Here is a 57,671-nt window from a genome sequence, read left to right as displayed (position 1 = left end):
GGTGTGGTGTCGGGGTTGGGCGGGGTCGGCAAGACCCAGGTCGCGTTGGACTACGCCCAGCGGCTGTGGGCCGCCGGTGAGGTGGACTTGTGGGTGTGGGTGACGGCGGGGTCGCGGGAGGCGATTGTGTCCAGCTACGCCCGCCTGGCAGCGGACCTCATCGGTGTTGAGGATTCCGACCCCGAGGATGGCGCGCGGCGCCTGCTGGAATGGCTGTCCGCGGCGTCGATCCAGTGGCCGATCGTGCTCGACGACCTGCAGAACCCCGCGGATCTGCGAGGGTTGTGGCCACCTGCGGCGGCCGGTGGCCGGGTGGTGGTGACCACCCGGCGCCGGGATGCCGCATTGCGTGGGCACGGCCGCTGCCTGGTCGAGGTCGACGTATTCACCGAGCAGGAAGCCGAGGCGTACGTGCGGTCCGCGCTGGCCGATCAGCCGCACCTAGACGAGTAATGCGTAAGTCGGTCAGTGGTCGTAGGCGGTCAGAGACCGGGTGACGGGTTGGCCGGTAGTGCGGTTGTGCCAGATTGCGGCTGTGAGGGCCAGAAGTCGTTGGGCGATAAGGACTCCGACGCCTTCGATGGTGCGTCCGCCGTGTTGTTCGAGGTCGAGCTGTCCTTTGAGCGCGTCGTTGACTGACTCGATGAGTTGGCGGATGGACTTGAGCAGTGGCTCGCCGGGATGCGGGGTCCGGTTGCGGTAGGACGGCCGGATCAGCCGGACTGCGCGTGCGGCGAGGTAGTGGTCGAGTTCGCGGGAGACGTAGCCTTTATCGGCGATGATCAGCAGTCCGGGGCGGTCGGCGAGCAGGTGAGGTTCGTGGTCGCAGATCGCCATGAGCACTTGTCGCTCGTCGATTTTCGGGTCGCCCAGTGCCCAGGTGATGGGCAGCCCGGCCCGGGGTGCAGACCAGGTGCAGGCGCAGGCCCCAGAACCAGCGGGAGTGTGAGCGGCAGTAGCCGTATTTCGCCCAGCCGGCCAGTTCCGAGCGTTTCACGGTCGGCCGGGAGCGGCCGCATTCGACCGGGGTGGAGTCGACGATCCCAGGTGTCGTCGGTCCACAGGTCGGTGTCGGTCGCCAGCCAGCGCATGACCTGCTTGACCAGGGGTAACGCGGCGCGCAGGCGGCGGTTGTAGCCGGACTGGCCGGGCAGGTACCGAAACGCGCCGGGCATTCGGGCGGGCAGGAACCGCAACCACCTGGCCTCGGAGGTGAACCGCAGCAGCGCTTGGGCCACGGCCAGGGTGATTAGCTCGGCGTCGGTGGGTTTCGGTGGCCTTCCAATGCGGGTCCTGCCCGCGAGCCGGTCGTCGATCTTGACGTAGAGTGCGGTGAGAAGGGTGTTCAGATCGGTCGTCACAAACTGATCTTGGACACCCTTCGTCTGTCCTCTGCTACCGCCTCGACTTACGCATTACTCGTCTAGGTCGACCGGCCCCAAGCGAGGCAGCTAGCCCACCGGGTCGGTCGTGTGGGCCAGAAACATCAGCGAGTAGACCATGACCGTCGACCGGAGCGGGCATCGCGGACCAGCGCTGTACGTCGATACCAGTGACACCAGGAAGTCGTTCCCACGTCGCGCGCGGCGGTACGCCCAGCATCGTGACGATCTTGCCCCGGGCGCCGACCACGGCGGCGAGGTCCGCGTGACGGAGCGGCGCGTCCGGATCGTCGGCCGCTGCGCGCCCTCGCGCGGACAGCTGAGCGACGGTCACCGCTGCTTCCGCCGCGCCGCCTCCTCCACCGTGTCAACCGCGGCGTCGGGCGAGCACGACACCTGATCGTTGACAGCGGGGCGGTGATCTCTGGTCTCGTCCGCCGCACCTGCAGTTGCGGGCGCTTCTGGACGAACGGCATGGCGTGTACGTGTCCTAGCCTCACCGCAGCTTTGCTGACGTGGTCAAAGCCGAGCGTTCATACTCTGCTCGATACGCTCGAAGATGTCGCTGTCTGTCTGCTGCCACCAGTCGGGCATGTCATCCCAGGCGGGGACGTGGGAGGGCTTCGGCTCGGCGACGTGAGCGCGGATCTGCTCACGCCAGCACACGGCGACGAACTGTCCCTTCTGGACGCGGGTCAGCTTCGCGGTGTTATCGCCGGCGGCGATGAACGAAACGACCTGGTCGTAGACGGCGGTGGCGCAGGCCTTCTCCCACTCGGGCGTCTCGTCCCACGGTGTGATGTAGCTGTCCTTGGGCGTGCCCGGGAAGTACTTGACGATGCCTGCGATCCAGGCTTCGCGGAAGATGCGGCCGCGGTCGTCCTGCACGTAGTTCTCCTCGTCCGATTTCAGGCGATCCGTGACCGCGTCGCGAACTCCTTGAGCCCTGGCAAGGCTGGTCCTGAGGAGCGCAGTTGCCTCGTCAGTCGGTGGGCCCATGGGCGCAGCCGTACCTCCTGTGGTGCGAGACGTTCGGCGGCGAGCAGGGCGTGGAACGCCTCTTTCCGTTTGCCCCAAGCTCCGAAGGTCAGCGCAACGTCTTCCCAGTAACGGACTCGACGTTCCAGAACGGTGATCGTGCTGGGGTGGATCGCTCGGGCCGCGTTAATGGCAGTGCCATAGTCGCCGAGCTTGCGATGCACACTGATGCCGTAGAGCCCGAGGTAGTTGGCGTCCACTCCGGACGGTGTGACGGCGAGTCCGGGTTGTGCTGGCGTGCGTGACCGTGCCGCCTGCACGGCTTCGGCGTGCAGGTCCAGTGCGGTACCGCGGTTGCCAGCGATGGCCGCGGTGTAGGCGCCGGTCTCCAGCAGCATCGCGTAGGCGGCGGCGTTGGGGCCGTCGCCGATCCGGGTGTCGATATCGATCTTGTCCGCTGTGTCGACGACGAGCTGTTGAGCCTGTCCGCATTGCTCGAACCGGCGTAGGACGACGGCGCCCATCTGTGCGACTTCCGATTCGACGAGCAGATCGCCGGACTTGCGGGCGGCTGCCATCGCCTGTTCGGACAGACCGCAAGCCAGGCCGTCCTCACCCAATCGCAGTGCGAGCCAGGTGGCGTGCCGGTAGGTGGTGGCCAGCAGGGCTTCGGCTTGCAGGCGCTGGTCGGCGTCGATGGCATCGCGGGTGATCTGCGCTGTGCGGATGAGCCCTGGCAAACCGCGAGACAGTTCCTGGTAGCGGCAGGCTAGGTAATCGGACTGCGCTCGGTCCACCAAGATCCGAAGCTGCGCGACCGTCATAGGCTCAGTACCAGCTTGAGCCTCAGGCTTGCCGAGCAGGGCATAACCAGCTACTCCGAGTACTCCTGCCAGGAGCTCGCGTCGCAGCACCTCATCACCGCCCTCTAGTGGGTTTGCGGTCTCTACGTTATCCAGTTCCGCAGCGATGATGGTGGGCTCGGTGAGCAGATCGTCGAGTTCGGTAGTGGTGACCTGCAGGATCTTCGCCAGGCGTGGCAGCATCCATGGCTGCGGCGCGCATTCGCCGGATTCCCAGCGCTGCACGGTGGTGCGGTCGATCTCCAGCGCCGCTGCCAGGCGTTCCTGGGTGAAGCCTCTATTCCTGCGGCGTAGCGCAAACCCCCGCCGCTTTGCTGCATTCACTGCGCCTCCCCTGCGACCCGGCCTCGCCCGACGTCGAATCACCGCTGCTCAAGCGGGCCAGTGCGGCCTAAATGCGGCAATCCTGCGGCATTGCCGCCGTGTTCACCGCGCTCCGTGACCTGTTGCCTACACATGGCGACGAGACGTGGCTCTCACAGTAGTGGAGGAAGCGGCGATGACCAGCATGAATGTTCCGATGATCGCCCTACAGGATGATCAGCTCGGTGAGATCGACGGCGGCGACACACCCTCGGTAGTGCTCGGCATCCCGTGCTCGACCGCAGTGACCCGTGCCTGCGTATTGGCATCGAACGGCGCGCACACTCACCCGGTGCTCGCGGCGGTCGCGTCTCTCGCTGGGCAGCATCAGCTGCGTGCGGAGGCGCACCGGAGCGCGTGTGACCCGTTCGCCGATGACCGTCTGGTGGCTGCGGCCACCCGGCTGGTCAACGCCGCTGACGCAGCGTGCACGGTGCTGGTCGACAGGATCAACATTTGGGCGGCGATCGCGATCACCGACACCCGTACGGCAGTGGTGCACACCGAGACGTTCGGTCAGCTGGTGAGTCGCCTTGTAGCTGCCTGGACACAGTGGCATCTGCTCGACATCGCGACCGCGCTGGCCGGGAAAACGCAGGTGCGGGAAGCGCTGCACCGCGTCAGCGAACTATCCATCGGCTACGACGACCTCGTCGCCGACCTGCACAACGGACGTCGACGGCTTCCCCGCGTCGGCTTCATGACCGGTCCTGTGGTCGCCGCTTAATCGTGGACGAGTTGCGGAACATCGTCGCGGTCGTCGTGCCCGCGGAAAGCCCTGTCGGCCGACTGGTAGACGCGATCAACACGCTGGCCGCGAACCTTCCGCCAGAGGACCGCCCGACGGTGTGCCCGCTGTGCCCAACGCCGTCCTGGCCCTGTACACGGTTTGACGCAGCGGCCCGCGAGGTTCAGGACGGTGGAGTCGCTATCGGCCCGTTCGTGCCGCTGGACCTGCATCAGCGCCTGTGGCCGCCGGCCGCCGCCGAATCGCACTGATGCGACAACGCCGATGGGATGAGGAGAGGCCGATGGATGAGGTCCTGGCCGGCACCCTGCGCAGCGTTGTCTACGAGCGGCTCGACTATCTGGAGCTGCTCGTCGCCAATGGGGACGCGGCGTCGCTCGCGGCCCTGGCGGAGACCGAGCTGGCCCGTCTCGCGAGTGCGTGGCGGGCCCTGCTCGCCCTGCACGAACCCAATGAGCGGGGCCGGTGCCCCCAGTGCTCCGGGTGGCGTCGCGGTCGCCTCTTCCCATGCTCGGTCTGGGTCGTCGCCCACGATCATCTGATCTCTGCCGACCACGCCGGTCGGTGCGCCACCGTCGCCAGTCACGACACGGGCGCGAACGTGGCGGCCTCCTAGAGCGCGGAGGTGCATGAGCCATCCCTGGAAGGGGCCCATGCACCTCCGCCCCGCTTCCTATCGACGCCTGATTCCGATTCCGATTCCGCCCAGGAGGGCAGTTGAACAGCAACACCACAATCCCGTTGGGTTCTGCGTTGTGGTGACCGGGGCCGCCGGGTTCATCGCCTTCCACCTCGTTGACGCGCCATTGGAGGCAGGCCACGAGGTGATCGCGCTCAACCGCCGCTGGGTCCGTGACGATGAGGGGCGCAGCAGTCAACCTCACGTGGGCGCTGGACCGCAGTTACCTCCCGTTCGCATGTTGCGGGTTCACGGCCTGTTCAGCTCCGGCACTCCGGTCGTGACGCCGCGTCTACCGCATCTCACGCCGCCCTCGACGCCGACACCCTGCTGCTCTGGTCGGCCCTGCCCGTACAGAGCCCTACGAGCTGTGATCTGCACACCTCTTCCTCAGGATGCGGGTCGCTCCATACCTGAACGGAGACGCCGACCATGTCCTTGCCCAACGCCGATTCCTCTCGATCGCCCGATGGCAACGGGGCACTCGAAGCGCTCGCCACAGATCCGTCTTGGCTGGCCGCTCGTGACCGACTCTCCGCGTCGATCCGCGCAACGAGCCTTCCTACCTACGGCGGGCAGGCTCGCCTTCGCGGCGCTGCGCACCAGGAGAATTTGTGAGCGGCCACGTCTGGTGGACCTCGCCGCTGGACAACCTGACACACGCAATTGGCGACAGCAGCGGTCCCGGCGACGGCACGGTGGATACCGAGTGCGGCCGGGTGCTCGACATCGAGAAGGCGGGCAAGTCTCCGAACGGCAGCTTCTGCGACGACTGTCTGCGTGCGGTGGGTTCGATGGTGGATGACAGCAGCCGCTGGCGGTAGGGCAGTGGCCGGCCAGCACACCTACCGCAGGGCAACAAGTGGGGCACAACGGCGCCGAACTGCTGCAGGCAGGACGTCGTCTTCGACAGACATCCGCTGACGCTGGATTGGAGCAAGGACGGCTTCACATCGGACTGGCCTGGAGACATCTTCAACACCGTCAAGATGCCCGTCGTCATCCCGGAGACGCTCGCGGCCATCACACCAGCCCCGGCTCCAGAGGCCGACGCCGACACTGAGGAACTGGCCACCGCGACCAACGTCGTGCGGGTCGATCAGAGCTACTGGTTCACCGGTACGGGTGGACCGCGATGACCGACCTCACCCCTGACACGCCCCTAATCCAATGACCGTCAACAGGCCCGCAACCAAACAAGACGCCTCTGAAAGAGTAATCAGGTGAACACTCTCCGATACGACGACGCCACCGCGGCAGAGTTCCGCAATGCCCTGGTGGACACGCTCATCGACAAGAAAAAGATCATCTCACCGGAGGTCGAGCGAGCCTTCCGTACGGTGCCCCGGCACTTGTTCGTCGCCGAGGGAACGCCGCTGGACGTCACCTACAGCGTCGACAACTCGGTCGCGATCAAGCACGCCTCAGACGGTGTGATCATCTCCTCCACCAGCGCGGCCTACATCCAGGCCCGGATGATCGAACAGGCCGAGATCGGCGAGGGCATGTGCGTGCTGGAGATCGGATCCGGCGGCTTCAACGCCGCGCTGCTGGCCGAGGTCGTCGGCCCGAGTGGCTGGGTGGTCAGTGTGGACATCGATCCGGAGGTGACCGATCGCGCTCGTGAACTGCTGGACGCGACCGGCTACGGTGACCGGGTAACCGTGGTGCAGGCCGATGCCGAGAACCCGCTGCCGGGGTTGCATGAACCGTTCGAACCGTTCCACGCGATCCTGGTGACGGTCGGCGCCTGGGACCTCGCACCGGCCTGGCTGAAGCATCTGGCCGAGGGCGGCAGGATCGTCGTTCCGTTGCGGATGAACGGGATCACCCGTGTCATCGCCTTCCTCCGCGAGGACGACCACCTGGTGAGCACCTCGGCCGAGGTGGCCGGGTTCGTCCCGATGCAGGGCGAGGGCGCCCGCGACGAACGGGTCTTTCTGCTGCCCGATCGCAACGGCAACCAGGTCAAGCTGCGCTTCGACGGAGACGTGCCGCAGGAAATGAGCCTGCTGGACGGAGCGCTGGCGACCGACCGCGCAGCGGTGTGGTCTGGCGTCACGATCAACCTCGGCGTGTCCTTCGCCGACCTGCACCTGTGGTTCGCCGCGTTCCTGCCCGGCTTTTGCAAGGTGGCCGCGGACGAGGGCACCGACATGGCCGCCGAACGCAAGGACTGGTTCCCCTTCGCCGCCGTCCACGGCGATTCGTTCGCCTACCTGGCTATCCGCCGCGTTCCCGAAGGCGGCGCGGTCGAGTTCGGCGCCCAGGCCTACGGAACGCACGGTGAGGACGCCGCGACCGCGATGGTCGAACAGATCCAGGCATGGGACCGCCACGGCCGCGCCACCGAGCCCACGTTCGCCTACTGGCCGACCGGCTCCCAGCTCCCCGAGTTCGGCGAGAACACGGCCGTGATGCCCAAGACGCACGGCATCGCCACGATCTCCTGGCCGTCCGCGGCGAACGACGCCGGCGACCAGGGTGCCCTGCAATAACCCGGAGAACGAGGAGTGAACACGAATGTCGGCAGCACTGGCCCCCGTCGCCGAGGCCCTGGAGAGCCCGGAAATCTTTGATGATGGGGAGTTCGAACTGGACATGCGCGTGGTGGAGTCCACCACCAGGCTCGTGATCATGTCGTGCGACACGAGCGACGGGTGCGGCGACACCTGCAACACCAGCGCGTGCGCCTCGGGCTCCAACGACCCGTTCTGATCCAACCCCGTCTGCCGCCGGTGCCCCGCCTGTCTGCACGCACCGGCGGCAGACGCTTCCCCGGCCACTGGGTGAGGAGAGTCGAACGCCATGACCATGTCACCGCGCTACCAGCACACAGGCCTCGTCCTGGCCCGCGTGACCACCGACCCCGGTGATCTCGACCCACCGGTGCATCTGCGTCTGGACGACCCCGCCGCTGTCGAGCAGGAAGGCCGCGCGTGGCTGGCGAAAGTGTGGGCGCGCCCGGAGGTGCGCAGCGCGCTAACACTGGCCAGCCCCGTTCTCGGTGCCCGTCTCGACCAGATCCTGAGCGACGGCTCCACAGGGCACACCGCCAAGGAACTTCGCCGTGCCGTGCTGTCCGTCGCCTCCTACGTGCTGCGCTGGCAGCGCCGGGCCACCCCGTTCGGCGACTTCGCCGGAGTCGGGGTTGCCCACCTCGGCCCCGCAAGGGCCGAGGTGGGCAACCGGCACCGAGCCGCGACGCGGGTGGACGGCGAGTGGCTCGCCACAGTGATCGACCGGCTCGAACGACACCGCAGACTGCGCTCGAGGCTGACGGTCGTGGTCGACGACGCGAGGTTTCTGCGCGATGGGCGCGTGATCGTCCATCGGCGGGCCGAGGTCGGCGCCGCTGCTCCCGGACCGCTGAGGGAGTCCTCGGTGCGGCTCACCCGTCCTGTGCGGTTCGTTCTGGACACGGCCGGTTCGCCGATCCGCTTTGACACGCTGGCCGACCAGCTAACCGCCGCGTGCTCGTCGGCGCCCCCGGTCAAAATCGAGGCGCTGCTGCACGGCCTGATCGACGCCGGTGTGCTGATCACGAGCCTGCGGCCGTCGATGACCAGCAGCGACGGCTTGTCCCACCTGCTCGGCGTCCTACGCGCGGTTGGAGCGGACACCCTGGACGATGTCGCCTCCGAACTGCGTGAACTCGACGCGATCGCCACCGACCTAGCCCGGCACAACGACATCGCCGATTCTGGCCAGGCCAGGGAGATCCGGGCGGCGGTCGCCGCCCGGATGAACGCTCTTGTCCCCGCAGTCAGCCACCCGCTGGCCACCGACGTGCGTATTGACGCGACGATCGCCGTTCCTGAGCGGGTGCTCGACGAGGCAGCCCGTGCCGCCTCCGTGCTGCTGCGCACCACCACGCAACCCTTCGGAACGGCCGCGTGGCTGGACTATCACGCCCGGTTCCGCGACCGCTACGGCCCCGGCGCGCTGGCACCGGTGCGCGACCTGGTCGCCGACTCCGGCCTCGGCTACCCCACCGGCTTCCTCGGCGCGCCCCGCGCCCGGCCCGCGTGGCGCGTGCTCACCGACCGCGACGCCGCCCTGCTGGCGTTGATCCAGCACGCCACGATCACTGGGACGCCGGAGATCGAGTTGACCGACATCGACATCGAGGCTCTGACAGTAGGAGAGCACACCGACGTCGTTGCGCCCCAACGGGTCGAGCTGGGCGTCGAGGTGTACGCCGCGTCCACTAAGGCGATCGACCACGGTGAGTTCGGCCTCCGGGTCACCGCCTCGCCACGGTCCTGCACCAGCATGGCCGGACGGTTCGCCCACCTGCTGGACGAGGACGACCAGGCGAGGCTGGCCGCGACCTATGCCGCGGGCCCCGTACAGCCAGCGTCCGGCCAGGACGGGCCGGATACGGCGGTCGCGAACGTGGTGGCGGTGCAGCTGTCCTTCCCGCCGCGCCGTCCCCACAACGAGAACGTGGTGCGTGTGCCGCCGCTGCTCGGCGACGTCGTCTCGCTGTCCGAGCACCCCGATCCGGCGCACCCTGACCTCAACGTCGTCGGGGTGGACGACCTGGCGATCACCGCCGACGCCGAACAGATTTACCTGGTGCAGATCTCCACCGGCCGCCGGGTGATCCCCCGGATTCCGCACGCGCTGGACACCGCTGTGCAGAGCCCGCCGCTGGCCCGGTTCCTGGCCGAAGTCGCCGACGCGCGCAGCGCAGTGTTCCGCGGCTTCGACCTCGGCGCCGCCCGCGTCCTGCCCTACGTGCCGCGCATCCGCTACCGGCGCACGCTGCTCTGCGCCGCCCGCTGGATCCTCACCTCCGCCGACCTCGCCGCCCGGTCCGAAGCTCGCAACGAGCAGGAGGCGCTGCAGGCGTGGCGGCAGCGCTCGCGGGTGCCGGCGCGGGTGGTGCTGGTCCACGGCGAGCTGCGGCTGCCACTGGACCTCGACCAGAAGCTCGACCAAGCCCTGCTGTCCGCCCGTTTGCGGCGAGCCGAACGGGTCGAACTGCACGAGGACGGCCCACCCGACGGACAAGGCTGGATCGGGCGACCGGCGGAGCTGTTGATCCCGATGACCGCGATCACCCCGTCCGCACGGCCCCTGCCCGCCACCGCCGCACCCGGTCCGACGTTGCAGCCCGGCGACTCCGCTGTGCTGCACGCGCAACTGATGGGCAACCCGGCGCGATTCGACGAGATCCTCATCGCGCACCTGCCCCGGTTCCTCGCCGAACTGCACGACCCATGTGACCCGAACGGCCCGGTCGGTTCGTGGTGGGTTCGGCGGCACCGCGACATGCTCCGGCCCGAGACCGATCAACACCTCGCGGTGTTCCTGCGCCTCAACGACTCCCGGCACTACGGGGCCGTCGCCGCCCATCTGGCACGGTTCGCGGCTGACATGGACTCCCGAGGATTTCCCGGACAGCTCACCCTCGCACCGTCTCCGCAGCATCCCGCCCGCTACGGTGACGGTCCCGCGCTGACGGCGGCCGAGCGGGTGTTCGCCACGGACACCACGAACGCCATCGCCCAGCTCACCGCCGCACAAGAATCCGGGATTCCCGCACAGGCCCTGGCCGCCGTCTCGATGGCGCACCTGGCAGCGTCCCTCGCGCCCGACCCTGCGACCGGGTACCGGACGTTGCTGGACTGCCTGCGGCAGGAACACGGGCCGCTGGACCGGACGCTGCGCGACCACGCCCTCACCGTCGCGGACCCCAGCCAGCAGTACCGCGGCGTTCGCGCACTACCGGGCGGTGACACGGTCGCCGCCGCCTGGCAGGCCCGGGACAGCGCGCTGAACACCTATCGCGATGTCCTCCTCCAGCAGGGGCGAGAGCCGGCGGGGATGCTGCGCACGCTGCTGCACGAGCACCACGCCCGCGCCGTCGGCGTCGATCCAACATTCGAAAGGGAGACCGGACGCCTGGGCCGCGCGGTCGCGCTGCGCCTGCTCGCCACGGCCGGTGCCCGGTGACGCCCGGCACGAAGCCGACCCCAGCGGGCGAAAAGGTGCCGCTGAACGCCGACGAGGTGGCCCGCCAGTCCCTGGCGACAGGTGCGGTCGGACCCGCGCTGCTGGCCGTCGAGCGCGCCTGGACCGGTTGCGGCGACTGGACAACCGCGCAGGCCCGCCTCCGCCAGGTCGCCACGGGCAACGTCGATGCCGACGACGACACCGGCCTGTACTACGGGGTGCCCGCCGTCGCGTTTTTGCTGCAGGCTGCCGCCGACCGCCATCCCCGCCTTCGCGCGGCCAGTCAGACGATGGACGAGCACGTGCTGCGGCTGACCCGCCGGCGTCTGGTCAGCGCCGCCTCCCGGATTGACCGCGGCCAACCTGCTGCCTTCGCCGAGTACGACCTATTCAATGGGCTCACCGGCATCGGCGCCCTGCTGCTGCGCCATCACTCTCGCAGCGATGAATTGGCAGGGATTTTGCGGTACGTGGTGACGCTAGTGACCCGGCCGCGCCATGAGGACGGCGCCGAGCTGCCGGGCTGGTGGGTAGCGCACGATCCGGACAAGATCATGCCCACTCCCGGTGGGCACGCGAACTTCGGTATGGCCCACGGCACGGCCGGATTGCTGTCCTTCCTCGCTCTGGCCACTGTGGATGGTCGGATGGTTGACGGCCAACGCGAGGCGATCGCCGAGCTGACACGGTGGTTCGACCGGTGGCGGCAGGACGGACCGGACGGACCATGGTGGCCGCAGTGGATCACCCGTGACGAGCTGCGTGCGGGCCGTCTGGCCCGCACCCGTCCCGGTCGACCCTCCTGGTGCTACGGGACGGTCGGCATCGCCCGCGCGCTACAACTGGCCGCGCTGGCCACAGACGAGCCGCAACGCCAGCACGCCGCCGAGACCGCACTGGCCGCGAGCCTGACCGATACCCAGCTCAACCGCATCACCGAGCCGGGCTTGTGCCACGGCGTCGCCGGGATCTACCAAACCGTCTACCGCGCCTCCCTCGACGCTCACGACCCCGGCCTCGCCGACCGTCTCCCCGCGCTGACCAAGCGGCTCATTCGACACGCACCGCCTGACGTTGGCCAGAACAACAACCAGGCGGGCGCGCCAGGGCTCCTAACCGGACACGCCGGACTGGAACTGGCGCTTGAGACCGCGCGGCGTGGCACGCCGCCTCACACGGGATGGGACGCATGCCTGCTGATCACCTGATCACCGCCAGCCGGACTCCGGCACCCGTCGAGCTCGCGGCCGCCGTGCTGGTGGTTCTCGCTGGTGGCGATCCTGTAACCGTTGCAGCACAGCACGATCTGGATTGGAACGACTTCGAGGACGCTGTGCGCACCTACCAGGCTGCTGGACTCGCGGCGCTGGAGCGGCGGAACGAAGACTCCTGGTACCAGGTGCGTGTCCAGTTCGCCGACTGGTCGACGGCCGAGGCGGTCGGAGCCACAGCACTCGGACCGGCCCTGGACCGCCTGCGCGCCGTCGGCGCGGTGGCCGGATGGTGGTTTCTACGCAAACACCCCTGCTGGCGGCTGCGGCTGTTTCACGCGGACACCGCGGCCATCGGCCGCGCACTCGACGAGCTGACCAGCACAGGAGCCATCGAACGCTGGTGGACGACGGTGTACGAGCCGGAGACTGCCGCCTTCGGCGACATAGCCGGCATGGACACCGTCCACGACCTGTTCTGTGCCGACAGCGCGGGCGTCTTGGACTACCTGCGGCAGGACACCCCTGGGCTCGGTCGCAGGGAACTGTCCGTCTTGCTGCTGGGCGGGCTCCTGCGCGCCGCCGGGCTCGACACATTCGAGTGCGGCGACGTGTTCGACCGCGTCGCCCGGATGCGCCCGGCACCTGCCGCCACCGACATGGCCCGCGTCGGCCCGCTGGCCGACAACGTGCGCGTCCTCCTGTCGATCCCCAACCTAGCCGACAGCGAGCTGTTCACGCCAGGCGGGCCGGTCGCGCACGCCGCACCTTGGCTTGCCGGGCTGCGCGCCGCCGGAGAGCAGCTCGGTCACGACGCCGCGAACGGTCGCCTGAACCGAGGCCTACGGGCCATCCTCACCCACGTGGTGATCTTCCACTGGAACCGGCTCGGACTTTCAGCCACCAGCCAGGGCCTCCTCGCCCACGCGGCGCTCACCGCCCTGCTTCCCCGGAGCTGACATGACCATCACCCCGAACTCGCCCACTCTGGCAGCTGTGGTCCGCCGCTTCCCGCTGCTGGGCCGCCCGAGGCCCTCCTGCCCGTCCCTGCCCGAGCGCGTCCAGCAGGTCGCCGACAGCGCCCGCGCCGCCGGGCACGACAGCGCCGACCGATTGACCGAAGGCGCCCACGCCCTGAACAAGGCAGCACTGATCGCCAGCGACTGCGGCCTGCCGGATCTGGCCCGCGAGCTGTGCTGGCAGCACGTCGACCTCTACCGCGTCCTCGACCGCCCACTCACCGTGCTCCACGCCCGCTACATGCTCGAACCCGTCATCAACCTCGTCCGCCTGCAGCTCCGCGCCCATAATGGCGACGAGGCTTTGCGGCTGCTCACCGAGGTCTTCCGCGCTGTCCGTTCCGGCACCGACCTGATCGTCGAGGAGCGGACCCTCCCGCTGACCGAACTCACCGGAGACAGCGACGAGCGGAAGAAACTGCACGAATGGGTATGGCTGCATCTGATAGGCGACGGCGTCCGCGCCTTGGCGCTAGCTGGGCGATGGGACGACGCGGTCACTCACGCCCAGACTCACCGCGGAATTGGCCTGCACCTCATGGAGGGCCGCCAAGCCGCGATCATGGCCCACCTCGTCCGCGGAAACCTGTCAGGAGCGCAAGCGGCGCTGGAGGAGAGCACCCCTCAGCATCCGTGGGAGATCCAGGTCGCCTCCTGCTTGAAGGTGATGTGCACCGACCCGGACAGCTCGCCAGCGCCGCGTGACGTCGCCGCGATGATCACGCGGTTCGGCGAACACCAGCCAGTATCCGGCTACGCGTTCTTCCGCGCGCAGCTTGGGCTCTGTGTGGCCACGCTCGCCGACATCGCCGACCGCGAGGCCGCCAGCCGGGTGCTCGCTCAGGTAGCCGACGAGGCCATCGAGTCGGGGGACGGCTACGGCGCACGGGAAGTACTGCGGCACCACGACATCCACGCTGTGATCACAGAAGGGCGGTACGCAGCACTTACGGACCTGCTCACTGCTTCCGGCCTGGGGACCGGAGCAATCCCGGAACCTCTGCGGCGAGACCTGCTCGGCTCGACGCGGCTAGCCGCTGCAGAACTGAGCGCATCGCTGCGGCAGCTCACGCAACCGGCCATTTGACCGCACCACTTCACAGCCGCCCTCGTCGGGCGACTGGAGCTGAAGACCAGAGGATCATGCATATCGACTTCGCTCTGGGATCATGTCGGCGCAACGATGCCCAGCAGACTAGCGACCGCGTCGGAGCAGTCGCTCAGGGTCGAGGATGGGTCTGCTGCACGAGTAGGTGACAGTGTCACCTACTCGTGCAGCAGACCCTCACGCGTGCGACCGACGTTGTGCAGGCGATCCCGACGCAGCGGTAGCAGCGTCCCGCAGTCAGCGAACTCCGCGAGCTCGTGGCACCGACGAGCAACAGCGCCTGATGGCGGCGATCCGCGAGCTTCCGCACCTCACCGAGTCCACGTTCGACCCCGATCGCACCGAACCCGTCGCGGCCGAAGCATGCCGACGGGCAGGCTTCGACCCAACGGGCATGATCCTCCTCCGACACCAGACGAACGCCGTATACCGCCTCGTCACAGCGCCCGTGGTCGTCAAGGTCGTGCGCCCCAGCATCCGGCACACCGAGGAGGTAGTCAGGCTGGTGCGCTGGCTGGCCGAAGAACACGTGCCCACAGTTCCGTTGCTCGATGTCGAGCAGCCGATGCATCTGGCCGGCTGCACGGTGACCTTCTGGCGCTTTCTTCCCCAGGACCATGAGGTGCCGACCAGCGAGATCGCCGAGCCGCTCTCCTGCTTGCACAGGCTGAAAACGGCACCGGTTGACCTGCCACGGCTGGATGCACTGGGGGCGATCCGGCACTCCATCGACGCCAGCAAGATCGTCTCCGACGCCGAGCGGAGTCGACTGGAGGAGTACCTCACCGACATCACCGTTAGGCTGCAGCAGGCCGAGCACGGTGAGCATCGACTCATCCATGGCGACCCTCAACACCGCAACACATTATGGAACAAGCAAGTTCGTGGCGCCGTTCTCTGCGATTGGGAGAGCGCGGTCTTCGGCCCGGTGGAATGGGACCTCGTGACGATCGAAGTCCACTGCCGCAGATTCGGGTTTCCTCAGGAGCAGTACGACGTCTTCTGCGAGCGCTACGGGCGTGATGTCCGGGACTGGAGGGACTATGAGGTCTTCAGGGATCTCCGCGAGCTGAGGATGATCACAACGAACGCGCGGAAGTCCGCAGCGGGAACCCCCCAAGCTGCGGAGGTCAAGCGACGGATCGCTCAAATGGGAGACTCGATCGACCGTAGGTGGTCGATCCTTTGATCTTCCACCTCATCGCGAAGCTGTGCCCTTCCACGGAACTTCCTAGAATTCGGGCTTCGGCGGTGGACCGATCTCGGCGCTCGCGATGAGGGAGCCGGCGACGAGAAGCGCCTCGGCTCACGACGTCGACTTCACCATGGTTCAAGTCCTCATACACCGGCCGAGAGCGACTACGTTGCGGTTAGGTTCGGCACTGGCCAAATCAGTGTTCGCGACTCAAGGCCCGCCGACGAAGACCGGCTAGTTTCGCGAAGATGTCTGGTCGCGGGTTCGTAACATGGGTGAGCGGCGCTGGATCAGGCAAGGCTTCGTCCTGACGCCTTCGGCTCGGCCCGGCAGATGACCGGGCTGAGCCGTCACGGGCCGGGTCGCGCAAGCCTCGACTGCTGGTCCCCGGCAAGAGTTACACGGATGGGCGGGCAAAACCTCGCGGTCATACACCTGCAAAGCTCATCCGCTCTGGGTGCGGTCTACTGATTGCCCAGTGCTGGTGACCAGGGCGCCCAGGTGGCGTGATGGACAGGAAGTCCGGCCTCCCTGAGCTGGCTGACGACGCGAGGATCGTCGTCCACGACCAGAACGACCGTGTGTTGCCGTTGCAGCTCGAGAACGCGTTCGAGCTTCACCAAACGAGCTGGCCGCTTGTCACCGTGCGGTTGCATCACCAGGTTGCCCGGCGGCAGGCCTTGTTCAGCGAGCCATCGACGCGTCAGTTCGGCCAGCCGCACCGGCCGGCCGGTGAGCCACACGATGTCGTGGTCGACGGCCAGCTTGTGTGCCAGCTCGGCACCGTGCGGGAGCACCGGGTCGTCGTTGGCCGCGTCGAAGAAGTCCGCCCACTTGGTCGGCGAGTCGGAGTCGAGGAGGTGCAGGCGATGCCGGACGTCGGCCACGGTGCCGTCGATGTCCATCACCGCTACCGGCCGGGTCACGAGGTCGTCACCAGCTTGTGCGAGAAGAGGTCCTCGGCGTCGATGAGCTGGCGGCGCCCGATGAACCGGCTGGTCACGAGGAGGCCCGCCTCGTGTGCTTCCTGTCCCGCGTGGCTGTAGACCGCGTCCTTGACGACCCAGGGGGTCAGGCCACGTTCGAACGCGTCGCAGGCAGTCTTGAGCACGCAGGACTCGGTGGCGATCCCGACGATCACGATGTCGGTCCAGCCGTGTTGCGCCACGGTCGCGGCGCCTTGCTCGGTGAACAGCGAATAGATCGGCTTGTCCAGCACCGTGACCGCGCGCCGGAAGGCCGGGACCAGGTCGTCGACGATGTCGATCTCGGGGGAGGTCTGCATCCGCGACCAGTTGATCAGCCGCTCGTAGGGTGATCCGGGGTGGTTGACGAATCGGGTGAATACGGTCGCGCCGCCGGCTTGTTCCCAGCGACGCACGACGTCGGTCACGTGCGGAACGATGGGCGCTGACTTGCTGGACACGAAGCCGTTCTGCACATCGACGACGACCAGCACGCTCTGGGCAAGGTCCACCTGATCATTCTCCGCTCGTGTCTCGCAGCAGCTCCAGCGCGGTCGTCAGGTGCTTGCCCAGCTCGCTGGTCTCGAGCACCGCCCGCCGCATCGCGGCGTGTTGCGCCGTCTCCTGCGGCCTGGTCATGGTCAACCGCGACCTGACCGCCCGAATCCAACGCCACCCGTACTCAGGTGGAACAACTGGATCACATCCTTGTTCCACCTGCTCGTGCACGCGGTGGCAGTAGCACCACAACGCCTGGACCAGCAGCTCGCAGTCGACCAGGTCAGAGACTTGGAGTGCTCGTCCTGTCGCCTGTGGGTAGTAGCTGAGCCCTGCCCAGCTCGCGCAGCCGATGGACAAGCCGCGGATGCCGAACTCGTCGATGCGGCTGTCGTGGAATCCTTCGCGTAGCAGGGTCTGCTCCACCAGTTCCGCGTGGTGCAGGGAAGGCTCGGCGTCGTCCGTTCCGCGGTCGAGCAGGACGCGCGGCATGCTCAACAACCGCATCGCGGTGTCGAGCTCTTGGCCACTCCACGGTGACTCGTGCAGCCAGTAGGCCGACAGCACGTAGTGCGCGATGGGTGTGTCAGAGCCGGTCCGCTCACGCAGCCACTCGGTCGCCCACTGCCGGGTCTCCCGGTAGGTCTGCCGACGCCACATCGCCAGGCTGGCGATGTTCGGAACGCTCAGCTCCTCCGCCAGGTGAAAGACCGCGACACCCCATGGGAACGCGTACAACTCGCAGCGACCGGCCGGATGGTCGACCTGTCCGACATGGCACTCCGCCCATTGCACCGAGCCGGGTACGAGATCCGCTCGTCGGATGAGCCTGCAGAGCAGTTCGAGGCCGAGGTGCACCGGCACGAACTTGTGGCTCGTGAGACCGCACACCCGGCTGTTCGCCGCACCCGCACTGAGGGTGCCGAACAGCTCATGCGGTGTGGCCTCGAACGCGGCGCAGTACAGCTGGATGTAGACCTCATCGCGCACCGCGGCCCTGCCGGTCTCGTGCCGGTAAATGGCCTTGGCCATGGCGCCCAGCTCAGGCGTCGTGAGGTCCAGTTGGCGACCGAGCCGCTCGAACTCCCTGGCGAGCCGGTCGCGCCCCCACCCCTTGGCTTGCCGTCGGCCGATCAGCACGAGGTTCGGCGTCGGACGCCTCCCGTCGCCGGTCGCAGCGGCGTCGCCGGACATGATCGATGTCCTCCCGTGTCCGTGCCTGTCATCTGCCGCGTGGTCGCCGTCCACACCATATTTGAATCGTCCCGAACGAACCCGGCTTTCAACTCTCGGCGTCACGTCCGCGATAACGCACCGGAGGAGCGATGGCCCCGTGGTTGGCCGAACAGCCCAAGACCATCGTCGTCCAGCCCACAACGCTGTGCCCGATGGACTGCACCTACTGCTACCTGCTCGAACGGCACCTCAAGCAAGAAATGACGCCTCAGGTGGCCACCGCGATCGCGGACGGCATCGCCGCGTCGTGGGAGCCGGTCGAGGTGGTGTGGCACGGCGGCGAGCCGTTGGCGGTCGGGCTCGAGCGGTTTGTGGAGTTGCTGCAGCCCTTCGAGTCCCTGCGCCTGCCGGGCGCGTGCGGCACAAGGTCCAGACTGGCGGTGGCAGGCCGATCACCGACGCCTGGTGCGACGTGTTCGTGCAGTACGAGATCGGCGTGGGCGTGAGCATCGATGGACCTCGTGAACTCAACCACCATCGCGTCGACCGCGGTGGCCGGCCGATGTTCGACCGGACCATGGCAGGCATCGAGACGTTGAAACGACGCGGCATCCCTTTCACTGTCCTGGCGGTCGTCAGCCAGAACAGCACCGGACAGGCCGCGCAGGTCCTGGACTTCATGCGAGAGCTGGGCACCTCGTGGGTCGGGTTCAACGTCGAAGCCAAGGAAGGCGCGAACTCCGACGGACAGACACCCTCGATCGACCACGCCCGCCGGTTCTGGCGTGACACGTTCGAGTGGTGCCGCCGCAACACCGACGTGACCGTGCGGGAGGTCTCGAACCTGTGGGGGTTCCTCGGCCTGACACAGGAGCAGCGCGATGCGGACTCCCGGCACGACCCCATTCCGACGATCGGCTGGAACGGGGATGTGGTGCTGCTGTCGCCGGAGCTGCTCGGGGTTCGCAGCACCGCCTACGACGACTTCATCGCGGGCAACGTACTGCAAGACGACCTGCCCACGATCGTGCAGCGCGCCGCAGAACTTCTGTACGTCCGGGAGTTCACGGCCGCGCTGGCCACCTGCAAGCAGACGTGTGAGTTCTTCTCGTTCTGTCAGGGCGCGCACGCGGGTGATCGGTTCTTCGAACACGGCACCTTCGCCGCGACCGAGACCGATCACTGTCGAAATACGGTTCAAGCGCCTGTCCTGGCGCTTGCCGAACTACTTCATGGGAAGGGAAGCAGATGACGGTCTTGGAACGAATGGTGCGCGTCGTGTCCAACGGGGACACTGGGTGGGCACAGGTCGTGGCCGCCAGAACCACGACGAGCGTGAAGGCCGGCGGCGTGGATTGGGGCCGCAAGGGCGGCAGTTGGGGTAAAGAAGGCGAGTTCCACAAGAAGTGAGCATGGACGCCCTGGAGATCGAGAAAGCCGTCGAGCGACGACGGGTCTGGCTTGACACACAGCTCGACTCGGCAGCGACTGCACTGGACGTGAGCGTGGTCGGAGAGTCGGTGAACACCTTCGACATGCGCTCCTCGGGCGCAGTCGCCCGCGACCAGGACGGTGACGTCTGGTTGAGGGTCGTGGTGGAGGACGCCGACTACGAGCCCGTGTGCCGCTGGGACGGCAACGTCGCCGCCAACTCGATCCGTGGCGTCTCCAAACCAGCGGTTCTCCGGTGGCACGACTGGCAGAACAACGACGAGTACCTGCGGGGCCGCCGTCTCCGGGGCGAGGTGATGACCCTCGCCCCGGGGACGACGGTCGCCCCCGGCGGCGTGCTGCACGACGCCCCCCGACTGTCCGACACCTGGTGGCAGGACCTTCGCCGGTCGCTGGCAGCGCTGGCGGCGCATCCGGTGGAATGGCACAACGAGCTGGGCGCGGTGGCCTCCACCATCCGAGGCGTCGAGCACCACTTCGGCATCACGTTGTCCGAGGACGTCTTCGCGGATGTAAGCTGGACGACCGCACACGCGGACTTGCACTGGGCCAATCTGCGCCGACCGCAGATGTGCATCCTCGACTGGGAGAGCTGGCGTCCCATGTTCGCCGGGTACGACCTCGCCACGCTCTACTGCAACAGCCTTCTCCATCCGGCAACCGCCCGCCGGATCCGCAACATGCCCGAACTGCACACCCGCAGCGGCCATCTCGCTCTCCTGTCCGCGATCTGCCGCTACCTCTGGATCGTGGGCGAAGGCAGCGACTGGGACCTGCTCGAACCGCATCTGCGAACCGAAGCCGAGCCGATTCTGTCCAGCGTGATGCGGAGGACCGAATAGAGTCGGCAGGTCGCACCGAACCGGGCCCACCACGATGACCGCCAACACGGACGGATCTCCGACGTGGCGACCATCAGGTGCAGCAGACCTGGTGAGCGTCGTTTGGCACCGCTGGCCGCCAGCTCGCCGAGACGGCCGCCTTGAGCTTGCACTTCGTCTCGATGGAGTCCTTTGATTGGCTGGATCTGTAGCTGGCCTGCCATCTGCCCACCCTCTCATGCGCATGGAGGTCACCCCGACCATCAAGGACAGCGGCCGATGTTCCCCCTCGGTGGCGGCATCGACCACGACGCGCTGACGCAGTACCTGCCCTGTTTGGGGAATCTCGACATAGCAGGGCTTCTGGCTGAGCCACTGGACGTCAACCAAGAGCGCGCAGCGGCACTCCGGGCCGCGCTGCAAGGACAGCGCTCCGACGACGAGCATCTTGCGCTCCTGGACCGCGTCCTTGAGGCACTGCGTCGCATCTGACCAGAACGGGCTACCTGAACGCCGACTGCGCCGCACGTCCCAGCCGTGAGGCGGGCCGACATTCTCGGGCCCGAAGTGTGCAACTGGTCGGGTTCACACTCGCCACCGGCCTCAGTGATCAGCTCAGAATGAGTTTGCGCAGGCAGATGATTGGGCAGGCGCGGCTGAGCATGGCCTGATAGACCTCGGCTCGCCGTTCGGTGCGGACGCGGAGTCGTCGGAGACTTTTGAGGCAGGCGAAGTTGCGTTCGACCGGCCAGCGGACTGTGCCCAGGCCGGAGCCGTGGTCAACGCCGTGGTCAACGCCGAGGCGGGCGATGACGGGCGAGAGGGAACTTAAGCGTCAGCACGTGGTGGTCGACCGGCCAGCGGACGTCTGCACCTTGAGGCGGGCAGCAGTGATCGCTCAGTCTCGACCAGCCTGACCTAATTTTTGACCTGATCACACTCTGGGACGCGCCCAGCGGGTTCGTCACAGACTCGACCGGTTGAAGCTCGGCCACCCCCGCGAGCACGCGTGGACAACGTCGGCCTTGCGCGCGAGGTCGGACCACCTCTGCGTGCGCGGGGAACACGAGGCCACCGCCCGCCGGTAGCTGCGCCAGCGAGGACCACCCCGGCGTGCGTGGGGAGCACGGCATCCTCGAAGCCCGCGAACTCGGAGGCCTGGGACCATCCTCGCGTCACGGGGAGCACTTGCGGATCGAGGAGACCAGCTTCTCCGCGTCGGGACTATCCCGCGTGCGCGGGAAGCACCCTGCACCTACGCGTGTGACGGCGTGCCGTGTCGGACCATCCCCGCGTGCGCGGGGAGCACGAGCTGGACAAGCTCGACCAGGAGGACCCCCAGGGACCATCCCCGCGTGCGCGGGGAGCACGGCATGTCGGTGTCGGGGTTCCTCACCGGCCTGGGAGCATCCCCGCGTGCGCGGGGAGCACGCGCCGACAGTCTTCGCGACCGGGCCCACGAACGGACCATCCCCGCGTGCGCGGGGAGCACCAGACACGCCGGCGTAACGACCAGGCAGAGGCGGGACCATCCCCTCGTGCGCGGGGAGCACGCGGCGCTTCCGGGCGTGTAGGCCGGGAGCGAGGGACCATCCCCGCCTGCGCGGGGAGCACAAGATGCGTTCTATGTTGAGCATGTTGCCCAAGGGACCATCCCCGCGTGCGCGGGGAGCACTCCCCGGTCAGCACGCGAACCTTCTGGCCCGATGGACCATCCCCGCGTGCGCGGGGAGCACTGCCGCGAGTTCGCCGAGCGCACGGCGTCGCCGGGACCATCCCCGCGTGCGCGGGGAGCACATAGCACGTGGCACCCAGCGGTGCCGCGTTACGGGACCATCCCCGCGTGCGCGGGGAGCACGACATCCCCGGCGGCACCGCCGCCTTCCTGCTGGGACCATCCCCGCGTGCGCGGGGAGCACCCCGGCAATGTCCCGCCCGTCGAGCACCGCCTGGGACCATCCCCGCGTGCGCGGGGAGCACCGGCCGGCCTGGCGGATCTCGGCGAGCAGACCCGGACCATCCCCGCGTGCGCGGGGAGCACAATGCCTCGCGCAGCGTGGGGTAGCCCTTGCCGGGACCATCCCCGCGTGCGCGGGGAGCACGCCGGGCAGGGCGCGCCGTCCACCTCGGGACCATCCCCGCGTGCGCGGGGAGCACACGCTCAACGCCCTCTGCCGGCTGGTCGCCCACGGACCATCCCCGCGTGCGCGGGGAGCACCACTACACCCGCTCCGGACTCTGCTCCGACTGCGGACCATCCCCGCGTGCGCGGGGAGCACAAGGCGGCACTGCACCGGTTGGGGCGGAACACGGGACCATCCCCGCGTGCGCGGGGAGCACACTTCCTGACCACGCTGTTTGTTGGAGCGAAGTGTGTTTTTGATTCAGCTTTGAAGATCAGCGTCTGTAGCGTCGTCGTTTACTGGCGTTGCTCCATCCTTGCCGCCGCGGCTCGGATGGTTCGCCGACGTTCTCGGTATCGGCCGCGGGGCGCAACATCAGCGTGATCCCTTCGAAGTCGACCGGTTTCCAGTTGTGGTCATGGACTTGAAAGGACAGTCCTTGCTCGTTGTCCGCTGAGTGGACCATGATCGCTCGTCCTGTGCTGACCATGTCGAGTACGCGGATCCACATGAGGGTGCGGACTCGTGCGGTTACTTTCCCGACGAAGACACCGGGTGAGATTTCCAGCAGCCAGCGGGTGAGGTGTCCCCTCAATCCGACGGGGCAGGCGGCGACCACGATCACGGTCATTCGTCGTCTCCGTAGGCGGTGCCTCCGGCTACGGTGCGTCCGTCTGAGTCCCAGAGCCGCACCACGTCGACGTCGTCGAAGGCTTCCGGTCCGTACTCGATGAGCTCGTCGTCTTCGCGTAGCAGGGTGCGGATGTCGCGTACGCAGGTCTCGAGGAACGCGCCGTCACGCATGTGGTCGCGTACTGCTCTGCGGGTTTCGGCGCCGATGTCGGCGACCTCGCGGGCGGCGATGTCGAAGGCGATGGGGATGCTGATGTCGGCTTTGTAGAGGTCGGCGATGTCGTAGACGAACGACTTGACGTGGCCGGTGTGGACGAACCCGAGTCCGGGTGCGCAGCCGAGTGCGACGATGACCGCGTGCACGACGCCGTACAGGCTGGTGTTCGCCGCGGACAGGGCTTGGTTGACCGGGGTGCCGCCGGCGAGGTCGGTGGGGTCGTAGTCGCGGCGGTCCCAGCTGATGCCGGTGCGCTGGGCGTGCAGCCGGTACAGCCGTCGCACGCGGGCGCCCTCGCGGCCGCGGAGTTGTTGCATGGTCAGCGTGCTGGTGTCCTCGTCGGGAAAGCGCATGTCGTACATCTGCCTGGCGACACGCAGTCGCGACCGCTGGTTCGACACCAGCGCTGCTTGGGCTTCCAGCAACCTCGATGAGTGGGCCAGTGAACGGCCGTGTGCGTAGTAGCGCACGCCGTGTTCGCCGACCCAGACCGCGGTCGAGCCGCTTTCGGCGAGCAGGAGCATCGCTTGCTGGCTGACGTTGGTGCCCGGTCCAAGCAGCAGCGCGCCCAGTGTCGCCGCCGGGATGTGCACGACGCCTTTGGCATCGCGTGCGGTGATGGCGTTGGCGTCGCGGTGTACTACGCAGTGTTCCAGGTACAGAAACGTCAGCCGGTCCTGCGCGCGGACGAGTTGCGACAGTGGCACCGGTCTGGCACCGGGGATGTCAGACACGTTTCACCGGGGCGAGGGTGAGCAGGCCGCAGCCGTAGGCCTTGGCGTGGCCGATTCCGTGGGTGAGGCTGTGCCGCAGCGCGTCGGGGTCGGTGATCTCCAGGCGGCCTTCGAACACGGCGGTGGCGAGGGTAATGGTGCGTCCTTGGCGCTGGAACTTGAGGTGTTCGCGTCCGCGGACGGCGACGTCGGGCTCTTTGTGGTCGCCGCGGGGAATGCTGAAGCCGTGGCGCTCGGACCGGGTGAGCAGCCAGTCGGTTTGCTGTGCCACGGTCACGTGCCCGTATCGCTGTGTCCGCATGGCGTCATCAGATTTGCGGCGGCTGCTCACGGGGTTGGCTTTGAGCCGGAACGCCCATTCGTCGCCTTCGTTGAGCCGGTCGAGCAGGCGGGTGTAGTCGCGGGTGTCCCAACCGTGCGTGGTGGGCCAGCCGACGTTCTCGACCAAGTGGGTGAGGTCGGGCTTGTGCGGGCTGACGATGTAGAGCAGGGCCTGGTGGTCGCGCTGGTCGAGCCGCCACAACACCCGCCCGTTCTCGGCCGGTGCCGTGGCCAGGGTGGGGAAGCCGGCGAGCACCGCGGCGTGGAGTTTTTGCGGTGAGGCGAGCAGGTCGCGGGCGCTGCGACGGGCGGGGTTGATCTCGAATCGGGTCAGGTGCATCAGAACATCTCCTCGAACGCTGCCATCGGGTCGAGGGGATCGCTGGCGGCGGCCGCAGGTGCGGGGCGGTGGGCCGGGTTGGGGATGGTGACGCGGCCGTGCCGTACGGTGCGCCACCCATAGCGGCGTTCGCGGGGGTCGAAGCTCAGCGGCTCGTCACGAACAAGTTCGCTGCCGGGCTCGTCTGCGGGGCAGTCGGTCACGGTGTCCAGCACGATCTCGGCGGCACGGTTCTTCTTCTGCACCCACAACGAGGCCAGCCACGGCTCGGCACCCAGGACGGTGTCGACGTCGCCTTCGCGTAGCCCCTGGACCAGCTTGCCCGCGGGCGGGCAGGAGCGGCGCCCCAGGAACAGTGGGAACACCGGTCGCAGCAACGCTTCCTGGAAACCTTCCAGCAGTGTGGGTTCGCCGTGGATGGCGACGAGGAACACGGCGTCGGCGAGGTAGAAGCGGTAGGACAGCGGCATCGAGGTCGTGCCGTCGTGGGTGCGGGCGGTCTGGAAGTCGCGTTCGATCGTGCCGGGTTGTTCGACGCGGACGCCGATGCGCAAGTCGAGCAGGTCTTCCAGCGGGTCGGTGCGGCGGCGGCCTTGGGCGGCGGCGAGCAGTCCGATCACGCCGCTCTTGCTCGGTGCGCGGTCGGTGTTGCGGCGCACGAACCTGCTGGAGGTGCCCCAGGACTGCAGGGGCGCGCCCAGCCGCAGCAGCAGGCTGGTCACGGCTGTGCCGCCAGGCGCCCGGCGACCAGCGCGCCCACCTCGGTCACAGTGGTGTCGAAGGTGCTGCGCTGCGCGAGCTCGGACAGCGGCGCGACCTTCTTGTCGCCGACACCGAACGCCCAAGCGGCGACGGGCTGCTCGTCGTAGGCCTGGTGCAGGTCGCGGGCGTGATCGGTGAGACGCTGAATGGCCTCGGCGATCCGGCCGGTCTGGGCGTAGATGGCCTCCTCGAACGCGCCGACGAGATTGATCGACTGCGTTTCGCGGGCCACGACCAGCACCGCGTCGGGCAGGGTGCGGTTGGCGAAGGTGTTCTGCTTGCCGGTGGGCATGCTGGACACGAACGCCCGCACGAACGCCTCGACCGCGCGACGGGTCGCCTGCGCGTCACCGAGGTTGTCCTGCAGACGGTTCACGTCGACGGTGGCGTAGCGGTACAGGGTGGAGGAGTTGAACTCGACGGTGCCGATCATCCCGGCGCCGGCGTCCTCCATGTCGTCGGCGTTCTTGTGGTCGTCGACGGCGGTGAAGTAGTCGTACTCGTTGTCCACCGCGTGCACGCTCAGCGCGTGCGCGACCTGCGCGGCCGCGTCGACGTTGAGATCGGTCGCGTTGGCGACCATGCGCCCGAACAGCGACACGTCCACCGAGTGCTCGCGGTCGGCCCGTGCCCGTGCTTCCTTCTTGTCGACCGCGACCTTGCCCTCGCCGGCGTCATGGGCGGCGGTGATGGCGAGCTCGGCCAGGTTCTGCACCTGCCGGCGGCTCAAGAACAACAGGAACTCGGCCTCGTGCAACGCGTCGGCCTTGCGAGGTGCCTTGACCGTGATACCGGCCGCGGTGAGCACCTCGGTGGCGAGTTCGACGGCACTTTCGGCGAGTCCGGCGTCCTGGGCGGTGATTTCCTGCGCGAGCAGCTCGACCACGCGTTTGGTCCGCACGCCGAGCTCGGAGTCGTCGAGCAGCCCGGCGAAGGCGTGGCGGGTGGCGCGCTTCCAAGCCTGGCTGGACACCCTGGCCCGCCGCTGCCCGCCGTAGATGGCGGTCTTGGGGCTGCCGGTGTCGTCGCGGTTGAGGTTGCTCGGCGGCACGGTCTGGATGACATGGATGTCGATGATGGTGCGAGCCATGAGAATCGTCCTTCAATACTGGGGTCAAGAGGCGTCGTCGGGCTGGGGTGCGCGGTAGAACTCGCGGCCCCAGCGCAGCCGGACCCCCGCGGCACCGCGGGGGCGCTGCCACCACACGAGTTCATCGGCCAGCAGGGCGTAGTCGAGCGGGAACGCCTTGGCGCGCAACAGCTGGACCACTCCCCTGGTGTGGTGGACCAGCTCGTCGAGACTGTCGGCGGTGCCGAGTGTCTGGAACCGGCGCATTACGGGCCCAGGGGTTGTTCCGGGGTCGTCCGGGTGCAGCCGGCGCACCGCCCGGCCCAATCCGTGACCGCGCTGGTGCATCCCGGTGCGCTGGGACTGCTGGTGCAGCGCCCACAGCGTCATGCTGATGTGCGCCGCGGTCTCCTCGACCGTCGGATCGTTACCGGCTCCGAACGGGACGAACTCCTCGGCCAGGGTGTACTGCAGAATGTCGTGCACACTGCCGACCGGTTTGCCGGCACCACGGCGCAGCCGCGCGAGCGCGGCGACCGCAGAGGACCTGTTGGCCAGCACGCCCTGCTGGAGCGCCTGGATGCGTTGGTGTACAACCGTGCCGACATCGTGCAGATCGCGCCACTTCAGTTTCGTGGTCGTTGCAGTGGACATCTCGGGTCCTTTCCCCACGGTCATGACACGACCGGGGCCGGAGCGGGGTAAGCCAGGGGCAACGCCTTACGCAGCCCTGCACGGAACCACCGGTCGGCGTCGAACAGGGTCACGAGCCGCTTGTCAACCGCGCGGCCCCTCCAGGCTTTCGCCGGGGCACGGCTGATCAGATAATCGCCGAGCTCGCGGATGACCGCGTTGGCCGTCTCGTGCCATTCGACCTGCGCGGCCACGACCTCGGTGTCGGCCCGCAGGCCAGCAACCCACGTCCGGAACCGCGGATCCAGCTCGGCGAACGCCGACTCGATCGCCCGTGTGCGTGGCCCTTCCCGCTCGTCGCGTCCGCAGCCCGCCGCGGCGGCGAGGTCACGGGCCAGGCCCCCCAGCGCTTTCGCCGCGGACTCGGCGGCCGCGACACACGACACCGCCACACCGGCGAGGTCGGTGGCGTCCTGGCGGAGCAGTATCGGATGCAACGACAGGGCGTCGTCGATGATGTCCGCGGTGGTGGAACTCTGGGCGCCGTAGGTCATCCCGATCGTGCGGACCCGCACCGCCAGGTCCAGCCCGATCTCGTTGTCGACCCGGCCGATCCACTCCAGCACCGTCGGCGACAGGTAGGCCGCGGCGTCGGTGCTCTGGGTGGCACGGGCACCGGGCAGCAGTGACTGCAGGCCACGCCAGATCGCACGCTCGGGCTCGTGCTCGCGTGGCATGTAGACCAGCGCGACGCCGAGCTTCTTCTCCTGGGCCTGGCTACGCCGCCACGCGGTGTGGGGCTCGACGTTGTGCCTGTTCTGCGGTGTGGCGCGTTCACCGTTGCAGATCAGCACCCCGACCACCCGCTCGCCTTCGCACACGAGACGGATGCGGCGGCTCTGCCAGGTGTACAGATCGACCGGACCCGTCGCAGCGCGTCCACCAGGCTCTTCTTCGGCGGGGCCGACGGGCGGGCGCTCCCACACCGGCAGGTCCTCGTCCGCCCGGCGGGCCAGCGCACCGTAGTCGCGGGAAATCAGGTTGAGCAGCAGGGTCTGCTTGAGCGTCCGGCCCTCCGGCAGAACTCCGCCGAGCAGGCCGCTCCAGCCGACGCCGATCGGATAACCCTTGCCGCCCTTGACCCTGCTGTCACCGACCGCACCGGACTTGATCCCCGACGGATCGAACGCCTGCGCGTGCACCACCCACCGCGCCGCCTCGGCGAACGACAACGACAGCCGGCCACCCAGGCGGGTGGTGAAGAACGGATGTCCGTTCGGGACGTCGGCGATGAGCTTGCTCAGCTCCGAGGTCTCCTGCTTCGCGGTGTGCAGCCCGGCGACCTGGAAGAACGGCGTCTCGGGGTGAAGCAGGTCGAACCGGTCACCGTGTCGGCGCAGGTACTGCTCGATCGTGTCAGCGGGCAGACTGTCGGCCTCCCACAGCGCCTCCCACTCGTCGATGTCACGCGGTCCGCGCATCGCGCCGTGCAGCACGCCGAGTAACAGCCGGCTCAGCGCGAACACCTGCGTCGGCACATCACCGAGAAGCCCGGTCAATTCATGTGCACGCCGGAACACACCCGCAAGCGACAGCTGTTCCGTCGTCCCTGCCGTGGTTCGCGCGGACAGCCACGGCTGGCTGATCAAATCGAAAGAGCGCCGGTCATCCTCGCTCATGCATCAGTCCTCGACGCGGATCGTAGGTCACTCGGAAATCAGCCTTGCCGTGCCGCACGACCGCGCTGCGGTCGGTGTCGAGCACCAGCACGAGCTGACCTTTCAACAGCGGCGTCTGCCAGAAGCTGGTGAACCGGTTGGCCTCCAGCGCCGCGATCACCTCGTCGACGATGCCGGGGTGACACATCGCCAACGGCAGCCGCACACCGCACGCCGCAATCACACGCGCCTGTTTCGGCTCGACCGCCGAGTCCAGCGGCACCGGTTCGCCGCCGCCCCGCTCGATCCACTCCGCAGTCATGAGGCCGCCGTCCACGTCCTGTTGCACGACAAGGACTTCCAGCGACTCCTCGCCGTCACGGACCTGCGCCGCACCCTGGTGATCATCGTCGGTGTCGCCGACACCGGCGCGGACCCAGTCGATCAGAGTCCGGTTACCGGTTCCGACCGAATCCAGCAGGAACGCGCGAGCGGCGTCTTTCCTCCTGCGGGACAACGCTTCGGAGGCGACGCGGGCCTCGTCCATGGCCTGTTGCCAGCTCCTCGGTCCGACCCGGTCCTCGCCGTAGGCCTGCTGCACCAATGCGGAGATGTCGCTCGGCAGAGTGATCGACTCGCGGACGTTGCGGTGCAGCAACGCGGCGGCACGCAACAGGGTGTGCTCGCCGTAGACACGACGAGACCCACGCACAGCCCGCACCGGGTCCGCTTGCCACGCCTGTGTCCCGGTCAGCGCGCATCGCGCGGTCCGCAACCGCGCCGGGCGGTCTCGTTCGTGGCGGTGCAGCCGCCCGAGGCGCTGCAGCACCAAGTCCACCGGCGCGAGATCGGTGACCATCAGGTCGAAGTCGACGTCGAGTGACTGCTCCACCACCTGCGAGGCCACCACGATGTGCAGTGCCGGGCGCCGGCCGCGGGGGCCGAACCGCCGTAGCAGGTCCTGGTCGATGCGCGCGCGATCGCAGCCGAGGAAACGCGAGTGGTTCACCGTGACGTGCTCACTGCCGAACTCGGCTTCCAGCCGAGCGGCCGTCTCCTGCACCCGCGTCACGGTATTGCGCACGATCACCGCACATCCACCGTCGACCAGGTACTCACGCAGGTACGCGACCAGCGTGTCGAGATCGTCGGCAAGATGATCAAGCTGTACCTCGGTCCGTGCGCCGGACTGCAGCACCACCCGCGGCGCTGACCCCGAGCTCACCACCACCGGATAGCCGGGATCCCGGTCGTGCACGCGCGTCGCTGTGGTGCCGGTACCGCTGTCGTAAGCCGCGAGCAGCTCCGCGCGGCGGCCGGCGGGCAGCGTCGCCGACAGCAGCACCACCGGCACCCCGTACGCGCCCAGCCAATGCAGCACCCTGTGCAGATACTGCGACATGTACACGTCGTAAGCGTGCACCTCGTCGATGATCACGACCTTGCCCGCCAACGCCAGATGCCGCAGCATCAGATGCCTGCTCTTCAACCCGGCGAACAAAACCTGGTCGATCGTGCCGACCACGAACGACGCCAGCACACCCTTCTTCCGCCCACTGAGCCACTGGTGCGCCACCAGCCACGCGTCATCGGAGTCTCCGACCCCGCGGAACCGGCCCTCTCGCACCAGGCCGGCGAACTCGTCGTTGAGCGAGACCTTGCCGTGCGCCAGCATCACACTGACCGCACCGTCGCGGCCCGGCAGCCGCTCCAACCACCCACGCACCCGCTCGAACATCGCGTTCGTCGTCGCCTGCGTCGGCAACGCGACGAAACATCCCTCCGCACCCGACGCCGCGGCCAAGACCTCGGCGGCCATCAACGCCGCCTCCGTCTTGCCCGCACCCATCGGCGCCTCGACGATGACCAAGCCCGGTCGCGTCAATCCCGAGGCTGTTTGGACAGTCGCGGCTTGTACCGGCCGCGCACCCGCCGCCCGGCTGTCGAACCGATCGCGGAACAGCTGATCGACATCCACGCCGGGAGGCTGCGCTGTCCACCGCAACGGCAGATCCAGCCGCGCCCACGCCGTGTCCAGCCGCTGCCGCATCTCCTGGCCGGTCAGCTCGACCGGGGCGTCGCCGGCGGTGGAAATCGGATACAACGCAAACAGGTCGGCGTTGGAGGCGATCCAATCCGCCACGATCACGATCGCGGTCAGCAACACCTGACTGGGCAGGCTCAGCCGGACATCGCGATACCGCTGCAGATCAACCCCCCGCGACGCGCGCTCCAGGAACAACTCCCGCGCCTGCTCCCAAGGACCGGTGCCGCGAAGGTCAGGTCGGCTGCGGACAAGCCGCAACTGACCGTCCTCGGGGCTCACACCGTGATGGCTGCCCACCACGCCACCGAGTTGGTTGGCGACGCCTCTGCGGGAGAAGCCGTGACGGCGCTCAAGCCAGTCCCGCACAGCGACGTGTCCCACCAGGGCATGGCTGGCCGCACGGCGCTCGGGATCCCTCGCCAACGCCGGGTGGGCGACCAGACCGTGTTCCCGCATCCGGTCCGCCAACTCGTCAACCTGTACGGCGAACGCCGGACTGCACTTCCCGACGTCATGCACCGCGGCGAGCCAGCAGGCCAGCGTACGCACACCCTCCAGGCCATCCGGAAGATCACAGGCGATCCGATGCAGCACCTGCCGCGGCAGCCAGCAATCCACCAACCGCCCCGCTACCGCAGCCGAGTCGTCGAGATGCTGATGCAACGGCAACCAGTGCGTCACCCGCCTCCGGTCGTCACACACGGACTTGGCCCATGTGGATAGCCAGGCGACCTTGTCAGCCATTCGTCCTCTCGCAAGCCTTGAGCGGATCTGCAGGCATACCTCTTACCGGACCGAACGATCACGGTTGACACTTCGAACGCATGTTCGCCCTAATGGCGTAGTGTGCGTGTGGCCGAGCGGCCGGTAAGCCTTCGCCTACTTCACCAGGCGATGCAGTCGATCCGCGACCTTGAGAAAAGTCAGCATCGCCACTGGCAGTCCGGCCGCTACCGCAGTCACGGCGCTCGCGGTCGGGCTCATGTGCCCGATGGCCCACAGCCAGCCTCCGGCGGCGGCGCCAGCTCCGGCGATCAGGCTGATGCCTGCGGAGAGTGCGCAGATCAGTAGCGCTATTCCAGTGAGGAGGGGCTGACCGTCTGCACTTCCGGGGTCCTGCGGTGGACGACGTAACATGTCTAACTGCTGCCTTCCTGCACGCGTGGGAGAGGGAGCAAGGACAGCCCCCGTTGCCGCGGGGGCTGTTCGCTTATATGCGAACAGCAGCGCTGTCCTCTTGACCGCTATGAGTGTCTTACCCCGCTGTAGCGGGGAGGAGCACAACTAGTACCTAGTCGCTCGGAACACCTCCGCAACCGCGCAGAGAGTGTGTGAGGTAGACCATCAAGTTCAGGTAGCCTACTAGTACTTAGTCGCTGTTCGCAAAGTAGCCAGAGCAGAGCCGCTGCTTGAACTCGGCGGCACAACATCCCGCCAGGTCATGAACGGCTCGCGTACCGACGTTCCGCTGCTGCACCTGTCCGGCACGGGTGCAGCGAGTTGCTTCAGCGACTCCTCAAACCGATGGCCACCTCGTGCAGTCGGTCGGAACTCAGCTCTGAGAGCAAGGCCGGACTGCAGGCGGGAGCACCAGAACATGGGAACACGGCTGACCAGCAGCTTCATAGTGAGCCTGGTGGTGGAATCATCGTTCAAGCTATCCGTAGCTGAATAGCATCCAGGGAAGGGTGCTTGAGACCAGGCTCGTCGACGTCGAACAAAGTTAAAGCTAAATCAGTACTTGGCTTCACAACTGCGCTGGTCAACAAGTGGTGTTCCCCGCACGCGCGGGGGTGGTCCGCCATCGAGCTCACCGAGGACGACTGGGAGAAGGTGTTCCCCGCACGCGCGGGGGTGGTCCGTCGATCTCAGGCTCGGGCGGCGGCCCTACCGGGTGTTCCCCGCACGCGCGGGGGTGGTCCCGCGATCTTGTACGTCGGCGCGGCCACGTCGCTGTGTTCCCCGCACGCGCGGGGGTGGTCCCCGGTCCAGCGCCCGCAGGATCTGCCAGTGCTGGTGTTCCCCGCACGCGCGGGGGTGGTCCCAAGGCCGGCCGGTACCTCGGCCCGCTGCACCCGTATTCCCCGCACGCGCGGGGGTGGTCCTTCTGGCTGCCATGCCGCCCGGCGTGTTGCGGTGTGTTCCCCGCACGCGCGGGGGTGGTCCCGCGGTTCAGATGCCGGACAGGCCGAGCATGCCGTGTTCCCCGCACGCGCGGGGGTGGTCCGGGGTGGATAGGGCCCGACGTGGCGCGCCGGAGGTGTTCCCCGCACGCGCGGGGGTGGTCCCGCGGATGACGATGCCGCCGCCACACACCGGCCGGTGTTCCCCGCACGCGCGGGGGTGCTCCCGCCGTCCGGGTCGGGTACACCGTGTCCGCGCAGTGTTCCCCGCACGCGCGGGGGTGGTCCTGAACCCCCGTCATCCGCAACCTGAGGGAGACCGTGTTCCCCGCACGCGCGGGGGTGGTCCGAGGGCAAGAGCGTCGGGTCCAAACTGGACAGTGTGTTCCCCGCACGCGCGGGGGTGGTCCGCACCCCACCCTGTTGCGGCGCCGGAGACTGCGGTGTTCCCCGCACGCGCGGGGGTGGTCCCTCGGGGCCGCCCTCGACGATGGCGGCGGGGTCGTGTTCCCCGCGCGCGGGGGTGGTCCGTAGACCAGACCGCCGTTCTCGCTGGCGAGCATGTGTTCCCCGCACGCGCGGGGGTGGTCCGTAGCGGGCGGCCGGGGCCGGGAGCCACCAGCCGTGTTCCCCGCACGCGCGGGGGTGGTCCCTGGTCATCGTCGACGACCAGTTCCCGCACCGGGTGTTCCCCACACGCGCGGGGGCAGTCCCTGGTCATCGTCAACGACCAGTTCCCGCACCGGGTGTTCCCCACACGCGCGGGGGTGGTCCCGGCTCGGCGAGCAGGTCCTCAAGGATCGTGCGGTGCTCCCCGCACGCGCGGGGGTGGTCCTGCCGTCTCGCCCGCTACACCCCCGACGGCGGGGTGCTCCCGCACGTGCGGGGGTGGTCCGGCGGCGCCGCACGTCCAGCTGGTGTTCACCTAGAGCTCCCCGCACACGCAGGGGTGGTCCGCTGGCGTCGAGGAGCAGTCGGCAGATCGCCGCGTGCTCCTGCATGCGCGGGTGGTCAGCCGTCAGTTGGATCGGCCGCCTGTGAGACTCGGTGCTCCCCGCACGCGCGGGGGTGGTCCCGTCAAGTCGTAGTAGCCGACCGCGCTGCGCTGGTGCTCCTCGCACGCGCGGGGTAGTCCAAAACTCGGGATCACCATAGTGGCGCTGTCGCAGTGCTCCTCGCACACGCGGGGTGGTCCCGGCTCCATCGGCATGTGGTGCGCCGGGTCGAGGTGCTCCTCGCACGCGCGGGGGTGGTCCGAACAGGTTCGACCACAGGGGACCGGGCTTGGCCGTGCTCCCCGCATGCGGGGGACTCTCGAGGTGCTCCCCGGATGGCAAGGTCGCCGGCCTAACCACCGCGGCCGCCGCTGAGGTGGTGGCGCATGACGTTCACGTCCAGCATCTACAAAGAACTCGTCGTGCACGACTTCGGCGTCAGCTTCCGCAACGGCGAGGCCGAAGTGACCGGCAAGCCACCGCAGACGCCCTGCGCGCTCTGCTCGCGGAGCTCGGCGTGCGCGCGGTCGGCGGCCGACCGGCCAAGAAACAAGTGCAGGGCTGACTGCACGCTGGTGGTCATCACAGGACACTCGCCCGGCTCAGCACCATAAGGACTGCAACGCCAGCGCAGACCCTCCAGCAGCGCGCGGGCCGTCGCACGCGCACGCTCAAGGTCTTCGTGAACCGGCTGTCTGTCCACGGTTCCAGTGTGCACCTGCGATAACCACCGTCGCCGCCGAATGCATTTAACACAGCTGGTCGGCGGCAAGCACTGTGCCTGAAACGTTGCACTCATTCCTCCTAATGGGTGAACTTGAACTAGCCCGGTTAACGAAAAGGCCTGTTCAGATCGATGGCTCGCACACAGGGGCAAGCGAGGCTCTCCTGTAGCGCGGTCGAACGGGAGGGGCCACGGTGGCGGAACTGCAGTCGAACCTCTGGTCGTTCGAGAACATCCGATTCACCTTGTACGAATCGGCGACCACACCTCGATGGCGCAACCCTCAGCGCGGCGCCTTGGCGGCTTTGCTCGCCCACTGGTCTCTTCCACGAACCACACCTGCCTTGATCTCGTTGCCCACCGGCACCGGAAAAGTCCGCCGTCGCCTTGGCCGCGCCGTTCTTGCTGTCCGCGAAACGGGTACTTGCCGTTGTTCCTTCGATAGAACTGCGTCAGCAGCTCAGCAGCGCCTTCTGCGATCTTTCCCTGCTGCAACGCATCGGCGCCATCGATGGCGGCGCACCGCGAGTTCTCGAGCTCAAGGCTCGCGTACAGGACTGGACAGACATCGACCAGTACGAGGTCGTCGTCGCTTCACCTGGAACCATCAGCCCTGTTCACTACATCGACTCGCCGCCACCTGCCGACCTCTTCGACCTGATTATCATTGACGAGGCACATCACAGCACCGCTACCACGTGGCGCGCGATCCTCGAGCGCTTCGACCAAGCGAGGTCCGTCCTCCTCACGGCAACGCCACGGCGACTTGACGGTCAAAGACTTCCTGGCGAGCACGTCTACCACTACCCCCTGCGGCAGGCACTCGAAGAGCACATCTTCAAACCGATCAAGCCGGTCATCCTCGACCAGACCCACTGGGGAACCCGCGACGAGACCGATCAGGCCGTACTGGAAGCCACGGTCGAACTTCTCAAAACCGACGAGCACAAGAGCAGCACCCTGCTGGTTCGCGCAGCGTCCAGGCAACGAGCAGCCCAGCTCGCACAGCTATACCGGGCGGCCGACGTCGACATCGAAGTGCTCCACTCAGGACTGTCCTCCGCCCGCCAGAGACAGATCACTTCAGACCTTCGGTCCGGCCGACTGCGAGCTGTATCAGTGGTCGGCATGCTGATCGAGGGTTTCGACCTGCCAAGCCTGAGACTCCTCGCTTATCACGACAAGCACCGGTCGTTGCCCGCCACAGCACAGCTGATCGGAAGGCTGGCCCGAGTCGACGATAGGTACCCACAGCCCTCCGTTCTCGTCACCGCCAAGGACATCGACGTCTTCCCCGAGCTGGAGGGCGTCGTTCGCAACCTGTACGGCGAGGATCAAGACTGGGTCACCGTGCTACCCGGCATCATCGACGACGAGATCCAAAACCACCGTGAGAACCGTCAGTACGCAAGACAGTTCGATGACGCTCCCCCCGACCTCGCTCTAGACGCGGTGCAACCACTGCGCCGAGCCGTGATCCGCGAACTACGCCCGCGAATCGACACGACATCCCGCGCGTTCGAGGACGGCGTTATCCACGAAGATCTGCGCGTAGGCAAAGCTCTCAGAGGAAAGCTGATCCTCTACTCGGGCTTGAACCCTGCCGGCACTACCCTCATGGTGATCACGGAGTCCGTCGAGCGGCCGGCATGGCACAACGCACCCGGCCTCGATTCGCCTCGATATCAGCTGCACCTGGTGTCCCGCCGAGACGCCACCAGAACAGACCGTCCCGATCTTCTGTTCGTCAACGTCGAAGACAACGGGCTCGGCCGCGACCTTCTCGACCTCATCGACGTCCGAAAGCGCAGCGACCTCGCCGACCCGGGCAAGCTGCAAGCCGCGTTCGACAGCTTGACCAGGCAATCCGTCTCATCCGTCGGCCTGCGCAACAACTACGGCGGCTCCACAGGTACAACCAGCTACCGGATGTTCGCTGGCAAAGGCGTCGACCGCGGTCTGCGCGAAGTCGACACCGCTTACGGCTCCTTGGGCCATGCGATGATTCAGGTAGCCGGCGACGAAGGCACCTTCACCGCAGGCGTTGCCACAGCCAAAGGCAAGTACTGGGAGACCCGGTACAGCGCACTGCTGCGCTATGAGGCGTTCCTAGACGAGCTGGCTGAGCGCTACTGGTTCCCGCCAGGTGCCCAGACAGGCCAGTTGCTCCCCCAGGTCAATCGCGGAACAAGGCTGACGGCATGGCCGATCGAGCTACCGATCGCGGTCGAGCTCGATCCCGCGCTGATCGGGATGGGCTGGACGATCGAAGACGTCGGGCCCCTGGACGCGCTCGATTTCGAAGCAGACATGGTCCAGCCCGGCCGCGACCGTCTCGTACTCCGCGCCCTGATCACATCCGAGGACACTCGCCGCGTGGTGTGGACCGGAGAGCTCGACCTCACAGCAGAAGCCACCGCTGTTGGAGATGACCTCCTGGTCAGCCGTGGGTACGGCGTAGCGGTCAGCTTGAGCGACCTGCTGACGGATAGGCCTCCCACGATCTTCTTCGGCAATGGCGACACCGTCCACGGCAGCGTCATCGTCAACGGCAGGTCAACGACCCGACCGCTGCCGAACATGGAATACAGCTCGCTCAGCTGGACCGGCGTGGACCTCGAGGCTGAGACTCGTAAGAAGGCCGCGGAGAACGGCAAAGGGCGATCCATCCACGAGGAGCTGGAGACCTACCTGCTCGCCCAACCGAAGCGGGGCCAGCACCGGTGGATCTTGCACAACGACGGCGGTGGCGAGTTCGCCGACTACGTAGTCATCGAGATCGACGGCACAGCTGTCTCAGTGGGGCTATGGCACGCCAAGTACGCAGGCGGCAAGACGGCGTCGGTGCGCGTCACCGACCTTCAAGAAGTCGTGGCACAGGCCATCAAGAGCCGACGCTGGATCACCGATCCTGGCTTCTGGACCGAGCTCGGCAAACGCCTCACCGGAGCATCAAAACCCAAGGCGACCGTCGTGCACGGCCGAATAAGGCAGCTGCTCGTGATCTGCGGTGCCGCAGGCAGAGCAGAGAACCTGTCCTTCGCACGAAGCCGCCCCCTCGTCCAAGGCACTGTGGCGATAGTCCAACCTGGGCTCAGTTACAAGAAACACCGCACTCAGCTGACCGCGGAGAAATTGTCAGCCGTGCAGGTCCGCGACCTGCTAACGGTCTTCCATGACAGCGTATTGCAGGTCGCGCGACCCGTGATGCTCTGCTCCGCCTAGTGCTCGACTGTTTCACCGAACCGAACAGCTGAGCAACGTGCGGATCGCAAGCCCGATGGACTCTAGCGGCGTAGTGCGCGAAAGAAAGTAAGAGTACAAGCAGCCTTGACTGAAGAGCACGAGGGTGAAGCACCCCTGAGGCCAGCCTTTCCGTTCAACGAACCCGGCGAAGACCTCGTTCTGTACGAAGGATCTCTGGGCGAGCAGGACGGCCAAGAACTGCCTGGCCGGGTGTTGCTGAGGTGCGGTTCCGGCCTTCGTACGGTGTGGCGCTTGGATGCTCCGCCACCGACGCGCTGGCCCGTGGAGACGTTCGATGAGTCAGGAGCCAAAGTTCGTGTCGTGCTTCCCACCGGCGCACAGGACCTGGCGGGGTTGCAGCGAAACTCGACCGAAGGTTCCGTGCGCGGTCAGACCGTCGGTGACGACACCGCGCCGTTGCACCGCGTGCTCGTGCACTGGATAAATCTTCCGCGCATCCACAGCCCGACGGTGCTGTACAGCGAACGGGGCGGCAGTAAGTTTTGGTTCACGGGGCGGTGGCGGTTCGAACTGGGGCCGTGGCACCTCACCCTGGATGCCCGCGAAGATCACTCGCGAGTCTGGGAGATCCTCGGTCGCGACCAGAACTTCGTGATGACCCACGTCATGGAGATCGTCAGAACCGATGGTCAGAAGTTCACCGGCGCGGAGCTTGAACTGCTGCTGCAGACACTCCATTTCGGAATGTCCTTCGCATTCGGACGCTGGGTCTGTCCTGCGGTCCCGGTCGGGTACGACCCCTCCGACGTGATCAGATGGCAACAGTGGGGCGATCTGTTCTGCGAACCGGGCCACAAGGGCGGCCTCGCCTGGTTGTACTACAGCTACACCCATCACCTCCACGAACTGCTGTCCTGTGTGTACGCCGCGTTTACCGATCCCGACCGGACAAACACAATCCGGCTATTGCTGGCCATGGCGACCGAGGCGAACAACACCGGCCGAGTCGAGCAGCGGACCACGACCGTCTTCTCCGCACTGGAACTACTGAGCTGGGTCGAACTCAAGCTCACGCGTCAGTTCAGCAATAACCAGTACAAGACTCCGAACACCGATGGACGCATTCGGTTGCTTCTGCAGGACGCATCAGTTGACACGGCCATCGACGCCAGGCGCCAACCCGTACTCATGCGGTTCGCAACGGACGAGTCGACGACCGATGCTCCACTCGACGGTCCGGCGACCGTGAACAAGGTCCGCAACAGGATCGTCCACCCAAACTCACCCCACGATGAGATCTATCACCTCAAGGGCCTGGCCACGGACGTCTGGCTGCTCAGCCGCCAGTACCTCAACCTGCTGATCCTGCACTGGCTCGGCTACAAGGGCTCCTACCAGTCTGTGCTCGGCCCGGGAGGCTGGGTCGGAGACTCCGACCCAGTCCCCTGGAGCACCACACCCAAGGCTTAGCAGCCACAGTCCAACCGCGACGCACGTGACGGAGATCGGGTCTGGGGTGGCCGCGGAACAGGTCCACACGTGACACAACGACCGGCGCTGGACCGTTACCCAACGCCGTGATGTCGCGTAAACCGCGTCAGCACTTGAACCGTCGGACGATCAGCACCAAGTCCAGCAACTAGATGCACGTCAGCTGCGCCGGTCGCACCCCACTCAAAGCTGTCAATCGCGCCCTGGATCTGCTTGGCCGCCCGGTCGTTCCACGCTGGAGCGGTGGTGGCGAACACCAGGATGTCCGCGCCAAGAATCTCCGCCGCCCTGCACTTCTTCCAGACCTCGTTGCGTGCTTCGCCGCGCTTCCCCGACAGCTCGCTGGTGCTCTTGCACTCTGCGATGACGAGTTTGCCGGCGGCGTGAGCAATCAGGTCCAGCTCGACCTGGGGGACCCCGTTGTCCAGCACCTCGAGTCCTTCGACGTCTTGATACTCCGAGTCTGCGCCAGGCAGGTCGGAGCGCAAGAACTTCGACAAGAGCGATGCCACCTCACCGTTTTCCCGCAGTACGTCGCGAGCCACCGGGTGAAGGTCGTAATACCAGGTCGGTTCCGCTGGTGGAAGCTTCCACGCGCTCATGTCTAGGTCGCAGACAACATCGCATCGAGTGCAGGTCCACGTCTGTCCGATCTTTACGATCGGTTGGAACTGCTTCCTCGTGCAGACCGAGCATTCGAGCACCAAGCCTCGGCGGAGCACCCCAGGACGGAGCGCCGCGTCAAGTCGTTCACGAACCTCCACCGGATCCATACTTCGACTGCTCAAACGGAATCCTTCGAAGGCCAGCACACCCTCTCCGGCAGCGAGGACAACACCTTCGCCGTTCGGATATGCATCAGTCGTCTGCGACTGTTCCGGCCGCATCGCACGAAGCGCTGGCAGCAGCGGACCGCCGAAGAACTCCACCAATCCGGCACGCTCGCCGAACATCCGCTCGATCAGCGCTGCACGATGTCCCGGCTCACTGAGGCGAGCAACCAGGTCCTTGCTTCGCGCAGCGGCGTACACCCAGGCTTCGAGGCTCAGATCGCACAGCAATGGACGAGCGAGGCGATTGACGTCTGTCACACCACTCAAGATCAAGTCAACGCGCTTCGACTGGAACGAGATGGCGTTTCGTGCGCTGCGCACCCAGGTGTTTTCAGGTGGGCTGTTCGAGGCACAGAGCTCGCGATCGTCCAGGCCTCGCCCCCGGACCAGCTTGCTGTTCGACCAAGCCACATCCACATGCCAGATCAGCTCACCGATCGGCGGCGGCTGAATGTCTTCGAGGACTGGAGGCGGCAGCGGTGCGGCCATACTCCTTGTACCGCTCGCATCCACGGTCGTGGGAACAGCGTGGTGCTCCTCGAACTGACCGTCCACCGCAAGATGCGTCCTGACAGCTTGGTGCCAATCTAGGTCAGCCGGCTGCACGACCGTTCGCCAGCCGGCACCGGACCGCAATTCCAGTCGGCCGACAAGTGACTCGATCGCGACGAGGTCGTGCGAGGTCGATGTGAAGACGGTCGAGATCCTCTCGTCCGCCAGATCATCGACCATTCCCCTCAGTCGCGAGCGGCCCACCAGAGACGGTCTATCCTCAAAGATGTCGAAGACCGATGGCAACCACACTCCACTCCCGAACGTCAACGTCCACAGTCTGGCGAGGGCGAAGTCTTCAGGCTCGTCCCCCACGACGGATAGCGACGTTCTCTCGCCACCGACTGGCGAGTGGAACACGGTGACTAATCCTGTCATCGACTCAGCAGTCGCGTACGGAACAGTGCGCCGGTCGACGCCAGCAGCCGCAATAGAGGGCGGATAGTGCATCAACTCGACAGGCCACGGAACTGTGCTGTCGCCGAACCACCGCTTTGAGATCGCGTACCTGGCGTTCGGTGCCACCTCTGGTTCACCGGCGTCAGGAGTTGGCCCGACCGCCGTGCCAAGGCGTGAAGCCAGCGCGACTCCCAGCAAGCCGCCCCAGTCCGGCGGGCAGGCGAGCGTTGCTCCACCCCGAGCTCCCGGCAGGTTGACCGCAAGGCACAGATCCTCGGTTCCAGGCGTGAGCACAGTGACCTTCTCCCGCCGAATCTTGCCCCCGTAGGCTCGCCTGTAGGGCGAACAAGCCTCGGCGACCATCACTCTCGCCCGCTCGTCTGCCTTTCTGCGCAGCCGCCGGTCGATTCCTTCCTGAAATCCAGCTTCACGATCAATTGCGGACGCAGGCAACTCGTCCCAGTCGCTGGCATCGAAAGGCCCCGGCGCGCGTCGTTCACGCCGCTCGGTGGTGGGAACCACCACCACGAAGTCGGGGTCGTAAGCCCGGCACGCCCGCAGCAACACTGGGGTAACCACACCGCTCCGGTGAGGCACGACCGCAAAGCCGGCTCCTCCCCACACCCTCCCTGCCAGGTACAACGCGCGGCGCGCCTGGTACGTCCAACGCTCACCACCATCAATCACGATCACGACGCGAGGAGCACGTAGACCCATGCTTACGGTCGAATAAGACATCTCAGAGGCACCGGGCACGAAGTAACTCAACCACAGCTCAGTCTTGGTGCAACCGATCTGCCATTGAGGAAGTCCGACAGCTTCGCCTCCTGCCAGCCAACGAGTTCAGCGACCCTGCGCGCGGGCATTCCGGAAGCTTGATCGCTGCCCGTACGCCTGCACCGAACTCACGGCCACGAGCCGTGGAGCTTCTCTGTGGCATGGGGAATTCCTTGCTGTAGCTGGGATCTGTTGGGCCAGGCACAATCAGCCAACTGCCCCAGCGCAGCCCGGACCAGCTCATCAATCGCGCAGCGACCCAGCACAGATCCCGCAACCACCACGGCTCAACTGCAGAAACGTCATACCGAGGACGCGGTAGCCCGATGGGGTGGTTGCACCAACGCCAAGCAGCTCAGAGGAGCGTTTCGGCGTTGGCCATGAGCGCGGCAGTGAGGTCCAGGTGGTCGCCCTTGTCGATCCGACGCAAGAGCCTCGAAGCGACGTAGAGCTGAGCCACCCGGCCGGACTCGGAATCCAAGACGTCAGCGAAGACCGAACGCACGCGTTCGGCCATCTCCGGGACCAGGAGGCTGTAGCTGAGCAAGGTCGCAGCGTCCGTACCCGCAGGGCCGCGCCCCCATCCCTCCCAGTCGAGCAGGCCGAAGTCCGGCTGCATGAGGTTCGCCCAGTGCAGGTCGCCGTGCACTGTCTCCCAGACAGGAACAACGGGATCAGCCGAATCCCCAAAATTTTGCCGGATCCGGCTGCTGACCAACTCCTGGCCCGCGTTGACGCGATCGGTTGAGGTGGATGCGATCACATCGATGGTGCGGCGAAGTTCCGCCCACCACGCGTCACTCAGATCGAGCGACTCGCGGAGTACGTTGGTACGCGAGCACGGCGAGCCTGGGAACAGCGTGAGGACCTCGGCGCGCTGCTGCCGGTGCTCATCCCACTCGTAGACCTCGAGCACGCGCGGTTTGGCCAGGCCGGTAAGCACATTGGCGTCGAGGTTGCCGGTCCAGAAGTCGCCGTCGACCCACTGCTTGTTCTCCGACACCACGCGAAGCCAGAACTGCTCCTCGCCACGGCCGACGAGCGCGCCGATAGATCGATCCATCCAGCCGAGCCGCGGCTCGCCGGCCAGGACGAGACCGAAGTGCGTAGCGGCTCGCTGGAGGTTCTCGAACATCCACTCGCGGAACTGGGCATCGGCGTCAGTAGGGTCGTCGGCCATCGCTAGTCCTCGGTGACGTAACGCAGGTAGGCCTCGGGTGTCGCCATGTAGCGGCGCCAGTGGTCGACCAGCGCCAGGTCTTCCCACTTCGACCGCTGGAAGCCGTGCTCCCCCACCTCGATGATGTCCGCGTCCGGTGTGGACGCCAGGATCGGTGAGTGGGTCGCGCAGATGATCTGTGCGCCTGACTTGCCGAGTTCGTACATCAGGTGCATCAGGCGAAGGCAAGACTGGAACGACAGCGCGGCCTCGGGCTCGTCCATCAGGTAGAAGCCCGGCTCCCGGAACATCGCGGCGAACACGGTGAGAAAGCCCTCGCCGTGGCTCATCTCGCTGGTGTCCTCATCCCAGTACCCGTTCATGCCGCTCACCGAGTTCATGAACCCGAACGCGGTCTCCGCTCGAAGGAAGTAGCCCTTGCGTTTCGTCCGCGGACCGATGCGATGCCGCGAGCCGAGAGCGGTGATCTCGAACTGCACCATCTCACCGAGTTCCGACTTCGGCCTGTCATTGACGTACTTCCGCCCAGCTCGCCCGCCGTGCGCGTCCAGCCCCCATGCCTCGGCGAACGCCTCGACCAGGGTGGACTTTCCGGAGCCGTTCTCCCCCACCAGGAAGGTGACCGGCCGCTCGAACGTCATGCCCTCGTCCGCCAACTGGGCGACGCACGGGACGTCGAGCGGCCATTGCCGCCGTGAGCCACGGGGCAGTGACTCGTCGGGGATGTAGGCGCGGCGGGCGAGCATGAGCGGTAGTTCCTTCGGTCAGTGGTAGTCCGGAGCGCAGGCTCCCGTAGGTGTGCAGTTACCAGCTGGTCGACACGCCGGGCTGCAGCTCGGCCCGCACTGCGGATCACACATGTTCGGCACGCACGGATTCAGCGGTCGCCGCGCGAACTCCGTCGCGAGCAGTGATGCGGTCTGCGTCATCCGCGGTCCTGTCAGGATGTCGACGAGCGACTCCTCCTTACGTTGACCACCGGCAACCATCGGGAGACACGTACGGCCACACCGGCCTACCTGGCGCAGACGATCTACCCGCACCTCACCCTCTACCCCGAGGCTCCGCAGCTGCGAGACCGCCTCTTGCGCCCGCTGTCCGTCTTCGATGTCGATCACGCCCACGCGCACCGGGACCGACCGCCGAACAGCCTCGACGAGGTTCGACCACGTCCACTCGTAGCTCCGCTGGCCTCGCGTGATCCGCTCGTGCTGCTCGGCATCATCGGAGTAGTAACTGGTAGCAAGCCGGACGCCGAGCTGGGAGAGGACCTCCCACAAGTTCGGGCTCACGTGCATAAGGTTTGTGAACACCTCAACCTCCACCCCGCGGTCAAGGGCGTGGCCGATGAGCACCGGCAGCCCGCGGTGCAGCGTCGGCTTACCGCCGATGAACTGCACCATCCTCGTGCCGAGATCGGTGAGCTGGTCGATCACGCTCGTTCACTCTCCGGTCGTCATCGACCCGTACGAACCAGCTGGGCCGGAATCGGCATAGCAGTGGTCGCACTGCAACTGACACTTGCCAGCACCTCGAGCCACGCGAACGTCACCCGCGATTGCGGGCTGAGCTGATCCCCCAGTTTGTTCTCCTTGCTTCCCGCACTCCGCCGTACTACCTGTGTAGTTCTTGGAGGGCGTCCGAGCCAGAGGTCATGAAGATGATCGCTCGATCAGGACTCGGAAGATTCCTCAGGTGGCCTCAACGTCGAGCAGCCCGTGAAGCGAGCGCCAGAATCGCGACGATCTTCTCCGAGGCCAGCTCTGACCGGAAGATCCTCGACGGGCGTCGAGGTGGACCGCACTCGATGACCTGGGTCGTGGTGACGATCAGACCGACGGAGAAGTCGTGGCTGGTCTCTGGGAGATCCGTCTAGGGGCCATCCGCCGCCGTACAGCTACTGGTGATCGTGTTCTGCAAGACGCTGCCCAGCAGGTTTAGAAAGCTTCCCACCGCCAGGGCCGAGGTACCTCTCCACGAAGGCAGGCGAGCCTATGATGAGCCTCGCGTGCTGCACGTTGACTCGTGTTGGCTTTGCTCAAAGCGAAGCATGCCCACCGCAGCTCGCGAATCGACGCGAGCGTTCGGTAGCCCTCCCAGGCGGTCACGTCGTAGCCGCCGTACGAAGTGACGAACTCCGCGTACTCGTCAGCAGTAATTCGCTCGAAGTCGGTTCGATCGACCGCGACGGAGATCAGGTCCCATTCGGGATGGCCGACGCCGACGTTCTCGAAGTCCAGCATGATCGGAACAGGATTTTTGCCGATCGGCACATCCGGTACAACAACGTTTCCTTGCCATGCGTCGCCGTGTACCACAGTTGGAGGCACCCCGACAGGCAGATGTTGGAACTCCGCCCGCAGGTCGTCCAATGTCGACGTCAACCACAACCTGTCGTCCTCAGAAAGAATGTCGGCTCTCGAAATCTTCGCTTCCAGCCCGCTGAAAGGATCAACTTCGGCGAGATCGAGCTCGTCAGGCATGGGCAGCTGATGAAAGTTCCGCAGGGTCAAACCCAACTCGGCGGTCGTTGCTGGTCTGTGCTTCGGCAGGAAGTTCCACCATGTGACTGGCCTGCCGTCGATCATCGTTGGCTGAAGCAGCGTGGGCACGAGCCGGACTGCTGGGAACAAACAACGCTTCAGCCATGCCGAGACGTCGACTTCCAGTCGTGCCGTCGCTTCCGTGCCTGACCGTCCGATCCGCGCCACGATGCCACCGCGCAAGCGGTAGATGATATTGGAGCCATCCCTGACTAGCTCGGCTCCTTCGACGTTCACACCCGCTGCCAGTCCAGCCTGTTCAAGCACGTCGCGTGCTGGGAGCCGCACTTCAACCGTCACGGTTCAATCGTCTCAGCTTTGTGGAGGTAGCGGCGAAGGTCCTCGGCGAAGTCCGCCACCTCTGGAGTGGAGCGACGTCGCTTCGCCGCGTTGTACAAGGTTTCCAGCTCATCGGACATCCGTTTTGAGTGAAATTCAGCAGCGTCGGCAAGCGCCTGACGACCACTCGGAATCGCGGTGCTTAGCTCGCCGGCATCTAGCAACAAAGCCGCTAGCCGGGTCATAGAGAATGTGCGCGATCGCGGGTAACCATCGCTGTGCAGTCGCACGGCGGCCTCCAGACGGCCGACAGCGCGTTCAGGAGAGCGCTCGACGATCGCCAAAGGGGTCAGCGCACGCGCCGTCGAACCCTGGTGTTCGGCTTCGTCGTAGTAGGTCAGCCACGGTGGGTCTTCCGCTACTTCGCGATCCGCGAAGTAACTATCCGCGCGATCGACCTCGGCAACCGCGGCCTTGTGATCTCCGAGCTGGGCGAGCAGTCGAGCGTGAACTGTTGCGAGCATCGCGCGGCCAGTTGCAGTGACTCGGTCTGCCCGCACCTGTGCAAACTCGATCCGATCCAGTGCGGTGTCCAGGTCGCCCAGGTAGACCGACTGACGAGCCATGTCCGCGAGCGTTGCCGCTCGTAGTTGCCAGGAACCACCTTGCTGTGCGCACCACAGTGCGTACAAAAAGCTATCTGCGGCCAGATCCTGGTTGCCGATGTCAAAAGCCGAGAACGCCACAACCCCAGCAAGGTTGCCCACGGCTTCGTGTAGTGCGCGACGGGTCTTGTTGTCCGCACGAGCTTTCAGTAGCCGTGTCGCCCATTCGAGCTGGCCTTTTGCCGAGGCGAAGGCCAGACCCCCGCCATGTTTGTTCTCCGACGCGGCGATCGCAGCAGTGGCTTTACGCACTAAATCGATGTCGGTCATGCCGACTTGTGTTGGCGTTGTCGAGTCCGACATGCGCCTGACGTACTCTTCCGGGCTGACGCCCAAGTCGATCTCCGCGCCGTAGTCGATGACATCGAGTCCAACTGAGCGCTTCTGCGAAGGGCGGAACCCCAGTTCCGCGTCGGTCGATACGCGAAGTACATGGCGAAGGGCTGCGCGGTAGTGCGTTCGCGGCCAACGCACGCCGCCTCGCTCCCAACGGGCGATCGCGGCCCCGTCGAGGTCAAAGCGCTTGCCGGTCGTCTCCCAGAGCCAGCGGTTGACCGCCTCTGCCAACTCGTGCGGCGACATCTTCTCGCCTGGCATCGCAGGCGACGGGAAGCTCTCCCGCCGCTCACGCAGGAGGTCGTTCCTCTCTGCCATACACCACCGCCTTGTCTAGAGAGCTGAGTGTAGTCAAGGCACTACGCCTCGGATAAAAATGCTCCAAAATGCTCCGAGTTCTGCCCTGCCGCTGATCAGTTCTGGTGTTGACGCTGGAGGCATGGGGCTGACCGTGATCTTGAGGTTGTTCAACGCCGTCTCGCGAGCTGCGCGAAGGGCGGCTCAGCTATGACGACGTCGATCGACGCCGAGGACAGGGAACCCGGCCACTTGAGCTTTGCGAGGCAAGTGGCGGCTTACGTGCGTGGGAGCGATCCGATCCAACGTGCCTTCGAGCGAAGGGCGGTCGCCAACTTCTGCCGCACGAAGGGCTACGACGTGGTCCGCGTGATCGAGGACGACTGCGCGCAGCACACGACTGACGAATGCCACACGCTCTCCACCCTGGTCTGCCTTCTCTACGACAAGTCGTGTGACGTGGTGGTGCCGCGACTCGACCACCTGTCCACTGATCCGAAAGTCCAGGACGTCATGGTCCGCCGACTCGAAGCCACCGGGAACCTGGTTCTCGTTCTCCCTCTCGATCACGGCTTCTCGGAATCGGGAGCGTGATCCGAGTCCCAGCTGGGCGGCTGCCGATTCGACGACCTCGAAGTGTGCAGGTAACAGTCTGCAAGCTTCGATTTTTATCTTCGCCTCCGGGAGGTGTCGTTCCGGAGTTCCTGGCGGGCGGCGGTGTTTCGAGCTGCATTGCGGCGTGCGCTCCACCGTTCGCCCGCCCAGCGGCGGCGGTGGGGCAGGAGTGAACTCCCCGACATCCCTGCCTCACCGTCTTCCACAAACTATCTAAGGCACCGTTTCACGTGATTGGCCTGCCATGACCGCCGATAAAGAGGGTGAGTACTTAACCAGCACCGACGCAGATAGAGCATCGGACGCCCGGCTGAACATGACAGACGAGCAACGTTCCGAACTGCTTCTGTTGCGCAGTAAGCAGCGACACCAAAATACACTCCCCGCTCAACAGGTAGATAGTGCCACGTCAGCAGACTGGCCAGAGTCCTAATCATCACTCTATCAATATAGGAAGTCCAGTAATGCCCAAGGGAATCTCCACGGCGCGTGGTCGAGAACTAGGCGAAGGGCTAACCAGGGCCCTTAAGCGAGCAGACCTCCGCGGGCGTAGCGCCGCCGCAATTGCCGGGTGGGATCCGTCAAAGATTTCCAATCTCGCAAATGGAAAAGGTGGCGCGAGCACTCAAGAGGTAGCCTTCCTGCTGGGCGCTTGTCGCGTACAACCTGACGAGCGCGATCACCTCCTTGCACTCCACAGCGACGTGGATGCTCGAGGATGGTGGCAGCAGCACGGCAGCTACTGCCCCATCGAGATTCGGACTTTGGCTGAGCACTTGGAAATAGCCAAGTCGGTGGTGACCTGGCAGAACCATGTAGTGCCCTATGCTCTCAGGACGCCTCGTTACATGCGTGCAGTAGTGCTGGCGTCCGCTAATATTCCGGCAGAAGAGGCGGACGAGCGAGCCCACGCCCAGGCACGGGCTCGCACCACGGGCACCTACTACATTCACGAGTCAGCACTATTGCTCCCTGTCGGCAGTCCTGATATTCAGGCCGAACAGTTGAAATTGCTTCTCGACTTTATAGATGCAGCCGATGTCGCCGGCATCGTCATTCGAATATTGCCTGTGGCCGCAGGTGCGCATGCAGGCTTGAACGGGCCGTTCACGAAGCTAGATTTCGAAAAGTGCGAACCAATGGTATGCCTGGAGAGTGAGACCTCCGCACTGTTTGTCGAGGACCCAGCAGCCGTTAAAGGATACGACAGGATCGTTGAGGCACTCGACAACTGCAGCCTTGACGTCGAGTCGTCAAAGTGGGCGATCAAGCGCATCCTGGCGACGTTTAAGGGTTCCGAGCCGTCGAACATCGACGCGGGTTCAATAGAGACTCGGGGCTAACGGTCGTGCCAAAGGATTTCCGGGCCACAACGCTCGAACGCGCCATCGGGCGGCAGCTAGCTGGGTGGCGCAACGAGCGCGAGCTAAGCCTCGCCGAGGCGGGCCAACGCGTGGGCTTCAGCAGCGCCAAGCTGTCCACGATGGAGAACGCCGTGCAGCCATCGGCGCCCGTGGACATCATGGCGCTCGGTTACGTCTACAAGGTGCCGACTGCCGAATGGCAGGCAGTGGTGCTGCGGGCGCAGCACGCAGAACAAGCGCGTGCCAGTGCATTCCACATCGCGATGAACTTTGATCCGGCGGCCGACTTCGCCGAACTCGTGTTCGAGGCCACGTTGCTACGTGTCTTTACAACCGATCTCGTTCCCACGATATTTCAACTCCCCGGATACACCACCGCTGCGATGCAGACGGACAATCCGGTGCGCACCGCGCGGACCGCGATGGCGCGGGAGGCATGGACAGCACGGCTGGGCGACAAAGACCCACTCACAGTCCAGGCAGTCTTTCCGGAGGCCGTGCTGTGGCAGATGGTCGGCGGGCCGCGGGTAACGAAGGCACAGCTGCTGCACCTGATAGAAGTCAGCGAGCACCCAGCGGTGACCGTGCAGGTCGTGCCGCACGGTGCCGGGGCCTATCCGGCGATGGGGTCCCCGTTCACTTTGCTCAGCTTCCCCCACCGCCAGCACAACGACGTGGCGTATCTAGAGACGTTCCTCAAGAGCGAGTACATCGAAGATCCAGCATTGACCGAGCAGTGCCGCCGGCGATTCGAGGCCTTACAGCAGCTCGCGCTGGACTCAGACGAATCACTGGAACTCATCGCTGAGGCGGCAAGCCTCGCGGATCCGGCAAACCTGGCCGCGATCGGCGCACACTGAACAAGACAACCAGACGCAAAGGCAATTAGCTAGTTCTGAACAAGCGAGTCCGGCGCTGAAGATCATGAGGTGGTTCCGGGCGGATCGACAGGATGCTGAACGAGAAAATTAGAGACTGAAGGTGACTGAGCGTAAAATGATGGCACCGGTCGTTGAGCGCTATCGACAAGACGGACGGCGTAACTGTGCAGAGCTGACCGTTCACCCAACTATACGAGCCGTCGGGTGAACGGATCCGGCGAGGCGTCTCTCTTGGACTCGGGGCAACTACGCAGCAGGGAGACGCCGTTCTGCTGAAACGCTAACCAGCGGAACGGCGTCTCTTTGAACGTGCCCGAGGTCTCCAGGTCACAAGTAGATCATCAAAATGAGGGAGACTCTGGCGGTACATAGCTGGTCCCAATGGTGTCGGCGGATCAGTGGTGCGTGATGAAGACCATGTTGCACGCCCACTGCGCACCAATCAGTGGGCTCACGACTTCAGCTACCTAGGTCGGCTCAATCCACTGCTCGAATCGGTCGGCGCTCATAGCGTCGCCGATCATGTTGTGCCGGATACCGTCTCGCGCAGAGCGTCGTTAAGGTCGCTGTCGTCGATTCCGAGCTCGGGTAAGCACACAGGCGTGAACATCTCGCTGGTGTACAGCTCGCTGTAGTACTTGTGGTCCAGCCCGCTGTCCACTCCCCGCATCCTATCCCGATATCCGTTGAACTGCATGAACCGCTGAAAGAGCCGCGCAGGCAGGTGGCGGATCTCGCCAGGCCGAGGGTGGCCAGCCAGCTTCGCGAGCCGGGACACCAGCTCGGTCCACGTCAGGTTCGCCTGTGTCACGGGAAAATCTCCGTCCAGGCGCGCCGTCAGCGCGGCGCACGTCGCGACGCCAATTGCAGATGCGGAGACAACCGCGGTACCCCCGGGAGGCGCCATCAGTGGCAGATTGATCGTCCCGCTGAGCCAGGGGATCATGTACTCGAACTGGTTGGGCCGACCTGGGGTGCGGCCGAACACATACGGAATTTCCAAGACAGCGACGGAGCAGTCCGAGCCGGCCACACTGCGCGCTTGGGCGGCTTGGTCGGCACGGCTGGAGATGTAAGGGTGCCGCTCGAGCAGCTTCATCTCAGGTCGCTGCCGGTGCAGAGCCACGTTGTAGGAGCCGTGGATCACGGCGCTCGTGATCCCCACTTCGCAGGCCGCGCTCATCATCCGGCGAACAGCATCGACGTTGTGGCGCTGGAAGAAGGCGTTACTCGGAGGGGGAACCTGGGCTCGGCTGTCGACGCCTGCGGCGAATACGAGCGCCTCGTTTCCTTCAAGCGTCAGCAGCCACTGGTCATGGGTGAGTGCGCTGGCGTCCCCATAGCGAAAGATCACCTCTTTGGGCAGGTTGGTGGGCTGGCTGCGTCCTACGACGGTGACCTCGTGATCGTTGCGCAGACATGCATCGACAACGTGGCGCCCGGTGTACCCGCTTCCTCCGATGACGATCGTTTTCACGTTGTTCCTCCATGACTTCGCGGGCCCATCAGCTCGTCACTGAGCCACTGGTGGTCGATGCTCGGATGAGTTCGGGGGTTCTGGCTCGAACCTGCGCCACGATCGGCGAGTTGCGTGCATGATGGACCTCTTCCCACCAGCGCAACTCAGCAGCGATTCCCTTATCCCGCACCAAGCGTGACGCCTCGTCTGCAGTCGCGACCTCAACGCGCACAGTCGTGCCGGAGCGGGCGACTTCAAACCCGACCTCCAGGCACGCGCGTTCCACCACCGCGTCGAGCGCGGGACCAGTGAGTCCTTCCGCGCTACCCAGTTCGCGTGCAAGGGCGCGAGTGCCGCGCGGAACACGAAGCCGTTGTCGGCCTTCCCATAACTCGACGATGCGATCGAGGACTTGGCGCTTGGCGCGTCGCATGCGCAAAAAGTCCTTCAACGCCGTGTTGGGCGGCGGCTCGACGGCGATCACGGGAAAGACGTCGTACATTTGACGGTGTAGCGGGTACAGCCTGCGGCGGGCCTGATTGGCGTGCGCCCACACGACCAAACGACTGTTCTTGATCCAAAGGCTCAGCGCAGTGGCGCTGAGGCCAAGCATCGTCAGAAGGCCAGCAATGCCCTTAACCGGAGTCTCCACCGAGTTCTGAGTCCAGGACGGTACGGCGCTGAATAGGAGTGCGATGTTGTAGCTGACCGAGTGCAGAACCATCAGGAAGCCGCCGATCTGCCCCAGGGCATTGGTGTTGAGCCCCATCGCGAGCCAGCGCGTTCCCTTGGACTTTTCTACCCACCGCCACCCGAGGCGGCACACCACCAAGTTCATTGCACCGGAGAAGCCCATCGACAGGATGTAGGCGACAGAGGCGAACGGGTTGCCTGGTCCCCCGGCCTGGTATCTGCCCGCAGACGTGATGTCGTAGTCGCTTGCGGTGGGATTCATTGCGAACAAGATGATGACTACGGCGGTGAGAACCGCATAGATCAACCATCCCCGCCGCGCAATCCGCACCGCAGTCGCACGTTCTTCCACGGAAAACAGGTAGAACATATGCACGCAGATGACGGTGCAGTTGCCCAAAACCATAATCAGCGGCCAATTGAGCCACATGCCGTCGATGTGCAGCAGTGTAGTGAACGGCGGCAACGCCAACGCGTAGGACACAGTCGCCAGCACCGCGGCGCCCAGAAGCGAGCGCTTGGCCGGCAGGGCCGGATCATTGGGTCGACGTTTGACCCTGCGCAGGTGCGCAAACAAGGCCAGCGCGGACCAGAGCATGCCGAAGCCCGTTACCAGTACAAACCACATCACGTGTTCCCTCAGGCGTAATCGCGGTACTACTCGATGTCAGCTAGCGCTCCCCCAAGCGACCTAACACCGTGTGGATCGTCGACGTGCGGGGCCAGTTGCAAGGTATCGCCGCCGCGGAAGCGATACAGAAGCGCGCGAGCAAACTGTTCGGCTTCACTCTCGCGCGGTGAAGCGAAGGTGCTACGGCACAGAACGTCGTCCTGAGTAACGTGCCCGAGTACGCGGTGCCCGACCTCATGCAGAATGACGTCCTGCTGGTGCGACAGGCCGCCGCTGTCATCGAAGTAGATGGTGATGGAGTGTTCAGATTCGATCAGGGCGCCACTGAAGTCGGTCTCAGACAGGTCCTGAGGTGCGACTTCTTCACTCAGTGGCCGGAACCGCACAGGCTTGCCGAACTCTGCAGTGAGCAATCGCGCATACTCATCCAGATTCCATGGCACGGGAACTGGAACGTGTGCAGCGAAGTCGGCGGCGCGCTTTTCGATAACTCGACGATCAAGCGGAGTGTCGGGGTTTCCTCGGTCCATGTCTTACCGTCCCGCCTGATCCGGCCGTGATCCCGAGGCCGAGTTCTTGCGCAGTTCCTCGTCCATTGCGAGATGGTTCTTGATCAGGCCGGCTAGCGCCCGAGCGCTGGCTGCATTGCTGAGTCCACTACGAAGGCCACCATGGGCGCCCTCGGACTCCAGAGTCCGCAGTGCGACGCCGAGCAGGCCACGCTCGTCAGTCTTCGCCTGCCGCACGAGCTCAAGTAGTTGGTCGTCGTCTGAATTCGGCGCGGAAACGTCCTGCTCGTCGGCATAGAGGTAACTGAGCCGCTGGCCGAAAAATGCTGCAAGGTTTCGCAACACAGGGACCGATACGTCGCTATCCGTGATTTCCCCCTGACGCAGACCCCGAACGCGCCAGGCCTTCTCTCCGATCGCCTCCGCAACCTCCTCATCGGTGTACGGACGCTGATCTTGAGGATTATGCACGTGCTGGAATAACCAATTCAATCGCTCACTTACAGTGGATGAACTGTCTGGAATCTCATATGAGCTAAATGGAGGTTCCGCGAGTTCGCCATCTTTGAACCGCCGTAGATCGATTCCGTGCTGAATCTCCGCTTCGATCAAAGATGCTTCTTCGGCATCACTGAAGAAGTAGGCTGCCGGCACACCGAAGAAGGAGGCAATCCCCGCAAGTACGTCTTTTGTCGGATTCGGCTTCTTGCCTTTTTTCAGCTGACTTACGTAGCTCTCCGATACTCCCAGATGGCGCGCAAGCTCCTTATTGTGATGCGGGCGAGTATCGCAATACCGCACGCCCGGCACTATGGGCTTGACCGTCTCGAACAGCCACTGAATCTGATCGTGCAATGACCGAGACTTCGCTTCGCCCAAGCGCTGATCTTCGCTCATGTATCCCCCAGGACGCTTAGTTGATGATGCGGCACGCTCTGTCGACACATCAGTCATCGTAGAGTTAACTCAGCTTGCATGGCTCTGGTCAAGTGTTCACAGTAGCCCGTTACTCAACTTGACCACGGGACACCGCCGTTACTCCAAAAGAGTGAGTATCCCAAGCCACTCACCAAGGGCCTTGGAGCTGCTCTAAGGTGCGGTCATGATCTGGATGCAACTTGAGTTCATTTCGCAGCATGACGAACTTTACTCAAGTCGCCTCCCAGCCAGACGGAAGGTTAACTGAACCTGTATTCCACATCTGCCGAGCAACTGTGCGCTCGACGTAGAGCAGAGCCCGCCACACGTCACAGCGGTCACGTGAAGCAGATCCACGGAGTTACAGATGGCTGCCGAGCCAGATCACTTTGACGCGGACTTGAGCATGTGTTCGGGGGATACGATGATGACGAAACGACTGCCGGGCGAGGAAGCCACGACAGGCGACGATGGCGTTCCCGTTCCACGCAGGCGCTCTGCAGTGGAAGAGACCCTTTTACCTGGCGAACTCAGCAGCCTCGTCGGTCGCAGTCAGCTGCTTCAGCACGGTGCCGATACCTTCGCCTCGGCACGTGTGCTCACCTTCATCGGCCCTGGTGGTGTCGGCAAAACCCGAGTTGCAGAACGCCTCGTCCACGAGATGAGTCGCATCAGCGACATCGAGTGCGGCCGCGTCCCTTTGGCGGATCTGTGCGAAGGCGAGGACCGACTGGCGTCTGCGGTCGCCCAGGCGTTCGGTCTTCGGGAAAACTCGCCCGCGCCAGCCGAGGACCTGCTGATCGAACACCTGGCTTCTCGCCAAGCGCTGCTCTTGCTGGACAACTGCGAACACCTGGTCGGATCTACGCCGGGCACCGGATCAGTGCCCCGACTGCTGCGGACTCTGTTGCATGCCGCACCGGGCTTGCGTGTGATCGCCACAAGCCAAATTCGGCTCGGTCTGGCTGGTGAACACCTCCTGCAAGTACCACCGCTATGCACCGGTGTCGAAGAGTCGTCAGATCCGCGCGAACTTGTCGCTGTGCACGAGGCGTTGCGGCTGCTCATTCTGCGTGCCCGAGCCGTCGGCATCGACATCTCCAAGTCTGACCACCCCGTCGCAAACCAGCTGTGCCAACTACTGGATGGACTGCCGCTGGCGATCGAACTGGCTGCCAGCCAACTCGACGTCTTGAGCCTGCAGTCCATCGTCGAACACCCTGACCTGCTGGACCTACTGGTCGACGGTGTGTCAACCGAGACCCACCACCGCGGGCTGCGGGCCATGCTTGAGCTGTCGCAGAAGCTGCTCACCGAAGATGAGCAGCGGATGTGGGCATTAATGGCAGTGTTCGAATCGGAAACCGGTTTTGACCTGAACGCCGCACGAGCAGTCTGTGCAGGAGACGGCATCGCTGCGGCGGACGTCCAACCATTGTTGTCTCAGCTCGTACGAAAGTCACTCCTGATGGTCGACCACCAGGCCGGTCGCACGCGGTATCGGATGTTGCGCGTGATCAGACAGTGGGGACACCGGTTGCTGCTCGAGGCACAGCACGACTCAACGGCACGTTCGGCCGACGAGGTAGTAGGTGCGGCTGCCGAGCACTTCAGTGGCTTGGCTCAGCAGGGGGCCGGTGGCTGGTTCACCATTGGTGAAGTGGAGTGGATGCACCGACTACGGTTGGAGCTTCCGAATCTGCACGCGGCACAGAAGCACTTCCTCTCGTTGCCCGAGCAGCGGCATCGCGGACGCGAACTGGCGATCAACGTAGTACGGACTCGCTGCCAGATCTTCGACGGAAAGCTCAACGACGCCCGGCGGATGCTGATGCTCGGACTGCAGCACGCCGGACCTGATCCTGAAGCAGCCGACGTCACCGGCACTTCGTTGCTCGCCTGGGTCGCCTTGCTGCAGGGGCGTAACGACCTTGCAGCGCCGCTGCTCGCCAAGGCCGAACGCGACGCCGCCACACTGGGGCTGAGCGACACACTCGCGCCGTTGCTGTACGCGTCGGCGTCGGCGATCTTTCTCTGCGAACCCGACCCCCAGCGGGCCAAGACCGCACTTCCAGCTCTGGAACGCGCCGAAGCTGCGTTCCAGAGCGCCGGCTGCGCCGGCGACGCCTTCATGGCGACCTTGTTCAGCGCGATGGCTGCCGCCTTCTTGGGCGAGCGGCAGCATGCGTTATCCCAACGCGATCGGCTAGTTGCCGTCGCAGCTGAAGCTCAGGGACAGTGGTCATTTTCGTGGGCGACCTGGACCAGTGCGCTGGTGGAGTTCATGCATGGCAGCGCCAAGCGCTCCATCACACTCGCTCAGGATGCGCTACGCCTGCAGCGTCAGATCGGCGATACCTGGGGTCCGACCTGGAGTGCTTGGCTGCTCGCGGTCACTACGGCCAAAGTTGGAGACCACGAACTCGCGGGCAGGCTCTTCGGAGCGATCAACTCGCTGCAGCGGGAGGCGCAGACGTGCGTGATGAACATGCAGCCATTCCTGCGCGTCGACCAGGAGATCAGGCAGCGTTGCCGCCTCACGATCGGCGACGACCGCTTCAACCGTGCGATCAGCGCCGGCGAAGCGCTGTCTGTTGAGGACGGAATCGCGCTCGCACTGACTCCACTCGAAGCAATGCATCGGGCGCGCACCGGCGAAAGCCTGCTGACAGCCAAGGAGATCGAGGTCATCGGCCACCTCGCGCGAGGCAAGCGGTATGCAGAGATCGGCCGGGATCTCGACATTGCTGACCGCACGGTCGAGACCCACGTCCGCAACGCCAAGCGCAAGCTCGACCTTCGCAGCAGGGCCGAACTGGTTCAGTGGTACACCAATCCGACGCCGAGCACGTCGAACTGACCCGCCCGACTCGTCAGACAGTGTGTTCCGCAGTCGGCACAAGTCATCGCTGCACAGAACCTCACTGTGTGATCCGATGCGGCCCCCGTTCAAGGGAACGGTGCAGCGCAACCACGTAGTTGTGCATAACCACCTTGTAGTGACACCCCTGATAGCCCTTAGTGCCTGTTTCTGAGCTACTGAGGCTGCGTGAGTCGTCGGACGGTAATGCGGATCATCGACCATCGCCTCGTGGTGGTGACGTAGTCGTTCATAGTCGCGGGCGCAGCGGCGGTGGTTGGTGATCCATGCCAGGGTTCGTTCCACCACCCACCGCCGTGGCAGCACCGTGAAATGCGGTAGGTCGGGCCGTTTCACTATCTCGACGGTCAGCGCGAGGGT

50 protein-coding genes, 4 pseudogenes and 2 CRISPR repeat arrays (1 of these 56 running past the window's edge) are annotated in these 57,671 nt (G+C 65.7%); of the genes and pseudogenes, 27 read left to right on the top strand and 27 right to left on the bottom strand.

Going from position 1 to position 57,671, the window contains the following annotated elements:
* Window positions 1–453, top strand: the 3' portion of a protein-coding gene (locus BLQ91_RS35150) for an NB-ARC domain-containing protein (RefSeq protein WP_143022985.1). 195 nt of this gene lie to the left of the window's left edge; 453 of the gene's 648 nt are visible here — the last part of the coding sequence; the start codon falls outside the window, past its left edge; its stop codon occupies window positions 451–453.
* A gap of 12 nt (window positions 454–465) precedes the next feature.
* Here the strand turns inward: BLQ91_RS35150 and BLQ91_RS35145 are convergent.
* A pseudogene (locus tag BLQ91_RS35145) lies at window positions 466–1,361 on the bottom strand (IS982 family transposase).
* 139 nt (window positions 1,362–1,500) lie between these two features.
* Between BLQ91_RS35145 and BLQ91_RS40745 the strand changes: the two are divergent.
* Window positions 1,501–1,782 (top strand): hypothetical protein, encoded by a 282-nt coding sequence (locus tag BLQ91_RS40745; protein WP_143022984.1) that lies wholly within the window; start codon window positions 1,501–1,503, stop codon window positions 1,780–1,782.
* A gap of 119 nt (window positions 1,783–1,901) precedes the next feature.
* On the opposite strand, the gene BLQ91_RS35140 is transcribed toward BLQ91_RS40745, so the two are convergent.
* Both BLQ91_RS35140 and BLQ91_RS35135 read right to left on the bottom strand, forming a co-directional pair.
* Window positions 1,902–2,270: a hypothetical protein gene (locus tag BLQ91_RS35140; RefSeq protein WP_090104140.1), complete on the bottom strand. Its 369-nt coding sequence runs from the start codon at window positions 2,268–2,270 to the stop codon at window positions 1,902–1,904.
* 20 nt (window positions 2,271–2,290) lie between these two features.
* Window positions 2,291–3,547 (bottom strand): helix-turn-helix domain-containing protein, encoded by a 1,257-nt coding sequence (locus BLQ91_RS35135; protein ID WP_176960122.1) that lies wholly within the window; start codon window positions 3,545–3,547, stop codon window positions 2,291–2,293.
* A 175-nt stretch (window positions 3,548–3,722) separates the two neighbouring features.
* Between BLQ91_RS35135 and BLQ91_RS35130 the strand changes: the two genes are divergently transcribed.
* From BLQ91_RS35130 to BLQ91_RS35085, 13 genes and pseudogenes are all read left to right on the top strand, one after another.
* A complete protein-coding gene (locus BLQ91_RS35130) occupies window positions 3,723–4,313 on the top strand; it encodes a DUF4254 domain-containing protein (protein WP_143022983.1) in 591 nt (196 codons plus the stop codon).
* Window positions 4,314–4,315: 2 nt separating this feature from the next.
* Complete coding sequence (locus tag BLQ91_RS40740) at window positions 4,316–4,585, top strand: hypothetical protein (RefSeq protein ID WP_143022982.1); 270 nt, start codon at window positions 4,316–4,318, stop codon at window positions 4,583–4,585.
* 32 nt (window positions 4,586–4,617) lie between these two features.
* Window positions 4,618–4,950, top strand: coding sequence for a hypothetical protein (locus tag BLQ91_RS35125; protein ID WP_090104135.1), 333 nt, complete (start codon window positions 4,618–4,620; stop codon window positions 4,948–4,950).
* 13 nt (window positions 4,951–4,963) lie between these two features.
* A pseudogene (locus BLQ91_RS43910) lies at window positions 4,964–5,176 on the top strand (NAD-dependent epimerase/dehydratase family protein); the annotation flags it as partial.
* A 451-nt stretch (window positions 5,177–5,627) separates the two neighbouring features.
* On the top strand, window positions 5,628–5,837 hold the full coding sequence (locus BLQ91_RS35120; protein ID WP_090104133.1) for a hypothetical protein: 210 nt from the start codon (window positions 5,628–5,630) through the stop codon (window positions 5,835–5,837).
* Between the two features lie 165 nt (window positions 5,838–6,002).
* Window positions 6,003–6,152, top strand: coding sequence for a hypothetical protein (locus BLQ91_RS41825; protein ID WP_176960121.1), 150 nt, complete (start codon window positions 6,003–6,005; stop codon window positions 6,150–6,152).
* A gap of 84 nt (window positions 6,153–6,236) precedes the next feature.
* Window positions 6,237–7,511: a methyltransferase, FxLD system gene (fxlM, locus tag BLQ91_RS35115; RefSeq protein ID WP_090104131.1), complete on the top strand. Its 1,275-nt coding sequence runs from the start codon at window positions 6,237–6,239 to the stop codon at window positions 7,509–7,511.
* Window positions 7,512–7,536: 25 nt separating this feature from the next.
* Window positions 7,537–7,731 (top strand): FxLD family lanthipeptide, encoded by a 195-nt coding sequence (locus tag BLQ91_RS35110; protein WP_090104129.1) that lies wholly within the window; start codon window positions 7,537–7,539, stop codon window positions 7,729–7,731.
* Window positions 7,732–7,821: 90 nt separating this feature from the next.
* Window positions 7,822–10,977 carry a lantibiotic dehydratase gene (locus tag BLQ91_RS35105; RefSeq protein WP_090104127.1) on the top strand — a complete coding sequence of 1,052 codons (3,156 nt, stop codon included), beginning with the start codon at window positions 7,822–7,824 and terminating at the stop codon, window positions 10,975–10,977.
* Window positions 10,974–12,185: a lanthionine synthetase C family protein gene (locus BLQ91_RS35100; RefSeq protein ID WP_218130519.1), complete on the top strand. Its 1,212-nt coding sequence runs from the start codon at window positions 10,974–10,976 to the stop codon at window positions 12,183–12,185. The genes BLQ91_RS35105 and BLQ91_RS35100 overlap by 4 nt, the downstream gene beginning before the upstream one ends.
* The gene (locus tag BLQ91_RS35095; protein ID WP_090104125.1) at window positions 12,167–13,147 is read left to right on the top strand and encodes a thiopeptide-type bacteriocin biosynthesis protein; all 981 of its coding nucleotides are present in this window, start codon (window positions 12,167–12,169) and stop codon (window positions 13,145–13,147) included. The genes BLQ91_RS35100 and BLQ91_RS35095 overlap by 19 nt, the downstream gene beginning before the upstream one ends.
* A 1-nt stretch (window position 13,148) precedes the next feature.
* A complete protein-coding gene (locus BLQ91_RS35090) occupies window positions 13,149–14,294 on the top strand; it encodes a hypothetical protein (protein ID WP_090104123.1) in 1,146 nt (381 codons plus the stop codon).
* Window positions 14,295–14,598: 304 nt separating this feature from the next.
* A complete protein-coding gene (locus BLQ91_RS35085) occupies window positions 14,599–15,504 on the top strand; it encodes a phosphotransferase family protein (RefSeq protein WP_090104121.1) in 906 nt (301 codons plus the stop codon).
* A gap of 470 nt (window positions 15,505–15,974) precedes the next feature.
* Here BLQ91_RS35085 and BLQ91_RS35080 read toward each other — a convergent pair whose 3' ends face one another.
* The 3 genes from BLQ91_RS35080 to BLQ91_RS35070 are packed head-to-tail and all read right to left on the bottom strand — an operon-like array spanning window position 15,975 to window position 18,167.
* Window positions 15,975–16,415 carry a phosphatase domain-containing protein gene (locus BLQ91_RS35080; RefSeq protein ID WP_090104120.1) on the bottom strand — a complete coding sequence of 147 codons (441 nt, stop codon included), beginning with the start codon at window positions 16,413–16,415 and terminating at the stop codon, window positions 15,975–15,977.
* Window positions 16,416–16,432: 17 nt separating this feature from the next.
* Window positions 16,433–16,987 (bottom strand): cysteine hydrolase family protein, encoded by a 555-nt coding sequence (locus BLQ91_RS35075; RefSeq protein ID WP_090104118.1) that lies wholly within the window; start codon window positions 16,985–16,987, stop codon window positions 16,433–16,435.
* Between the two features lie 4 nt (window positions 16,988–16,991).
* Window positions 16,992–18,167 carry a hypothetical protein gene (locus BLQ91_RS35070; protein ID WP_143022981.1) on the bottom strand — a complete coding sequence of 392 codons (1,176 nt, stop codon included), beginning with the start codon at window positions 18,165–18,167 and terminating at the stop codon, window positions 16,992–16,994.
* A gap of 131 nt (window positions 18,168–18,298) precedes the next feature.
* Here BLQ91_RS35070 and BLQ91_RS42280 point away from each other — a divergent pair, with 131 nt between their 5' ends.
* The 5 genes from BLQ91_RS42280 (at window position 18,299) to BLQ91_RS35055 (ending at window position 20,914) form a co-directional block, all read left to right on the top strand.
* On the top strand, window positions 18,299–18,655 hold the full coding sequence (locus BLQ91_RS42280; protein ID WP_218130518.1) for a radical SAM protein: 357 nt from the start codon (window positions 18,299–18,301) through the stop codon (window positions 18,653–18,655).
* Entirely contained in the window at window positions 18,622–19,401 is a 780-nt protein-coding gene (locus BLQ91_RS35065; RefSeq protein ID WP_218130517.1) for a radical SAM protein, read from the top strand. The genes BLQ91_RS42280 and BLQ91_RS35065 overlap by 34 nt, the downstream gene beginning before the upstream one ends.
* Complete coding sequence (gene amcA / locus BLQ91_RS41820) at window positions 19,398–19,559, top strand: multiple cyclophane-containing RiPP AmcA (protein WP_176960120.1); 162 nt, start codon at window positions 19,398–19,400, stop codon at window positions 19,557–19,559. The genes BLQ91_RS35065 and amcA overlap by 4 nt, the downstream gene beginning before the upstream one ends.
* A gap of 2 nt (window positions 19,560–19,561) precedes the next feature.
* Window positions 19,562–20,443 carry a hypothetical protein gene (locus BLQ91_RS35060; RefSeq protein ID WP_090104115.1) on the top strand — a complete coding sequence of 294 codons (882 nt, stop codon included), beginning with the start codon at window positions 19,562–19,564 and terminating at the stop codon, window positions 20,441–20,443.
* 258 nt (window positions 20,444–20,701) lie between these two features.
* Window positions 20,702–20,914, top strand: a complete 213-nt coding sequence (locus BLQ91_RS35055) for a hypothetical protein (protein ID WP_090104112.1) — start codon at window positions 20,702–20,704, stop codon at window positions 20,912–20,914.
* A gap of 118 nt (window positions 20,915–21,032) precedes the next feature.
* On the opposite strand, the gene BLQ91_RS43905 is transcribed toward BLQ91_RS35055, so the two are convergent.
* The 10 genes from BLQ91_RS43905 to BLQ91_RS41815 all read right to left on the bottom strand — a co-directional run bounded on the left by BLQ91_RS43905 (window position 21,033) and on the right by BLQ91_RS41815 (window position 34,660).
* Window positions 21,033–21,188, bottom strand: coding sequence for a transposase (locus BLQ91_RS43905; protein WP_425412574.1), 156 nt, complete (start codon window positions 21,186–21,188; stop codon window positions 21,033–21,035).
* A gap of 514 nt (window positions 21,189–21,702) precedes the next feature.
* Window positions 21,703–22,762: a CRISPR direct-repeat array (repeat unit 28 nt; unit sequence GGACCATCCCCGCGTGCGCGGGGAGCAC).
* A gap of 57 nt (window positions 22,763–22,819) precedes the next feature.
* Window positions 22,820–23,176, bottom strand: coding sequence for a type I-E CRISPR-associated endoribonuclease Cas2e (gene cas2e, locus BLQ91_RS35050; protein ID WP_090104110.1), 357 nt, complete (start codon window positions 23,174–23,176; stop codon window positions 22,820–22,822).
* Window positions 23,173–24,102 (bottom strand): type I-E CRISPR-associated endonuclease Cas1e, encoded by a 930-nt coding sequence (cas1e, locus tag BLQ91_RS35045; protein WP_245734117.1) that lies wholly within the window; start codon window positions 24,100–24,102, stop codon window positions 23,173–23,175. Before cas1e ends, cas2e begins: the two co-directional genes overlap by 4 nt.
* A gap of 19 nt (window positions 24,103–24,121) precedes the next feature.
* Window positions 24,122–24,790, bottom strand: coding sequence for a type I-E CRISPR-associated protein Cas6/Cse3/CasE (gene cas6e, locus BLQ91_RS35040; protein WP_090104105.1), 669 nt, complete (start codon window positions 24,788–24,790; stop codon window positions 24,122–24,124).
* Window positions 24,790–25,512 carry a type I-E CRISPR-associated protein Cas5/CasD gene (cas5e, locus tag BLQ91_RS35035; RefSeq protein ID WP_090104103.1) on the bottom strand — a complete coding sequence of 241 codons (723 nt, stop codon included), beginning with the start codon at window positions 25,510–25,512 and terminating at the stop codon, window positions 24,790–24,792. The genes cas6e and cas5e overlap by 1 nt, the downstream gene beginning before the upstream one ends.
* Window positions 25,509–26,642, bottom strand: coding sequence for a type I-E CRISPR-associated protein Cas7/Cse4/CasC (cas7e, locus tag BLQ91_RS35030; RefSeq protein ID WP_090104101.1), 1,134 nt, complete (start codon window positions 26,640–26,642; stop codon window positions 25,509–25,511). The genes cas5e and cas7e overlap by 4 nt, the downstream gene beginning before the upstream one ends.
* 24 nt (window positions 26,643–26,666) lie before the next feature.
* On the bottom strand, window positions 26,667–27,275 hold the full coding sequence (gene casB / locus BLQ91_RS35025; protein WP_090104099.1) for a type I-E CRISPR-associated protein Cse2/CasB: 609 nt from the start codon (window positions 27,273–27,275) through the stop codon (window positions 26,667–26,669).
* 20 nt (window positions 27,276–27,295) lie between these two features.
* A complete protein-coding gene (gene casA, locus BLQ91_RS35020) occupies window positions 27,296–28,933 on the bottom strand; it encodes a type I-E CRISPR-associated protein Cse1/CasA (protein WP_090104097.1) in 1,638 nt (545 codons plus the stop codon).
* Window positions 28,920–31,703: a CRISPR-associated helicase/endonuclease Cas3 gene (locus tag BLQ91_RS35015; protein ID WP_090104095.1), complete on the bottom strand. Its 2,784-nt coding sequence runs from the start codon at window positions 31,701–31,703 to the stop codon at window positions 28,920–28,922. Before BLQ91_RS35015 ends, casA begins: the two co-directional genes overlap by 14 nt.
* Before the next feature lie 1,028 nt (window positions 31,704–32,731).
* A CRISPR array of direct repeats spans window positions 32,732–33,553; the repeat unit is 28 nt; unit sequence GTGTTCCCCGCACGCGCGGGGGTGGTCC.
* Window positions 33,554–34,483: 930 nt separating this feature from the next.
* Window positions 34,484–34,660, bottom strand: a complete 177-nt coding sequence (locus BLQ91_RS41815) for a hypothetical protein (RefSeq protein WP_176960119.1) — start codon at window positions 34,658–34,660, stop codon at window positions 34,484–34,486.
* Window positions 34,661–35,185: 525 nt separating this feature from the next.
* Between BLQ91_RS41815 and BLQ91_RS43670 the strand changes: the two are divergent.
* From BLQ91_RS43670 to BLQ91_RS35000, 3 genes and pseudogenes are all read left to right on the top strand, one after another.
* Window positions 35,186–35,554, top strand: a pseudogene (locus BLQ91_RS43670) (DEAD/DEAH box helicase family protein); the annotation flags it as partial.
* Between the two features lie 57 nt (window positions 35,555–35,611).
* Window positions 35,612–38,026 carry a DEAD/DEAH box helicase gene (locus BLQ91_RS35010; RefSeq protein ID WP_342670686.1) on the top strand — a complete coding sequence of 805 codons (2,415 nt, stop codon included), beginning with the start codon at window positions 35,612–35,614 and terminating at the stop codon, window positions 38,024–38,026.
* A 105-nt stretch (window positions 38,027–38,131) separates the two neighbouring features.
* Window positions 38,132–39,478: a YopA family protein gene (locus BLQ91_RS35000; protein ID WP_143022980.1), complete on the top strand. Its 1,347-nt coding sequence runs from the start codon at window positions 38,132–38,134 to the stop codon at window positions 39,476–39,478.
* 95 nt (window positions 39,479–39,573) lie between these two features.
* Here the strand turns inward: BLQ91_RS35000 and BLQ91_RS34995 are convergent, their stop codons facing one another.
* From BLQ91_RS34995 to BLQ91_RS40735, 6 genes are all read right to left on the bottom strand, one after another.
* Window positions 39,574–41,976, bottom strand: coding sequence for a hypothetical protein (locus tag BLQ91_RS34995; RefSeq protein ID WP_143022979.1), 2,403 nt, complete (start codon window positions 41,974–41,976; stop codon window positions 39,574–39,576).
* A gap of 439 nt (window positions 41,977–42,415) precedes the next feature.
* Window positions 42,416–43,240 carry a phosphotransferase family protein gene (locus BLQ91_RS34990; RefSeq protein WP_090104083.1) on the bottom strand — a complete coding sequence of 275 codons (825 nt, stop codon included), beginning with the start codon at window positions 43,238–43,240 and terminating at the stop codon, window positions 42,416–42,418.
* A 2-nt stretch (window positions 43,241–43,242) separates the two neighbouring features.
* Window positions 43,243–43,986 carry an AAA family ATPase gene (locus tag BLQ91_RS34985; protein WP_090104081.1) on the bottom strand — a complete coding sequence of 248 codons (744 nt, stop codon included), beginning with the start codon at window positions 43,984–43,986 and terminating at the stop codon, window positions 43,243–43,245.
* 18 nt (window positions 43,987–44,004) lie between these two features.
* A complete protein-coding gene (locus BLQ91_RS34980; protein ID WP_245734115.1) occupies window positions 44,005–44,676 on the bottom strand; it encodes a radical SAM protein in 672 nt (223 codons plus the stop codon).
* A 501-nt stretch (window positions 44,677–45,177) separates the two neighbouring features.
* The gene (locus tag BLQ91_RS34975; protein ID WP_245734113.1) at window positions 45,178–46,083 is read right to left on the bottom strand and encodes a phosphotransferase enzyme family protein; all 906 of its coding nucleotides are present in this window, start codon (window positions 46,081–46,083) and stop codon (window positions 45,178–45,180) included.
* The gene (locus BLQ91_RS40735) at window positions 46,080–47,381 is read right to left on the bottom strand and encodes an NsdA family TPR-like regulatory protein (protein ID WP_143022978.1); all 1,302 of its coding nucleotides are present in this window, start codon (window positions 47,379–47,381) and stop codon (window positions 46,080–46,082) included. Before BLQ91_RS40735 ends, BLQ91_RS34975 begins: the two co-directional genes overlap by 4 nt.
* Before the next feature lie 189 nt (window positions 47,382–47,570).
* Between BLQ91_RS40735 and BLQ91_RS34965 the strand changes: the two genes are divergently transcribed.
* The 3 genes from BLQ91_RS34965 to BLQ91_RS34955 all read left to right on the top strand — a co-directional run bounded on the left by BLQ91_RS34965 (window position 47,571) and on the right by BLQ91_RS34955 (window position 50,199).
* A complete protein-coding gene (locus BLQ91_RS34965) occupies window positions 47,571–47,954 on the top strand; it encodes a recombinase family protein (protein WP_090104075.1) in 384 nt (127 codons plus the stop codon).
* A gap of 485 nt (window positions 47,955–48,439) precedes the next feature.
* On the top strand, window positions 48,440–49,318 hold the full coding sequence (locus BLQ91_RS34960) for a helix-turn-helix domain-containing protein (protein ID WP_090104073.1): 879 nt from the start codon (window positions 48,440–48,442) through the stop codon (window positions 49,316–49,318).
* 5 nt (window positions 49,319–49,323) lie between these two features.
* A complete protein-coding gene (locus BLQ91_RS34955; RefSeq protein WP_090104071.1) occupies window positions 49,324–50,199 on the top strand; it encodes a helix-turn-helix domain-containing protein in 876 nt (291 codons plus the stop codon).
* A 541-nt stretch (window positions 50,200–50,740) separates the two neighbouring features.
* Here the strand turns inward: BLQ91_RS34955 and BLQ91_RS34950 are convergent.
* From BLQ91_RS34950 to BLQ91_RS34935, 4 genes are read right to left on the bottom strand one after another with little or no spacing between them, the layout of a single operon-like run.
* Window positions 50,741–51,697: an NAD-dependent epimerase/dehydratase family protein gene (locus BLQ91_RS34950; protein WP_090104069.1), complete on the bottom strand. Its 957-nt coding sequence runs from the start codon at window positions 51,695–51,697 to the stop codon at window positions 50,741–50,743.
* Between the two features lie 28 nt (window positions 51,698–51,725).
* Window positions 51,726–53,000 carry a DUF6545 domain-containing protein gene (locus BLQ91_RS34945; protein WP_143022977.1) on the bottom strand — a complete coding sequence of 425 codons (1,275 nt, stop codon included), beginning with the start codon at window positions 52,998–53,000 and terminating at the stop codon, window positions 51,726–51,728.
* Window positions 53,001–53,029: 29 nt separating this feature from the next.
* Entirely contained in the window at window positions 53,030–53,533 is a 504-nt protein-coding gene (locus BLQ91_RS34940; RefSeq protein WP_143022976.1) for an ImmA/IrrE family metallo-endopeptidase, read from the bottom strand.
* 3 nt (window positions 53,534–53,536) lie between these two features.
* Window positions 53,537–54,409 (bottom strand): helix-turn-helix domain-containing protein, encoded by an 873-nt coding sequence (locus BLQ91_RS34935; protein ID WP_176960118.1) that lies wholly within the window; start codon window positions 54,407–54,409, stop codon window positions 53,537–53,539.
* 388 nt (window positions 54,410–54,797) lie between these two features.
* On the opposite strand from BLQ91_RS34935, the gene BLQ91_RS34930 reads away from it, so the two are divergent.
* Entirely contained in the window at window positions 54,798–57,290 is a 2,493-nt protein-coding gene (locus BLQ91_RS34930; protein WP_090104061.1) for an ATP-binding protein, read from the top strand.
* Between the two features lie 249 nt (window positions 57,291–57,539).
* Here the strand turns inward: BLQ91_RS34930 and BLQ91_RS34925 are convergent.
* Window positions 57,540–57,671, bottom strand: a pseudogene (locus tag BLQ91_RS34925) (IS5/IS1182 family transposase); the annotation flags it as partial.

Source organism: Lentzea jiangxiensis (assembly GCF_900104175.1).
Classification (GTDB): domain Bacteria; phylum Actinomycetota; class Actinomycetes; order Mycobacteriales; family Pseudonocardiaceae; genus Lentzea; species Lentzea jiangxiensis.
Note: the sequence above shows the minus strand (reverse complement) of the source record. Positions and strands in the feature narration are given on the sequence as shown.

What these genes read in the sequence shown, in the direction of transcription:
- cas2e (WP_090104110.1), bottom strand. Translation starts at nt 23,176, where the DNA reads ATGACCGTGATCGTGGTCGCCGCCTGCCCCGTCGGATTGAGGGGACAC.
- BLQ91_RS35130 (WP_143022983.1), top strand. Translation starts at nt 3,723, where the DNA reads ATGACCAGCATGAATGTTCCGATGATCGCCCTACAGGATGATCAGCTC.
- BLQ91_RS34930 (WP_090104061.1), top strand. Translation starts at nt 54,798, where the DNA reads ATGGCTGCCGAGCCAGATCACTTTGACGCGGACTTGAGCATGTGTTCG.
- BLQ91_RS35055 (WP_090104112.1), top strand. Translation starts at nt 20,702, where the DNA reads ATGTTCCCCCTCGGTGGCGGCATCGACCACGACGCGCTGACGCAGTAC.
- BLQ91_RS34935 (WP_176960118.1), bottom strand. Translation starts at nt 54,409, where the DNA reads ATGAGCGAAGATCAGCGCTTGGGCGAAGCGAAGTCTCGGTCATTGCAC.
- BLQ91_RS35015 (WP_090104095.1), bottom strand. Translation starts at nt 31,703, where the DNA reads ATGGCTGACAAGGTCGCCTGGCTATCCACATGGGCCAAGTCCGTGTGT.
- BLQ91_RS34985 (WP_090104081.1), bottom strand. Translation starts at nt 43,986, where the DNA reads ATGCTCGCCCGCCGCGCCTACATCCCCGACGAGTCACTGCCCCGTGGC.
- BLQ91_RS34990 (WP_090104083.1), bottom strand. Translation starts at nt 43,240, where the DNA reads ATGGCCGACGACCCTACTGACGCCGATGCCCAGTTCCGCGAGTGGATG.
- BLQ91_RS42280 (WP_218130518.1), top strand. Translation starts at nt 18,299, where the DNA reads ATGGCCCCGTGGTTGGCCGAACAGCCCAAGACCATCGTCGTCCAGCCC.
- BLQ91_RS41815 (WP_176960119.1), bottom strand. Translation starts at nt 34,660, where the DNA reads ATGACCACCAGCGTGCAGTCAGCCCTGCACTTGTTTCTTGGCCGGTCG.
- BLQ91_RS35060 (WP_090104115.1), top strand. Translation starts at nt 19,562, where the DNA reads ATGGACGCCCTGGAGATCGAGAAAGCCGTCGAGCGACGACGGGTCTGG.
- BLQ91_RS35105 (WP_090104127.1), top strand. Translation starts at nt 7,822, where the DNA reads ATGACCATGTCACCGCGCTACCAGCACACAGGCCTCGTCCTGGCCCGC.
- casA (WP_090104097.1), bottom strand. Translation starts at nt 28,933, where the DNA reads ATGAGCGAGGATGACCGGCGCTCTTTCGATTTGATCAGCCAGCCGTGG.
- BLQ91_RS35080 (WP_090104120.1), bottom strand. Translation starts at nt 16,415, where the DNA reads ATGGACATCGACGGCACCGTGGCCGACGTCCGGCATCGCCTGCACCTC.
- casB (WP_090104099.1), bottom strand. Translation starts at nt 27,275, where the DNA reads ATGTCCACTGCAACGACCACGAAACTGAAGTGGCGCGATCTGCACGAT.
- BLQ91_RS35125 (WP_090104135.1), top strand. Translation starts at nt 4,618, where the DNA reads ATGGATGAGGTCCTGGCCGGCACCCTGCGCAGCGTTGTCTACGAGCGG.
- BLQ91_RS40735 (WP_143022978.1), bottom strand. Translation starts at nt 47,381, where the DNA reads ATGGCAGAGAGGAACGACCTCCTGCGTGAGCGGCGGGAGAGCTTCCCG.
- BLQ91_RS34960 (WP_090104073.1), top strand. Translation starts at nt 48,440, where the DNA reads ATGCCCAAGGGAATCTCCACGGCGCGTGGTCGAGAACTAGGCGAAGGG.
- BLQ91_RS35110 (WP_090104129.1), top strand. Translation starts at nt 7,537, where the DNA reads ATGTCGGCAGCACTGGCCCCCGTCGCCGAGGCCCTGGAGAGCCCGGAA.
- amcA (WP_176960120.1), top strand. Translation starts at nt 19,398, where the DNA reads ATGACGGTCTTGGAACGAATGGTGCGCGTCGTGTCCAACGGGGACACT.
- BLQ91_RS34945 (WP_143022977.1), bottom strand. Translation starts at nt 53,000, where the DNA reads ATGTGGTTTGTACTGGTAACGGGCTTCGGCATGCTCTGGTCCGCGCTG.
- cas6e (WP_090104105.1), bottom strand. Translation starts at nt 24,790, where the DNA reads ATGCACCTGACCCGATTCGAGATCAACCCCGCCCGTCGCAGCGCCCGC.
- BLQ91_RS41825 (WP_176960121.1), top strand. Translation starts at nt 6,003, where the DNA reads ATGCCCGTCGTCATCCCGGAGACGCTCGCGGCCATCACACCAGCCCCG.
- BLQ91_RS35085 (WP_090104121.1), top strand. Translation starts at nt 14,599, where the DNA reads ATGGCGGCGATCCGCGAGCTTCCGCACCTCACCGAGTCCACGTTCGAC.
- BLQ91_RS34940 (WP_143022976.1), bottom strand. Translation starts at nt 53,533, where the DNA reads ATGGACCGAGGAAACCCCGACACTCCGCTTGATCGTCGAGTTATCGAA.
- BLQ91_RS35090 (WP_090104123.1), top strand. Translation starts at nt 13,149, where the DNA reads ATGACCATCACCCCGAACTCGCCCACTCTGGCAGCTGTGGTCCGCCGC.
- BLQ91_RS35095 (WP_090104125.1), top strand. Translation starts at nt 12,167, where the DNA reads ATGCCTGCTGATCACCTGATCACCGCCAGCCGGACTCCGGCACCCGTC.
- cas7e (WP_090104101.1), bottom strand. Translation starts at nt 26,642, where the DNA reads ATGGCTCGCACCATCATCGACATCCATGTCATCCAGACCGTGCCGCCG.
- BLQ91_RS40745 (WP_143022984.1), top strand. Translation starts at nt 1,501, where the DNA reads ATGACCGTCGACCGGAGCGGGCATCGCGGACCAGCGCTGTACGTCGAT.
- BLQ91_RS34965 (WP_090104075.1), top strand. Translation starts at nt 47,571, where the DNA reads ATGACGACGTCGATCGACGCCGAGGACAGGGAACCCGGCCACTTGAGC.
- BLQ91_RS35070 (WP_143022981.1), bottom strand. Translation starts at nt 18,167, where the DNA reads ATGTCCGGCGACGCCGCTGCGACCGGCGACGGGAGGCGTCCGACGCCG.